The 55,662-nt window shown below is 65.0% G+C and carries 56 protein-coding genes (1 of these 56 cut by a window edge); 34 read left to right on the forward strand and 22 right to left on the reverse strand.

The annotated features are described in order from the left end of the window. Positions 1-154: the 5' end (the start) of a response regulator transcription factor gene (locus D6B98_RS32215; protein ID WP_008542552.1), read on the reverse strand. 548 nt of this gene lie to the left of the window's left edge; only the first 154 of its 702 coding nucleotides appear in the window; the start codon lies at positions 152-154; the stop codon falls past the left edge of the window. 242 nt (positions 155-396) lie between these two features. Between D6B98_RS32215 and D6B98_RS32220 the strand changes: the two genes are divergently transcribed. The 3 genes from D6B98_RS32220 to D6B98_RS32230 all read left to right on the forward strand — a co-directional run bounded on the left by D6B98_RS32220 (position 397) and on the right by D6B98_RS32230 (position 5,700). After that, positions 397-1,146 carry a HugZ family pyridoxamine 5'-phosphate oxidase gene (locus D6B98_RS32220; RefSeq protein ID WP_126261046.1) on the forward strand — a complete coding sequence of 250 codons (750 nt, stop codon included), beginning with the start codon at positions 397-399 and terminating at the stop codon, positions 1,144-1,146. A gap of 63 nt (positions 1,147-1,209) precedes the next feature. Next, positions 1,210-3,801, forward strand: a complete 2,592-nt coding sequence (locus D6B98_RS32225; protein ID WP_126261047.1) for a CHAT domain-containing tetratricopeptide repeat protein — start codon at positions 1,210-1,212, stop codon at positions 3,799-3,801. A gap of 282 nt (positions 3,802-4,083) precedes the next feature. Then, entirely contained in the window at positions 4,084-5,700 is a 1,617-nt protein-coding gene (locus D6B98_RS32230; RefSeq protein WP_126261048.1) for a phosphoenolpyruvate carboxykinase, read from the forward strand. Positions 5,701-5,921: 221 nt separating this feature from the next. Here D6B98_RS32230 and D6B98_RS32235 read toward each other — a convergent pair whose 3' ends face one another. Together D6B98_RS32235 and D6B98_RS32240 are read right to left on the reverse strand one after the other, a co-directional pair. Beyond that, complete coding sequence (locus tag D6B98_RS32235) at positions 5,922-6,737, reverse strand: acyl-CoA thioesterase (protein ID WP_126261049.1); 816 nt, start codon at positions 6,735-6,737, stop codon at positions 5,922-5,924. Between the two features lie 226 nt (positions 6,738-6,963). Next, positions 6,964-9,489 carry a glycogen/starch/alpha-glucan phosphorylase gene (locus D6B98_RS32240; protein WP_126261050.1) on the reverse strand — a complete coding sequence of 842 codons (2,526 nt, stop codon included), beginning with the start codon at positions 9,487-9,489 and terminating at the stop codon, positions 6,964-6,966. A gap of 185 nt (positions 9,490-9,674) precedes the next feature. Between D6B98_RS32240 and D6B98_RS32245 the strand changes: the two genes are divergently transcribed. Then, entirely contained in the window at positions 9,675-9,908 is a 234-nt protein-coding gene (locus tag D6B98_RS32245; protein WP_126261051.1) for a hypothetical protein, read from the forward strand. Positions 9,909-9,929: 21 nt separating this feature from the next. On the opposite strand, the gene D6B98_RS32250 is transcribed toward D6B98_RS32245, so the two are convergent. Next, positions 9,930-10,793, reverse strand: a complete 864-nt coding sequence (locus D6B98_RS32250) for a LysR family transcriptional regulator (RefSeq protein WP_164719016.1) — start codon at positions 10,791-10,793, stop codon at positions 9,930-9,932. A 112-nt stretch (positions 10,794-10,905) separates the two neighbouring features. On the opposite strand from D6B98_RS32250, the gene D6B98_RS32255 reads away from it, so the two are divergent. Then, positions 10,906-11,817 (forward strand): DMT family transporter, encoded by a 912-nt coding sequence (locus D6B98_RS32255; RefSeq protein WP_126261102.1) that lies wholly within the window; start codon positions 10,906-10,908, stop codon positions 11,815-11,817. 120 nt (positions 11,818-11,937) lie between these two features. On the opposite strand, the gene D6B98_RS32260 is transcribed toward D6B98_RS32255, so the two are convergent. The 4 genes from D6B98_RS32260 to D6B98_RS32275 form a co-directional block, all read right to left on the reverse strand. Then, positions 11,938-12,708, reverse strand: a complete 771-nt coding sequence (locus D6B98_RS32260; RefSeq protein WP_126261053.1) for a TIGR02186 family protein — start codon at positions 12,706-12,708, stop codon at positions 11,938-11,940. After that, positions 12,705-13,622: a sulfite exporter TauE/SafE family protein gene (locus D6B98_RS32265; protein WP_126261054.1), complete on the reverse strand. Its 918-nt coding sequence runs from the start codon at positions 13,620-13,622 to the stop codon at positions 12,705-12,707. Before D6B98_RS32265 ends, D6B98_RS32260 begins: the two co-directional genes overlap by 4 nt. 274 nt (positions 13,623-13,896) lie before the next feature. Then, positions 13,897-17,304, reverse strand: a complete 3,408-nt coding sequence (locus D6B98_RS32270) for a tetratricopeptide repeat protein (RefSeq protein ID WP_164719017.1) — start codon at positions 17,302-17,304, stop codon at positions 13,897-13,899. A 342-nt stretch (positions 17,305-17,646) separates the two neighbouring features. After that, positions 17,647-18,237, reverse strand: coding sequence for a PadR family transcriptional regulator (locus D6B98_RS32275; RefSeq protein ID WP_028134028.1), 591 nt, complete (start codon positions 18,235-18,237; stop codon positions 17,647-17,649). 205 nt (positions 18,238-18,442) lie between these two features. On the opposite strand from D6B98_RS32275, the gene D6B98_RS32280 reads away from it, so the two are divergent. The 4 genes from D6B98_RS32280 (at position 18,443) to D6B98_RS32295 (ending at position 24,337) form a co-directional block, all read left to right on the forward strand. After that, positions 18,443-18,826: a nuclear transport factor 2 family protein gene (locus tag D6B98_RS32280; RefSeq protein WP_126261056.1), complete on the forward strand. Its 384-nt coding sequence runs from the start codon at positions 18,443-18,445 to the stop codon at positions 18,824-18,826. 101 nt (positions 18,827-18,927) lie between these two features. Beyond that, positions 18,928-20,718, forward strand: coding sequence for an acyl-CoA dehydrogenase C-terminal domain-containing protein (locus tag D6B98_RS32285; RefSeq protein WP_126261057.1), 1,791 nt, complete (start codon positions 18,928-18,930; stop codon positions 20,716-20,718). A 55-nt stretch (positions 20,719-20,773) separates the two neighbouring features. Beyond that, positions 20,774-21,982 carry an acetyl-CoA C-acetyltransferase gene (locus tag D6B98_RS32290; protein WP_126261058.1) on the forward strand — a complete coding sequence of 403 codons (1,209 nt, stop codon included), beginning with the start codon at positions 20,774-20,776 and terminating at the stop codon, positions 21,980-21,982. A gap of 141 nt (positions 21,983-22,123) precedes the next feature. Continuing rightward, complete coding sequence (locus tag D6B98_RS32295; protein WP_126261059.1) at positions 22,124-24,337, forward strand: FAD-dependent oxidoreductase; 2,214 nt, start codon at positions 22,124-22,126, stop codon at positions 24,335-24,337. 310 nt (positions 24,338-24,647) lie between these two features. Here D6B98_RS32295 and D6B98_RS32300 read toward each other — a convergent pair whose 3' ends face one another. Together D6B98_RS32300 and gstA are read right to left on the reverse strand one after the other, a co-directional pair. Continuing rightward, positions 24,648-24,956 (reverse strand): hypothetical protein, encoded by a 309-nt coding sequence (locus D6B98_RS32300; protein ID WP_235885175.1) that lies wholly within the window; start codon positions 24,954-24,956, stop codon positions 24,648-24,650. A gap of 243 nt (positions 24,957-25,199) precedes the next feature. Further along, positions 25,200-25,814, reverse strand: coding sequence for a glutathione transferase GstA (gene gstA, locus D6B98_RS32305; protein ID WP_126261060.1), 615 nt, complete (start codon positions 25,812-25,814; stop codon positions 25,200-25,202). A gap of 126 nt (positions 25,815-25,940) precedes the next feature. On the opposite strand from gstA, the gene D6B98_RS32310 reads away from it, so the two are divergent. The 3 genes from D6B98_RS32310 (at position 25,941) to D6B98_RS32320 (ending at position 28,705) form a co-directional block, all read left to right on the forward strand. Beyond that, on the forward strand, positions 25,941-26,438 hold the full coding sequence (locus D6B98_RS32310) for a MarR family winged helix-turn-helix transcriptional regulator (RefSeq protein ID WP_126261061.1): 498 nt from the start codon (positions 25,941-25,943) through the stop codon (positions 26,436-26,438). Between the two features lie 99 nt (positions 26,439-26,537). Next, the gene (locus D6B98_RS32315; RefSeq protein WP_126261062.1) at positions 26,538-27,908 is read left to right on the forward strand and encodes a glutamate--cysteine ligase; all 1,371 of its coding nucleotides are present in this window, start codon (positions 26,538-26,540) and stop codon (positions 27,906-27,908) included. 206 nt (positions 27,909-28,114) lie between these two features. Continuing rightward, positions 28,115-28,705 carry a PAN domain-containing protein gene (locus D6B98_RS32320; RefSeq protein WP_126261063.1) on the forward strand — a complete coding sequence of 197 codons (591 nt, stop codon included), beginning with the start codon at positions 28,115-28,117 and terminating at the stop codon, positions 28,703-28,705. Positions 28,706-28,861: 156 nt separating this feature from the next. Here the strand turns inward: D6B98_RS32320 and D6B98_RS32325 are convergent, their stop codons facing one another. Genes D6B98_RS32325 through tldD form a run of 3 tightly spaced genes read right to left on the reverse strand, consistent with a single transcriptional unit; the run spans position 28,862 to position 31,645 of the window. Beyond that, positions 28,862-29,428 carry a nucleotidyltransferase family protein gene (locus D6B98_RS32325; RefSeq protein ID WP_126261064.1) on the reverse strand — a complete coding sequence of 189 codons (567 nt, stop codon included), beginning with the start codon at positions 29,426-29,428 and terminating at the stop codon, positions 28,862-28,864. Positions 29,429-29,444: 16 nt separating this feature from the next. Beyond that, positions 29,445-30,221 (reverse strand): signal peptidase I, encoded by a 777-nt coding sequence (lepB, locus tag D6B98_RS32330; RefSeq protein WP_126261065.1) that lies wholly within the window; start codon positions 30,219-30,221, stop codon positions 29,445-29,447. Continuing rightward, positions 30,218-31,645 carry a metalloprotease TldD gene (tldD, locus tag D6B98_RS32335; protein ID WP_126261066.1) on the reverse strand — a complete coding sequence of 476 codons (1,428 nt, stop codon included), beginning with the start codon at positions 31,643-31,645 and terminating at the stop codon, positions 30,218-30,220. Before tldD ends, lepB begins: the two co-directional genes overlap by 4 nt. 150 nt (positions 31,646-31,795) lie before the next feature. Here tldD and D6B98_RS32340 point away from each other — a divergent pair, with 150 nt between their 5' ends. Both D6B98_RS32340 and D6B98_RS32345 read left to right on the forward strand, forming a co-directional pair. Further along, entirely contained in the window at positions 31,796-32,020 is a 225-nt protein-coding gene (locus tag D6B98_RS32340) for a DUF433 domain-containing protein (protein WP_126261067.1), read from the forward strand. A 52-nt stretch (positions 32,021-32,072) separates the two neighbouring features. Further along, positions 32,073-32,348 (forward strand): DUF5615 family PIN-like protein, encoded by a 276-nt coding sequence (locus D6B98_RS32345; RefSeq protein ID WP_245481508.1) that lies wholly within the window; start codon positions 32,073-32,075, stop codon positions 32,346-32,348. A 15-nt stretch (positions 32,349-32,363) separates the two neighbouring features. Here the strand turns inward: D6B98_RS32345 and D6B98_RS32350 are convergent, their stop codons facing one another. Next, a complete protein-coding gene (locus tag D6B98_RS32350; RefSeq protein ID WP_126261068.1) occupies positions 32,364-32,909 on the reverse strand; it encodes an invasion associated locus B family protein in 546 nt (181 codons plus the stop codon). 461 nt (positions 32,910-33,370) lie between these two features. On the opposite strand from D6B98_RS32350, the gene coxB reads away from it, so the two are divergent. From coxB to D6B98_RS32395, 9 genes are all read left to right on the forward strand, one after another. Further along, complete coding sequence (gene coxB / locus D6B98_RS32355; RefSeq protein WP_126261069.1) at positions 33,371-34,225, forward strand: cytochrome c oxidase subunit II; 855 nt, start codon at positions 33,371-33,373, stop codon at positions 34,223-34,225. Between the two features lie 86 nt (positions 34,226-34,311). Then, complete coding sequence (gene ctaD / locus D6B98_RS32360) at positions 34,312-35,931, forward strand: cytochrome c oxidase subunit I (RefSeq protein ID WP_126261070.1); 1,620 nt, start codon at positions 34,312-34,314, stop codon at positions 35,929-35,931. A 60-nt stretch (positions 35,932-35,991) separates the two neighbouring features. Then, positions 35,992-36,936: a heme o synthase gene (locus D6B98_RS32365; RefSeq protein ID WP_126261071.1), complete on the forward strand. Its 945-nt coding sequence runs from the start codon at positions 35,992-35,994 to the stop codon at positions 36,934-36,936. Continuing rightward, positions 36,933-37,109, forward strand: a complete 177-nt coding sequence (locus D6B98_RS32370) for a cytochrome c oxidase system small membrane protein (RefSeq protein ID WP_028134045.1) — start codon at positions 36,933-36,935, stop codon at positions 37,107-37,109. The genes D6B98_RS32365 and D6B98_RS32370 overlap by 4 nt, the downstream gene beginning before the upstream one ends. 5 nt (positions 37,110-37,114) lie before the next feature. Next, the gene (locus D6B98_RS32375) at positions 37,115-37,768 is read left to right on the forward strand and encodes a cytochrome c oxidase assembly protein (RefSeq protein WP_126261072.1); all 654 of its coding nucleotides are present in this window, start codon (positions 37,115-37,117) and stop codon (positions 37,766-37,768) included. Positions 37,769-37,848: 80 nt separating this feature from the next. Continuing rightward, entirely contained in the window at positions 37,849-38,745 is an 897-nt protein-coding gene (locus D6B98_RS32380) for a cytochrome c oxidase subunit 3 (RefSeq protein WP_126261073.1), read from the forward strand. A gap of 97 nt (positions 38,746-38,842) precedes the next feature. Continuing rightward, positions 38,843-39,244, forward strand: coding sequence for a DUF983 domain-containing protein (locus D6B98_RS32385; RefSeq protein ID WP_126261074.1), 402 nt, complete (start codon positions 38,843-38,845; stop codon positions 39,242-39,244). Further along, positions 39,241-39,993, forward strand: coding sequence for an SURF1 family protein (locus D6B98_RS32390; protein ID WP_126261075.1), 753 nt, complete (start codon positions 39,241-39,243; stop codon positions 39,991-39,993). The genes D6B98_RS32385 and D6B98_RS32390 overlap by 4 nt, the downstream gene beginning before the upstream one ends. A 114-nt stretch (positions 39,994-40,107) precedes the next feature. After that, complete coding sequence (locus tag D6B98_RS32395; protein ID WP_126261076.1) at positions 40,108-40,473, forward strand: nuclear transport factor 2 family protein; 366 nt, start codon at positions 40,108-40,110, stop codon at positions 40,471-40,473. 97 nt (positions 40,474-40,570) lie between these two features. On the opposite strand, the gene D6B98_RS32400 is transcribed toward D6B98_RS32395, so the two are convergent. Beyond that, positions 40,571-41,911 carry a histidine kinase gene (locus D6B98_RS32400; protein ID WP_126261077.1) on the reverse strand — a complete coding sequence of 447 codons (1,341 nt, stop codon included), beginning with the start codon at positions 41,909-41,911 and terminating at the stop codon, positions 40,571-40,573. Between the two features lie 86 nt (positions 41,912-41,997). Here D6B98_RS32400 and D6B98_RS32405 point away from each other — a divergent pair, with 86 nt between their 5' ends. From D6B98_RS32405 to D6B98_RS32425, 5 genes are all read left to right on the forward strand, one after another. Then, positions 41,998-42,642, forward strand: coding sequence for a response regulator transcription factor (locus D6B98_RS32405; RefSeq protein ID WP_126261078.1), 645 nt, complete (start codon positions 41,998-42,000; stop codon positions 42,640-42,642). A 614-nt stretch (positions 42,643-43,256) separates the two neighbouring features. Next, positions 43,257-44,675, forward strand: a complete 1,419-nt coding sequence (gene thrC, locus D6B98_RS32410) for a threonine synthase (RefSeq protein WP_164719018.1) — start codon at positions 43,257-43,259, stop codon at positions 44,673-44,675. Continuing rightward, complete coding sequence (locus D6B98_RS32415) at positions 44,672-45,961, forward strand: M16 family metallopeptidase (protein ID WP_126261080.1); 1,290 nt, start codon at positions 44,672-44,674, stop codon at positions 45,959-45,961. Before thrC ends, D6B98_RS32415 begins: the two co-directional genes overlap by 4 nt. Positions 45,962-46,000: 39 nt before the next feature. Beyond that, positions 46,001-46,588, forward strand: a complete 588-nt coding sequence (locus D6B98_RS32420; RefSeq protein ID WP_126261081.1) for a GNAT family N-acetyltransferase — start codon at positions 46,001-46,003, stop codon at positions 46,586-46,588. A gap of 121 nt (positions 46,589-46,709) precedes the next feature. Beyond that, entirely contained in the window at positions 46,710-47,360 is a 651-nt protein-coding gene (locus tag D6B98_RS32425) for a hypothetical protein (protein ID WP_126261082.1), read from the forward strand. Between the two features lie 206 nt (positions 47,361-47,566). Here D6B98_RS32425 and D6B98_RS32430 read toward each other — a convergent pair whose 3' ends face one another. The 5 genes from D6B98_RS32430 to D6B98_RS32450 form a co-directional block, all read right to left on the reverse strand. Further along, a complete protein-coding gene (locus D6B98_RS32430; protein WP_126261083.1) occupies positions 47,567-48,052 on the reverse strand; it encodes a F0F1 ATP synthase subunit B family protein in 486 nt (161 codons plus the stop codon). A gap of 5 nt (positions 48,053-48,057) precedes the next feature. Next, entirely contained in the window at positions 48,058-48,624 is a 567-nt protein-coding gene (locus tag D6B98_RS32435) for a F0F1 ATP synthase subunit B (RefSeq protein WP_126261084.1), read from the reverse strand. 65 nt (positions 48,625-48,689) lie between these two features. Next, a complete protein-coding gene (locus tag D6B98_RS32440; protein WP_007599451.1) occupies positions 48,690-48,920 on the reverse strand; it encodes a F0F1 ATP synthase subunit C in 231 nt (76 codons plus the stop codon). 53 nt (positions 48,921-48,973) lie between these two features. Next, the gene (locus D6B98_RS32445) at positions 48,974-49,723 is read right to left on the reverse strand and encodes a F0F1 ATP synthase subunit A (protein ID WP_126261085.1); all 750 of its coding nucleotides are present in this window, start codon (positions 49,721-49,723) and stop codon (positions 48,974-48,976) included. 108 nt (positions 49,724-49,831) lie between these two features. Continuing rightward, on the reverse strand, positions 49,832-50,206 hold the full coding sequence (locus tag D6B98_RS32450) for an AtpZ/AtpI family protein (RefSeq protein WP_126261086.1): 375 nt from the start codon (positions 50,204-50,206) through the stop codon (positions 49,832-49,834). Between D6B98_RS32450 and D6B98_RS32455 the strand changes: the two genes are divergently transcribed. From D6B98_RS32455 to D6B98_RS32465, 3 genes are all read left to right on the forward strand, one after another. Further along, the gene (locus D6B98_RS32455; RefSeq protein ID WP_164719004.1) at positions 50,114-50,569 is read left to right on the forward strand and encodes a hypothetical protein; all 456 of its coding nucleotides are present in this window, start codon (positions 50,114-50,116) and stop codon (positions 50,567-50,569) included. The genes D6B98_RS32450 and D6B98_RS32455 overlap by 93 nt on opposite strands. Beyond that, the gene (locus D6B98_RS32460; protein ID WP_126261087.1) at positions 50,566-51,087 is read left to right on the forward strand and encodes a hypothetical protein; all 522 of its coding nucleotides are present in this window, start codon (positions 50,566-50,568) and stop codon (positions 51,085-51,087) included. The genes D6B98_RS32455 and D6B98_RS32460 overlap by 4 nt, the downstream gene beginning before the upstream one ends. 141 nt (positions 51,088-51,228) lie before the next feature. Continuing rightward, positions 51,229-51,702: a secondary thiamine-phosphate synthase enzyme YjbQ gene (locus D6B98_RS32465; protein ID WP_164719019.1), complete on the forward strand. Its 474-nt coding sequence runs from the start codon at positions 51,229-51,231 to the stop codon at positions 51,700-51,702. Positions 51,703-51,824: 122 nt separating this feature from the next. Here the strand turns inward: D6B98_RS32465 and D6B98_RS32470 are convergent, their stop codons facing one another. After that, entirely contained in the window at positions 51,825-53,450 is a 1,626-nt protein-coding gene (locus D6B98_RS32470) for an MFS transporter (protein WP_205680542.1), read from the reverse strand. A 328-nt stretch (positions 53,451-53,778) separates the two neighbouring features. On the opposite strand from D6B98_RS32470, the gene D6B98_RS32475 reads away from it, so the two are divergent. From D6B98_RS32475 to D6B98_RS32485, 3 genes are all read left to right on the forward strand, one after another. Continuing rightward, positions 53,779-54,450 carry a response regulator gene (locus D6B98_RS32475; protein ID WP_126261089.1) on the forward strand — a complete coding sequence of 224 codons (672 nt, stop codon included), beginning with the start codon at positions 53,779-53,781 and terminating at the stop codon, positions 54,448-54,450. Positions 54,451-54,642: 192 nt separating this feature from the next. Further along, positions 54,643-54,852 carry a hypothetical protein gene (locus tag D6B98_RS32480; protein WP_126261090.1) on the forward strand — a complete coding sequence of 70 codons (210 nt, stop codon included), beginning with the start codon at positions 54,643-54,645 and terminating at the stop codon, positions 54,850-54,852. A gap of 18 nt (positions 54,853-54,870) precedes the next feature. Then, positions 54,871-55,107 (forward strand): hypothetical protein, encoded by a 237-nt coding sequence (locus D6B98_RS32485; RefSeq protein ID WP_126261091.1) that lies wholly within the window; start codon positions 54,871-54,873, stop codon positions 55,105-55,107. A gap of 23 nt (positions 55,108-55,130) precedes the next feature. On the opposite strand, the gene D6B98_RS32490 is transcribed toward D6B98_RS32485, so the two are convergent. After that, complete coding sequence (locus D6B98_RS32490; RefSeq protein ID WP_126261092.1) at positions 55,131-55,397, reverse strand: hypothetical protein; 267 nt, start codon at positions 55,395-55,397, stop codon at positions 55,131-55,133. Between the last annotated feature and the right edge of the window lie 265 nt (positions 55,398-55,662).

Consider the following 55,662-nt stretch of genomic DNA (forward strand, 5'->3'; position numbering starts at 1 on the left):
CGAGGATGGCGAGATCGGGCTGGGTGGTGCGGAAACCGTCCAGCGCGGAGGCGCCGTCGGTGTAGGTCATGATGCGATAGCCTTCGGCTTCCAGCGCGATCGAGACGGATGTGAGAATGTTGCGGTCGTCGTCGACCAAAGCGATTGTGGGCATGAGCCTCTGCTTTCTGCTTTCCGTTTGGGTCGTGGCTTGAAAACGGCGAGCAATCCAGTGATGCGCCGCATACATGGGTGCCGAAGTCGGCAGTCGAACCTTGTCACCGAGCAATGCAAGCTGGGCTGAAGTGTGACCAAGTTCCACGAAACACGGCAGATTCGCCGCATGTCGACCCATAACCAAGCCCCCGTTTACCCGAAAAAAGGCCTCCCTTGCAACCACCTAAGCCGAGAAAGCCGATGCGACTGTCCCCTGATTTCGACCCCGCAAAGCTCGCCAAATCCCTGCTGCGGCGATCGCGCCAGGGGGCGCTGGCAACGCTCATGGCCGGCAGCGGCGACCCCTATTGTTCCCTGGTCAATCTGGCCAGCCATCCCGACGGCTCGCCGATTCTGCTGATCTCGGGCCTTGCCGTGCATACAAGGAACATCCTTGCCGACAGCCGGGTCTCGCTGATGCTGGACGAGCGGGCGGAAGGCGATCCGCTGGAGGGCGCCCGGATCATGCTGTCGGGCCGGGCGGAGCAGGCCGAGGCCGAGAAGGACCTGCTCCAGCGGCGGTATCTCAATGCCCATCCGTCGGCGGAAGGCTTTGTTTCCTTTAAGGATTTCTCATTCTTCCGGATCCGTCCCACGGGAACCCATCTGGTCGCCGGTTTCGGCCGGATCGTCGACCTCAAGCCCACGCAGTTCCTCACGGATCTCACCGGGGCCGACGACCTGCTGGCGGCGGAGGAGGGCGCTGTCGCGCATATGAACGCCGACCATCGGGAGACCATGGGCCTCTATGCGACGAAGCTCCTGGGTGCCGGCGCGGGTGACTGGCGCTGCACCGGCTGCGATCCGGAAGGCCTCGACATGCAGGACGGCCAGACCGTGCTGCGACTGGACTTCCCGGAGCGGGTGACCGACGGCACCTCGCTGCGCAAGATGCTGGTGCGCCTCGCTGGCGAAGCGCGCACGAAGATGGACCAGAACGCAAAGATTTGAACGCCGCTATCCATCGCTGCGACCCAAGACGGTGAGGTCCTGGGGCTGGCAGCGAGAGGGTTCATGACACGTCGTTGGGCATTGGCTGCGGGCTTGGGGCTCGCGATCGTCACGTCGTCTGCCTCGCCTGGCCTTGCCCAGAAGGGCGATCTGTCATCGCAGAGCGCGCGCGTCAATGCGCTCCGGAGCGCCGGCAAATATTCGGAGGCGCTGCCGCTGGCGCAGGCCATGGTGGCCTCGCTCGAGAAGACCAGCAACAACCGCGACCTCGCCGCGGCGCTCAACAATCTTGCGCAGATCGAAGCCGACCAGGGCCACGACGATCAGGCTGAGCCGCTCTACAAGCGCGCCATTGCGCTGATGGAGAAGGGGACCGGTCAGGGCAGCGTCGAGATCGCGCCGATCCTGAACAATCTGGCGGCGCTCTATCAGCGGCAGAGCCGCTTCACGGAAGCCGAGCCGCTGTTCAAGCGCGCGCTGACCGTTCGCGAGCAGGCGCTGTCGCGCGAGCATCCCGACATCGGCCAGTCCCTCAACAATCTCGCCACTTACTATGTGAAGCAGCAGCGTCATGCCGAGGCCGAGCCGCTGTTTCGGCGGGCGCTGGCGATCTACCAGAAGGTCGGCGGTCCCGAGCATCCTGCGGTCGCCACCGTCCTGAACAACATCGGTCAGGTCGATCGCGACCTCAACCGCGACGCGGAGGCCGAGGCGCCGATCAAGCGCTCGCTCGCGATCCGCGAGAAGGCGCTGGGACCGGATCATCACGACGTGGCGCGCTCACTCAACAATCTCGCCGGGCTCTACGAGCACCAGCAGCGCTATGCCGAGGCCGAGCCGCTCTATCGCCGCGCCCTGTCGATCCGCGAGCGGGCGCTCGGGCCCGACCATCCCGATGTCGGGACCTCGACCAGCAATCTCGCCAATTTGCTCCAGGCCTCCGGGCGGACAGTCGACGCCTTGCCGCTTGCGGAAAAGACGCTCGCCAACAATCGCGCGCAGCTGCGTGTCGTGCTGCCCATCCTGTTCGCCGCGCGGCAGCAGCGTCTCCTAGGGGATGACAAGGCGCTGGACCAGGCGCTCGCGGCGATCCAGCGCGGCACGCAATCCTCCGCCGCCGCTGCCGTGAACAAGCTCGCGGTGCGGATGGCCGCCGGCAGCGACCGGCTCGCCGAGCTCGTGCGCAAGGATCAGGATCTCACCGCCGAGTCCGAAGCGCTCGACAAGGCGATCGTCGCGGCAGTGTCGAAGCCATCCGCTCAGCGCGACCTCGCGGTCGAGCAGCGCAGCCGCGCGAGGATCGCGGCGATCGGAAACGAGCGCAGCACATTGCAGAAGGCCCTCACGCTCGAGTTTCCCGACTACGCCTCGCTCTCCAACCCGCTGCCGCTGGCGGTGAAGGACATTCAGCCGCTGCTGTCGGCTGACGAGGCGATGGTGATCTATTCCGTCGTCGATAAGCAGAGCTATGTCATCGCGATCACGCGCGAGGGCGTCGACTGGAAAGAGATCCCGCTCGGCGCGGATGCGGTGACGCAGAAGGTCGCCGCCTTCCGCAGGGGGCTGGACGTCGGCAAGGCGCGCGATGCCTCCGGCAAGTCAGGCCTGTTCGATCTCGGGCTGGCCCATGAGCTCTATTCGGCGTTGCTCGGCCCGGTCGAGGCCTTGACGAAGGACAAGCGTAATTTGCTGGTGGTGCCGTCGGCGGCGCTGACGGCCTTGCCGTTTCATCTGCTGGTGACGCAGCCACCGCAGGCTGCGATTCCGGACAGGCTCGAGGGCTATCGCAGCGCCGCCTGGCTGCTGCGGCGGCAGGCCGTCTCCGTGTTGCCGTCGGTGATCAGCCTGAAATCGCTGCGTGCCTTCGCTCGCAGGGACCAGGGTGCAAAGCCGATGACCGGCTTCGGCGATCCCGTCTTCAATCCCGCGGCCGAAGGACCGGCCGACCGTCGTGCAGCCAGCGGCAAGGTCGCCGCGCGCAGCATCGCGACCGTCGCCTATACCGATTTCTGGCGCGGCGCCGGCGTCGATCGCGCGCGGCTGGCGCAGGCGCTGCCGCAACTGCCCGATACCGCCGACGAGCTGAACGCGGTGGCGAGGGACGTCGGCGCGGCTGCTGCCGACATCCATCTCGGACGCGATGCCAGCGAAACGACGCTGAAGCGTGCAGCGCTTGCTCAATACGGCATCATCTACTTTGCCACCCACGGCCTCGTTGCCGGCGACGTCAAGGGATTGGGGGAGCCCTCGCTTGCGCTCTCCATCCCCGACCAGCCGACGGAGCTCGACGATGGTCTTCTCACCGCGAGCGAAGTAGCCCAGCTCAAGCTCAACGCCGATTGGGTGGTGCTGTCCGCCTGCAACACCATCGCCGGCGACAAGCCCGGCGCCGAGGCATTGTCGGGATTGGCGCGCTCGTTCTTCTACGCAGGGGCCCGCGCGCTCCTGGTCTCGCATTGGGCCGTGGACTCGGAAGCGGCCACCCGCCTGACCATCTCGACGTTCGAGCTGCTCAAGAACGAGCCAAAGATTGGTCGTGCCGAAGCCTTGCGCCGCGCGATGTTAACATTTGTCGACGACACCTCCTCGCCGCGCAACGCCTACCCTGCGATGTGGGGGCCGTTCGCTCTGATCGGCGAAGGTGAGGTGAAATAAGTAAGGCGGCAATTGTGCGTCGCAATAACCTGACGTAACGCGCAAACACGCATTTGGTTGCGCGATCATCGGCGATTTTCGCGATGCGTCTGCTCAGAGCTGACATGCGCGACGTTTGGCGCGGTCCTTGAATAAACCAAATCCTGCGGGATCAGCTTGGCAACGCCAGCGTTCATCATTATTAGGTCGTTCAGCCGAGGCCGAATGGCCCATTCATCACGGTGACCGCGACGGCGCCAAACTTGGTCCGCTGAATGTCGTGGGTTCTAGGAGGATTTTTTCGTGCAAGAGACGGGCGTGCGCAACGGTGCCTTCGGCGCCGACAAGTTCGGCTTAAAGAATCTCAAGCAGGTTCACTGGAACCTCGGTGCGCCGCAGCTCTATCAATACTCGCTCGCTGCGGGCGAGGCGGTGCTGTCCGCTGACGGCGCGCTCTGCGCCGACACCGGCGAGTTCACCGGGCGCAGCCCGAAGGACAAGTTCACGGTGCGCGACGCCACCACCGACAAGAAGATGTGGTGGGCCGGCAACCAGTCCATCACCGCAGAGCAGTTCGAGACGCTCTATCAGGATTTCCTCAAGCACGCCGAAGGCAAGAAGCTGTTCGCGCAGGATCTCTACGGCGGTGCCGACCCCGCCTACCGGATCAAGACGCGCGTCTTCACCGAGCTTGCCTGGCACTCGCTGTTCATCCGTACGCTCTTGATCCGCCCCGAGGCGATCGAGCTGTCGACCTTCGTGCCGGAGCTCACCATCATCGACATGCCGAGCTTCCGCGCCGATCCCAAACGCCACGGCGTGCGCTCGGAGAACGTGGTCGCGATCGATTTCGCCCGCAAGATCGTCCTGATCGGCGGGTCTTATTATGCCGGCGAGATGAAGAAGTCGGTCTTCACCACGCTGAACTATTACCTGCCCGAGCGCGGCGTGATGCCGATGCACTGCTCGGCCAATGTCGGCGCCAAGGGCGACACCGCGATCTTCTTCGGGCTGTCGGGCACCGGCAAGACCACGCTGTCGGCCGACCCCAACCGCACGCTGATCGGCGACGACGAGCACGGCTGGGGGCCGAACGGCGTCTTCAATTTCGAGGGCGGCTGCTATGCCAAGTGCATCAAGCTGTCGAAGGAAGCCGAGCCCGAGATCTACGCGGCCTCGACCCGCTTCGGCGCGGTGCTCGAGAACTGCGTGCTCAACGAGGACACCCGCGTCGTTGATTTCGACGACGGCTCCAAGACCGAGAACACGCGCTCGGCCTATCCGCTCGACTTCATCCCGAACGCCTCGCGCACCGGCCGCGCGCCGCAGCCGAAGAACGTGGTGATGCTAGCCGCCGACGCCTTCGGCGTGCTGCCGCCGATCGCCAAGCTGTCGCCGGCGCAGGCGATGTATCACTTCCTGTCCGGCTACACCGCCAAGGTCGCGGGCACCGAGCGCGGTCTCGGCAACGAGCCGCAACCGGAATTCTCGACCTGCTTCGGTTCGCCCTTCCTGCCGCTCGACCCCTCCGTCTACGGCAACATGCTGCGCGACCTCATCGCCCAGCACAACGTCGATTGCTGGCTGGTCAACACCGGCTGGACCGGCGGCAAGTACGGCACAGGCAGCCGCATGCCGATCAAGGTGACGCGCGCGCTGCTCACCGCCGCGCTCGACGGCTCCTTGCGCAACGTCGAATTCCGCACCGACAAGTATTTCGGCTTCGCGGTCCCGACCGCGCTGCCCGGCGTGCCCAGCGAAATCCTCAACCCGGTCAACACCTGGAAGGACAAGGACGACTTCGACAAGACCGCCCGCGCGCTGGTCGGCATGTTCCAGAAGAACTTCGCCAAGTTCGAAGCCCAGGTCGACGCCGACGTGCGTGCGGCAGCCCCGGACGTGAAGCTCGCGGCGGAGTAATCGCTCTGTCTTCAACGAAAAGGGCGGCCGCAGGGCCGCCCTTTTTGTTTGTGGGCACGTCACTGGCCACACAACCGGTGTCGTCCTCGCGAACGCGGGGACCCATACCGCGTGATCTATCGAGGGGGTGCAGAGCAAGTACCGGCGAAGAATGATCACTCCGAATCTTCGCCAAACTTCTCCCTGTGGTTATGGGTCCCCGCGTTCGCGGGGACGACACCTCAGGCCTTGAAATACGCAATCTGCGTCGTGGTCGCGAGCAGCCGGCCGTTCGGCGACCACAGCTCGGCGTTCTGGTCGGCGTAGCTCTTGTGCATGATCTTGGAATCCGCCGTCGCCAGCACGCGGGTGATGTCTTCGGCCGCGAGCTCCTCGCTGTCGGTGTGGAAATAGGTCGTCAGCGACACCGTGCCGAACGGCACCAGCTCGCGCCTTGCATGGAAGATGCGGCCGAAGAAGGCGTCCGACATCGACGTCAGCGACAGCATGTCGAGCTTGCGCGGCGTGCGGTCGCTGATCCAGATCTTCGAATAGGTGTTGGCGGGCTCCGCCTGCTGCGGGCCGATCCGCATCTCGCCCTCGACGAAGCGGAAATCGTACTGGTTGGCCCAGGACGCCGCGATCTTCGGAAACGGCATGGTCTCCTCGAACGGTTTTGCGTCGGGATATTGCGCCACCCGGTGCTCCCAGGACGGCCGGCGCTCGGCGAACACCGCGGTGGCGAGCGTTGCGACCTCGCCGCCGCCCTGGCTGAGCTCGACGCTCCAGTGCTGGCTGGAGCGGTTGGCCTTGACCAGCCGCACGTCCAGGTCAAACGGTCCCTTGGCGATCGGCGCGCAGTAATTGACGGTGAGCGCCAAGGGATCGCCGGCGCGTTGCGGATGCTCGATCAGCGCACGCAAGATGGTCGCGGCGGTGGCGCCGCCGAATGGGCCGACAAAGGCCCAGTAATCGTCGCTGGTGTGCCCCTGCCAGCTGGAGTCACCGGCGGTGATGCGGGTGGCTTCGTCGAACGGGTGCGGGAGCTTGGCGTGCATCGTGGTCCTCGGTGCCTCTCCGATCGTCATTGCGAGCGCAGCGAAGCAATCCAGGCTGCCTCCGCGGAAAGATTCTGGATTGCTTCGCTGCGCTCGCAATGACGGCGTTTGAGGTGACGGCGCCGGCATCGCAGACGCCGCCGTGGGGATGATGATAGTCATATCATCATCCCGCGCGAAGGATGCAATAACCTCGCAGGTAACGCCGCTTCCACGCCGCGGAAAATCAGCCCGCGGCGTCGCGCAAATTCGGCAGCAGCGGCGTGGTCGGATTCACCGGCACGTTCCAGATCTCCTCGGCATATTCGCGGATGGTGCGGTCCGAGGAGAACCAGGCCATGCGCGCGACGTTGAGGATCGAGGCGCGGGTCCAGGCCGGCGCCACCTGCCAGCGCGCATCGACCGCGCGTTGCGCTTCGAAATAGGAGTCGAAATCGGCGCTGACCATGTAATGGTCGAGATAGCGCAGCGCGTGGGCGATGGATTCGAAGCGGCCGGGATCGCCGGGCGAGAACTCGCCGGCGCCAATCGCGTTGATGGCGCGCTGCAGCTTCGGCGAACTGCGGATCACGTCGGAGGCGTCGAGCCCCTGCTTGCGGCGGATCATCACGTCGCCGGCCTCCATGCCGAAGATCGCGATGTTCTCCGCGCCGACATGGTCGCGGATTTCGATATTGGCGCCGTCGAGCGTGCCGATGGTGATGGCGCCGTTGAGCGCCAGCTTCATGTTGCCGGTGCCGGATGCTTCCATGCCCGCCGTCGAGATCTGCTCGGAGAGGTCCGCGGCGGGGATAATCACCTCGGCGAGGCTGACATTGTAGTCGGGCAGGAACACGACCTTGAGCTTGCCGGCGATCGCGGGGTCGTTGTTGACGATTTCGGCGACGTCGTTGATCAGCTTGATGATCAGCTTGGCGTAGCGGTAGCTCGCCGCCGCCTTGCCGGCGAAGATCTTCACCCGCGGCACCCAATTGCCGTTGGGATCGTCCTTGATCGCCTGGTACAGCGCGACCGTCTCGATGACGTTGAGCAGCTGGCGCTTGTATTCGTGGATGCGCTTGATCTGCACGTCGAACAGCGCGCTCGGATCGACCTTGATGCCGAGCCGCTCGCCGATCAGGCGCGCCAGGGCCGTCTTGTTGTGGTGCTTGACGCTGCGGAATTTCTTCTGGAATTCGACGTCGCTGGCACGGGCCTCGATCAGCGAGAGCTGCGAGGGATCGTCGAGCACGGCCTCGCCGCAGGTCTCGCGCAACAGATCGGTCAGCTTCGGGTTCGCCAGCATCAGCCAGCGGCGGAAGGTGATGCCGTTGGTCTTGTTGGTGATGCGGCCCGGATAGAGATGGTTGAGGTCGTGGAACACGGTCTCGCGCATCAGGTCGGAATGCATCCCCGAGACACCGTTGATGCGGTGCGAGCCGACGAAGGCGAGCTGACCCATGCGCACGCGGCGCCCGCTCTTCTCGTCGATCAGGGAGACCGAGGCGCGGAAGTCGATGTCGCCGGGGCAGCGCGCCTCGGCGAGCGCCAGGTGCTGCACGTTGATGCGGTAGATGATCTCGAGGTGCCGCGGCAGCAGCCGCTCGAACAGCTCGACCGGCCAGGTCTCCAGCGCCTCGGGCAGCAGCGTGTGGTTGGTGTAGGAGAGGGTGGCGACCGTGATCTTCCAGGCCTCGTCCCAGCGGAAATTGTGCAGATCGACGAGGATCCGCATCAGCTCGGTGACGGCAAGGCTCGGATGGGTGTCGTTGAGCTGCACCGCGACCTTGCTCGCGAGGCTGCGCAGCTGGCCGTCGGAGGCGAGATGCCGCTTCACCAGATCCTGCAGCGAGGCCGAGACGAAGAAATATTCCTGGCGCAGCCGCAGCTCGCGGCCCGCCGGGCTCTCGTCGTTCGGATAGAGGAACTTGCAGATCGCCTCCGCGCGCGACTGCTCGGCGCTGGCGCTGACATAATCGCCCTTGTTGAAGGCATCCAGCTTGAGCGGATCGGGCGAGCGCGCCGACCACAGCCGCAGCGCGTTGACGTGCTGGCCGCGCCAGCCGACGATCGGCGTGTCATAGGCGATCGCCTGCACCGTCTCGGCGGGATGCCAGATCGCGCGGTCGCGGCCCCTGTCGTCGACATGCTCGACGCCGCCGCCGAAATTGATGTCGTAGATCACCTCGGGCCGCTGCAATTCCCAGGGGTTGCCGAAGCTCAGCCATTCGTCCGGATATTCCTGCTGCCAGCCCTGATTGATGATCTGGCGGAACAGGCCGTAATCGTAGCGGATGCCGTAGCCGATCGCGGGGATCGACAGCGTTGCCATGCTCTCCATGAAGCAGGCGGCGAGACGGCCGAGGCCGCCATTGCCGAGCGCGGCGTCCGGCTCGCATTTGCGCAGCTCCGGCAGCGAGACGCCGAGATCGCCGAGCGCGACCTCGAAGATCTTGAGCAGGCCCATGTTGTTGAGCGCGTCGCTGAACAGGCGGCCGATCAAAAATTCGAGCGAGAGATAATAGACGCGCTTGCGGCCGGCGTCGTAGCTGTGCTTCTCCGCGGTGAGCCAGCGATGCACGATGCGGTCGCGCAGCGCCAGCGCCGCGGCCTGGTACCAGTCGTGCTTGGTCGCCATGCCGGCATCCTTGCCGATGGCAAGCCGCAGCTTCGCCAGGATCGCGCCCTTGATCTCAGCCAGCGCGAGTTCGTCGATGGGCTGCCCCGGGGCCGGAAAACTGGTCTGGAACGATGAATCCTGCAAAGCCGTCATTTCCTAGGTCGAACTCTTACCAATCTACGCGTCGTGCCCTTGCACTGGAACTGTGGCCGTGCGGTGCGTGGCGCTAATTTATGCAAGGAACGGGCCGGCTTGGGAACCCGGGCCAGCACGGAGAAACCGGGATTTAGTGCTAGATTACGAAAGAATTCAGCCATCAGTGTGGAGAGGAGGCGATCATGAGACTGTTGATTGAAATCGTCGCTGCAGCCCTGCTCGTCGTCTGCATCAGCGCCTCCAGCGCGGCGTTTGCCGCCGGCACATCCGGCCGCAGCGCCGATGGCCTCAGCTGCGGCTTCACGGTCCCGCAAAAGGCGCCGCCCGCAGCTCGCTGCGCTGCGATCAAGCGCCAATGCGGCGGCAAGTTCTACGCGAATGCGTGCGGCGACAAACTGATATCTGCGGCGAAATGAGCGCCCTGACCTCCAGCGGGCTCAAGCCGCCTTCGCCTGCACCGCATCGCAAAATTCGGCGAGACGATCCGCAAGCCGCAGCGTGGCCGGGCTCGCATCGGGCGCAGCCATCAATGCGACCTCGGTCTTGTTGATCGGCGCAAAACCTTCCTTCGCTGTCAGCACGCGGTGGTCGGGCTGGATCGACATCTCCGACAGGATGCTCAGCCCCATGCCGGCGGCGACCGCGGCCTGGATGCCGGCGAGGCTCGACGAGGTATAGGCGGTGTGCCAGGCGCGGCCCGCGCTTTCCAGCGCATGGATCGCCCCGGCGCGGTAGATGCAGCCGAGCGGAAAGCCGATCAACGGCACCGAGGGAACGTCGACGTCGATCGGATGGCTCTTGCTGGTGACCCAGTGCACCCGCTCCGGCCACACCGCGATCGCGCCGTTCGCGCCGGCCTCGCGCTTGTAGAGCGCAAGGTCGAGCTCGCCGCGCTCGAGATCGCGCGCCAGATGCTTGCTCTGGTCGGCCCGCACGTCGAGCCGCAGGCCGGGATGCGAGCGCGCGAACGCGCCCAATAGCTTGGCCAGCCGGTACGCCGCGAAATCCTCGGGGATGCCGAGCCGGACCGCGCCTTCGCCATCCGGCTGGCGCAACACGTCGCGCGCCTCCTCGGCCAGCGAGAGCAGCCGGCGCGCATAGGAGAGCAGCCGCTCGCCGGCCTCGGTCGGCCGCACGCACTTGCCGTCGCGATGCAGCAGCACCTGGCCGATATCGTCCTCCAGCCGCTTGATCTGCTGGCTCACGGTCGACTGTGTGCGATGGACGCGTGCACCGGCGCGGGTGAAGCCGCCGGCCTCGACCACCGAGACGAAGCTGCGCAGCAGCTCGAGGTCGAGCATCGCCGCCTCCATTTGGAAAACAACTGATCGCAAGTTAATCATTTAATTTCCAAATGACAAGCGACGTCCCTAGATCGAGGGCCAGAAGAAAAAAGATCCGAGAATGCCCCTCATGTCGCTCGCCCCCTCGATTTCGGCCCCAAGCACCCGCTTCAACACGCTGCCGCTCGCCATCGGCCTGTTCTGCCTGCTCTGGAGCTACGCCTTCGTCGCCGGCAAGATCGGGGTCACCCATTGCCCGCCGCTGATCCTGCTCGCCGCGCGCTTCTCGCTCGCCGGCATTTTGATTCTGGGCGCAACGCTGATCCGCGGCGAGGCCTGGTCGCTCTCCTGGCGCGATGCCGCGATCTTCGCCGTGCTCGGCATCGCCAACAACGCGCTCTATCTCGGCCTCGGCTACACCGGCCTGCAATCGGTCTCCGCCGGCCTCGGCGGCCTGATCGTCTCAGCCAATCCGGTATTCACCGCGGCGCTCGCCGCGCTGCTGCTCGGCGAGGGCATGACCTGGCGCAAGGCCGGCGGCTTGCTGCTCGGCGTCATCGGCGTGACGGCGATCGTGTGGCATCGTCTCTCGGTCGGCACGGACTCGCTGCACGGCATCCTGTTCACGCTGGCTTCGCTCGCCTCGCTCGTCGCCGGCACCATCCTGTTCAAGCTGCTCGCGCCGAAAGGGTCGTTGTGGATCGGCAATGGCGTGCAGAACCTCGCCGCCGGCATCGCGCTGACGCCGGTCGCGCTGATCTTCGCCGACATTCACGCGATCGACGTCACACCGAGCCTGATCGGCGCCTTTGCCTTCCTCGTGCTCGGCGGCTCGATCCTCGCCTACTGGCTCTGGTTCCATCTCCTGAAAGTGTGCGGCGCCACCGCCGCCAGCGCCTATCATTTCCTGATGCCGCCGCTCGGCATGCTGTTCGCGTATCTCGCTCTCGGCGAGCACGTCGAGGCGCGCGATCTGCTCGGCATTATTCCTGTCGCACTCGGGATCTATCTGGTGACGCGGCCGGCGAAGGCGGCCTCGTGAGCAGGGCGCTTACGTCTCTTCGTCATGCCCGGGCTTGTCCCGGGCATCCACGTTCTTACGGGTCGCGGCAAAGACGTGGATGGCCGGGACAAGCCCGGCCATGACGGCAAGTGGGCTCCTTCAATCTTTGCGGAACACGATCGACGCCATCCATCCCGACATCAGCGCCATCGCGGCGGTGACGAGGCCGTAGAGCAGCCCGTTCTGCCGCGCGGTGGTGGCGACGAACTGCTCGAAGCCGACCTTGACGATCTCGAACGCGGTCTCGGTCTTGGCGATGAACGCGCCGTTCGCAAACAGCTTGATCTCCACCTCATAGGTGCCGATCGGCACTTCCGCCGGCAGTGGAATGCCGGTGCGGAACAGTGTGGGCGTCAGGAACGTGACGGCGCTTCCATCTTCGCGATAGAGCCCGCGCTGGGTGCGCAGGCGGATGAAGGCCGAGCGGAATGCATCGTTCGGCACCACGTCGGCAAAATCGCCGCTGACGCGCTGCATCAGCAGCACGTTGTTCAGCCCGATCTGCTGCCGCCGCGCGATCTCGGGCGAGGTGATAGTTTCGAACGGACGGTTGGCGAACAGCGCCAGATAGCTCGGCACCTGCAGGAACTGCCGGTAGTCGGTGTTGATCCAGATCCCGAAGGTGCGTTCTTTCCGCCGCGTCACCATGTCGGCGCGCGGGCCCATCACGGTGACGACGAGATCGTAGGTCGTGCGATCAGCGGGCGTGGTGGCATCCTTCTCCACCGAGCCGAACAGCACCAGCTCCTCGCCGGAATAGTTCGGCGTCACCGTGACGCGGTGGTTGGAGACCGACACGATCAGCCGCTCGGCGCGCGCAGCCGAGCCGAGCAGCAGGACGAGCAGGAATGCGAGCGCTGCGCGTCTCATCCGCTTACTCCCAGCTCGCGGATGGTGAAGAGATCTGCGGGCCGGATCACCAGCTCGATCGCGAAGCGGATGCCGACCGAGAGGATGAGCAAGCCGAGCAGCAGGCGCAGCTGCTCGCCGCGGATCTTCTGCGCGGCGCGGACGCCGAACTGCGCGCCGGTGACGCCGCCGACCATCAGGATCAGCGCCAGCACGGCGTCGACGAGGTGATTGGTCACCGCATGCAGCAAGGTCGCGAACAGCATGGTGACGAGGGTCAGCACCATCGAGGTTCCGATCACCGTCGAGGTCGGCACCCGCAGGAGATAGATCATGATCGGCACCAGGATAAAGCCGCCGCCGATGCCCATGATGGCGCCGATGAAGCCGATCATGATGCCGACGACCACCACGGGGATCACCGAGAGATAGATCTTCGAGCGCTTGAACCGCATCTTCAGCGGCAGGCCGTGGATCCAGTTGTGCGTGCGCCGCGGCGGCAACGCGCCGCGCCGGGTCCGCATCAGGGCGCGCAGGCCTTCCGAGAACATCAGGCTGCCGACGGTGCCGAGCAGCACCACGTAAGAGAGTGCGATCATCAGATCGAGCTGGCCGAGCGCGCGCAGCTGGGTGAAGGTCCACACGCCGAGCGCCGTGCCGGTCACGCCGCCGCAAAGCAGGACGCTCGCCAGCGCGGGATCGATCGCGCGCCGCCGCCAATAGGACAGCGCGCCGGAAAAGGAGGAGGCTGCGATGTGGCTGGTGACCGAAGCGACCGCGACCGCGGGCGTGATGCCGATGAAGATCAGCAGCGGCGTCATCAGGAAGCCGCCGCCGATCCCGAACATGCCCGAGACGAAGCCGACCGCGGCGCCCATCGCCAGCACCAGGATGACGTTGACGGGAAGATCGGCGATCGGGAGATAAAGCTGCATCGAAGGACCACGCTCCGGCGAGATGGATCGATTGCGCACATGCCCGCCGGACGGTCGGAACGATTGCCGCGCCCCTCAATAGCGGAATTTACGGGCCGGAGGGACCGGGAATTTCGGGCGTGGTGAATGGGTGGCGCGGCAGCGACGCTTATGCTCCTCACCCTGAGGAGCCTGCGCAGCAGGCGTCTCGAAGGGCGAGGCCCGGATCGAGAGGCGGGCCTGCATGGTTCGAGACGCGCGCTAGGGCGCGCTCCTCACCATGAGGGGAGAGATTTCAATGCGCCGCCGATGCCGAGCGCTTCGCCGCGACCGGCTTCGGCGCGGGCTTGGCGCTTGCCTGCGGCGCGCTGTCCCAGCCACCGTTCGGGGCCGGAACATTGACCGCATCATCCGGCTGCGGCTCGGCGCTGAAAGTCTGGATCGCGAGCTTGGCGGCGGCGAGCGATTGTGGGTCGAGCCGCTTGGCGACGTCGTCGCGCTTGCCGGACGCGTCCGCGTCGCCCTGCGCGGCCGCCAGGCTGAACCATTTGTAGGACTCGGCGAGGTTCTGTTCGACGCCGATGCCGCGGGCATAGAGAATGCCGAGGTTGAACTGGCTGTCGGCGACGCCGCGATCGGCGGCCTTGCGGAACCACTGCGCCGCGCTCTTGTAGTTGGCGCCGCGTCCGCCGCCGTCGGCATCGAGCACCGCGAGATTGTGCATCGCCTTGGCGTTGCCACGCTCGGCGGCCTGGGTGTAATAGCGGCGGGCGATGTCGGCGTCCTTCTTCACGCCCAAGCCCTTCTCATAGAGCGTGCCGAGGCGGAAGGTCGCGGGCACGACGCCGGCCTGTGCCGCGCGGTCGTACCATTTGGCGGCTTCGTCGTAATTGGTCGCAACGCCCTTGCCCTCGGCAAAGCGCAGGCCGATCTCGTAGGCCGCGGTCGGATCGCCCTTCATCGCGGCGCTGCGCAAGGCGGGGCCACCGATGCCGTCGGGCAGCTTCTCGCTCGGCGGCACCTGGATCAGGCCGAGCTTGGCGCGGCTCGAGCCCGACAGCGCGCCGGTGACGTCGCTGTTCGCGGCCGGCGGCGGCACCGCTGCGGCGGGCACCGGCGGAATTTCAACCGAGGCCGAATTGCCGGCGGGCGCCGGCGCGGAATTGTTCTGGGATTGCCGGCCGATCGGCGTCGGCGAGGTCATCGAGGGCGTGACCTGCTCGGGCGTGGCTGGCTTGTTCTCGATCGCCGGCGGAGGCGACGGGGCCTGCGGCGCGGGCTGACTGGAGGTATTGTCCATGGCCTGCGGCGCCGGCGGCGAGCTGCCGTCAAGCAGGTTCATCGCCATCTTGAAGGTGCCGAGCACGATCACGACCACGCTCGCGCCGACCAGCAGCGAGCGGATCTTCGAGGTGATGGTCGAACCGCCGTCCTTGCCCTTGTCCTTGGCGCGATCGGCGCCGGCCTTGGCGCCGCGCGCCGGCTTTTCCGGCTGCGCGGCGGCGGCCTGGGCCGCGCGGCGGGCGGCCGCGATGAAGCTCGACGACGAGACCGGCTCTTTCGCAGCCGCAGGAATGCCGCTGATCGCACTCTCGGAGGCGGCGATGCGCTCCGACGGCGTGGCGGCGCGTCCACCCGGCCGTGTCCCCGGCTCGAGCGGATGATCCGGCGGCAATTCCGGTGCGAGCGCGGCGCGGGCGGGCGCCGTATGCGGCTCCAGGATCTCGCTGATCGCACGCGGCGGCACCGGCGGCGGCGCGGCGGGGGCAGCGGCATGGAATTCACGCGGCGCGGCGACGAAGGCGGCTTGCGCGCTCTGCGCCGCGGCGGGATTCGGCAGCTCGGGCTTCGGATCGTATTTCGGCTGCTGTGCTTGCGGCCGCGGCTCGCGCGCGACAGGCGCGGGCTCCATGGAAGCAGCAATGGGAGCGGCCATCGGCATGGCCATCGGCTGCGGCGCGGCGGCCGGCGGCGCCGTACGCACCGCGCGCAGATCGCCCTCGATCATGGACAGGCGGTCGACGACATGGCCGAGCGCGCTATGGACGGCGTCGAGCGAGTCCTGGGTGCTGCGGTTGGTCTCGACCTGACTGAAGCGGATGTCGGACAGTTCGCGCTTGACCAGATCGACCACGCCGGAATCAATGGGGGCCGAATTGCGGCTCTCGGCCAGCGCGGAATAAGTCGCCTGCTGCCGCTCCAGGTGCCGGAGGATGTCGTGCAGCCCGTCCTCGACGCGGCTCAGATTGCCGTTGCGCGGGTCGGAGGCGGCTTCGATCCGCTCCAGCAGGTACGAGACGCGCTGTTCGAGATGCGCGAAGGTCGAGGCGGAATCGTTGCCGACCTGCATGCGGTCGAAACGGTCCGACAGCGCGCGGATCGCGGCTTCCAGATGCTCGGTGCTTTCGGACGGCTGCGGCCGCTCGCGCGTTTCCAGTGCCGCGGTGAGCGCGGCGATGCGCTGCTCCAGCACCGCAAAGCTGTCGCCCTGGCCGGAGGCGCGGGTGACCTGGTCGACCTTGGACGACAGCAGCTGCACGTCTTCGGACAGGCGGGCCAGCGCTTCGTTGGAGGCGACGTTGGAGACGATGCCGCGCAGCGCCGCGATCGCGCTCTCGAGCTGATGCACCGTCGAGGGATCGTCATTGGCGCGCAGGATCAGATCGAGCTTGGCGCCGAGATTGCGGATCGCCTCGTCATAGCCGGTGAGCTGCTCGGCCGGCGTCAGCGTGCGCAGCACCTGCTTGATGTCGGACAGCGCGTGCTCGATGCCCGACAGCACCTGGCCGTCGGTGCCGCTGGACCGCGTCTCGTCGATGCGCCGATGCAGCGAGCGGATCTCGTTCTCGATCGATTCGATCGCGCGCCGCGGCATCGCCTCGGTGATGGCGGTGCGGATCTCGGCGAGCTCGCTGCGGAAGGCGTTGATCGCCTGCTCGGTATTGTCGGGGCGCTGCAGCGATTCGATCTGGCTCGTGATCTTGAGCAGATGGCGCTCGAGCGAGGAGAAATCCGGCCCCGGCGGCGGTGGCGGCGGAGCATAGGCAGGCGCGGGCGGCGCCATCGGAGGTACGTAAGGAGCAGCCGAAGGCGCAATCGACGGTGCGGCGCGCGGCGGCATCTGCCTCGGCGCAAAACCGTCGAGCTCGCTCTGGCGCGCGGTGATCTCGGCGACGGCGACGTCGAACGAAGCCGGGCTCAAGGGCGGGGCGTTGCGATAGACTTGAGCTGCCGCACGCTCGACCGCATCGGCCTGGCGCTGGCGCGTCTCGACGGGTGAGGGCGCAGGTGCAGGCCGCGGCGCCTGAGGCTGCGGCGGGCGGGAGATTTGCGACAACCGCGCATCGAGCCGCGAGATCGCGTCGTTGAGCTGGCGTGCGACGCCCTGCTCGCGCGAGACATCCGGTCTCGACGAGTCCTGGCGCGGCGCCGGCTTTGAAATCCGTTCGATCTGCTGGGTGATCGCGTCGAGCCGCTGGTGGATGTCGGCGACTTCGCGGCTCTCCTGGCTCGGAACGTGGGGGGCTTGTGGGGCTTGCGGACGCTGGTCGTAAGGGCCGCGAAAGTTGGGTGGCGTGGTGTCGCCGAGCGTGGAGTTCAGCCAATCGTTCAGCGACATGCCCGCGCGACGCGCAGCAGCTTCGGCCCGCTCCCTGACGGATGGATCGATGCCGTCCACACTCCACGATACGCGCGAATTCATGACTCTGTCCGGTTCCGACTCCGGCGCCCCACCCGGCGCCTCCAGCCTCCCCACGCGCCCCGGTTGTAAAGACAATCGAATTTGGCGCGGGTCGTCTGCCTCGTAAACCGACTTTTTCCTGTTACGGTAAATAACGAGTTAAGGAACGCGGCGCGGGTGTCTTAAAGTTGGGCGGGGGCCGCCAGCCAGGGAACCACTGCGCTCCCTCCCCCGCTTGCGGGGGAGGGCTGGGGAGAGGGTGTCTCCGCGATGGGACAGTCCCCAAGAGGAGAAAGCCCTCACCCGCGCCTTCGGCGCGACCTCTCCCGCAAGCGGGAGAGGCGAGGGCACCGCCGATGCCGCTCAGCCCTTCCCCTCGCGCTTGCCCTCGTCCAGCGGCACCACGGTGGCCTTGCCGCTCATCGCCGACAGCGCATCGAGCGCCTCTTCGCAGAAGTCGGCCACCATCTGCTCGTGCCGGGCCCCAAGGCGGAGCAGGAGCAGGTTGCCGAGATCGAGCCGGCCCTCGGCGGTGCCGTCGGGAAAGCGCTTCTTCAGGATGCGCTCGTAGTTGGCGTGGCGGTCGCGGTGGTGCTCCAGGCGGGCCATCAGGTCGGTGCGCAGCGGCTCGATGTCGATGCTGTCGAGGGCGTGGAGGCGGACCAGGAGGTCGTCCTTGGTCGAGGCTGGCGTGCTTGGCCGCGCGGCCCAGTGCCGCAGCGCTGTTCGCCCCTCCGGAGTGAGCGTATAAACCAGCTTGTTGGGCTTGCCCGATTGCACGACCTCGCGGCCCTGGATGTGGCCGCGGTCGCGCAGCTTGGAGAGCTCGCGGTAGATCTGCTGATGGTCGGCCTTCCAGAAGAAGCCGATCGAGGAATCGAACGTCTTGGCGAGCTCGTAGCCCGTCATCGGACGCTCCGTCAGGCATGCGAGGATTGCGTCGCCCAGGGCCATGATCGGCCTCCTTCGTCTTCTTCGACCTCGACCAACTCGCTTGACTTTATGCGCATTGGCGCATATGCGTCAATGTGCATATGCGGTGCGCGGGAGACGGGCCGAAGATCCGACCCGAAAAATCCAGCGGAATCAATCGGCACGCTACTGTGCATGGGGTTGTTTTCGCGTTTTCTTGTCCAGGCCTTTAGGGAGGCAGCTGAGAATGACCGGCCTCGATTCCTGGTATGCCTACATGAGATCTCACGACCGCACCGCGCTCTGGGATCTCCTGCATCCCGATGCCGTGTTCGAGAGCCCCGTGGTCCATACGCCGCAGCGCGGCCGCGACATTACCTTCAAATACCTCTCCAGCGCCGAGCAGGTGCTCGGCGGCCCGACCTTCACCTATGTCGGCGAATGGAAGAGCGCCGATGGCGCCGTGCTCGAATTCAAGACCGAGATCGACGGCATCGAGATCAACGGCGTCGACATCATCACGTTCGACAGCGAGGGACGCATCACGCATTTCAAGGTGATGGTGCGGCCGCTCAAGGCGATCAACATGCTGCACCGCCTGATGGCGGAGCAGCTGGCCGCCCAATCATGACCCTGCCCTGAGGTTGCAGAACCCGCTACGCTCGCGGGGAAGGCTGCGTCGCAGGAAACACTGAATCGCCACTTTCGAAGGCCCATTGCCGGGAGAACCCCATGCCGATCTACAAAGCCCCCGTCGAAGACGTGAACTTCCTGCTCAACGACGTCTTCCAGATCGACCGCTACGACAATCTCGCCGGCTTCTCCGACGCATCGAGCGACGTGCGCGAAGCCATCCTCGGTGAAGCCGCCAAGCTCGCCGAAGAGGTGCTGCAGCCGCTGAACCGCGTCGGCGATCTCGAAGGCTGCAAGCGCGCGGACGACGGCAGCGTCACCACGCCGAAAGGCTTCAAGGAGGCGTTCAAGCAGGTCGCCGAGGGCGGCTGGCTCGGCCTGTCGGCGCCGACCGAGTTCGGCGGCCAGGGCCTGCCGGTGACGCTCTCGCAAGCCGTCAACGAATTCCAGATCTCCGCCAACATGGCGTTCTCGATGTATGGCGGCCTCACCATGGGTGCGACCGCGGCGCTGATCGTTCACGGCTCGCCCGAGCAGAAGCAGACCTACGTGCCGAAGATGGTGGCGGGCGAATGGACCGGCACCATGAACCTCACCGAGCCGCATTGCGGCACCGATCTCGGCATGCTCCGCACCAAGGCGGTGCGCCAGGCGGACGGCAGCTTCAGGATCACGGGCACCAAGATCTTCATCTCGGCCGGCGAGCATGACCTGGCCTCCAACATCATCCACCTCGTGCTGGCCCGCATCGAGGGCGCACCCGCCGGCATCAAGGGCGTGTCGCTGTTCGTGGTGCCGAAATTCCTGGTCAATGCCGACGGTTCGCCCGGCGCGCGCAACGGCGTCGTCTGCGGCTCGCTCGAGCACAAGATGGGCATCCACGGCAATTCGACCTGCGTGATGAACTACGACAACGCCACCGGCTGGCTGATCGGGGAAGAGAACAAGGGCATGCAGGGCATGTTCGTGATGATGAACGAGGCGAGGCTCGGCGTCGCCGTGCAGGGCCTCGCGCAGTCGGAAGTTGCCTATCAGAACGCGGTCGCCTATGCCCGCGAGCGCATCCAGGGCCGCTCGCTCACCGGCGCCAAGGCGCCGGACAAGCAGGCCGACCCGATCATCGTGCACCCCGACGTGCGCCGCACGCTGCTGTCGATCCGCGCCTTCAACGAGGCCGCGCGCGCCTTCGTGATGTGGACCGCGCTGAAGAGCGACGTCGCCCACCGCTCCGAAGACCCCAAGGACCGCCAGGCCGCCGACGACCATATGGGCCTGATGACCCCGGTGCTGAAGGGCTTCCTGACCGATTACGGCTTCGCCAACGCGGTGCAGGCGCAGCAGATGTATGGCGGCCACGGCTACATCGCCGAACAGGGCATGGAGCAGTTCGTGCGCGATGCGCGCATCGCGATGATCTATGAAGGCGCCAACGGCATTCAGGCGCTCGACCTCGTCGGCCGCAAGCTGCCGCGCGACGGCGGCCGCGCCATCATGGCCTTCTTCGGCGAGGTCATGGCCTTCGCCAAGGAGAACGGCGGCGACGAGGCGCTGAAGCCGTTCATCACCCCGCTCTCGGCCTCGCTCGGCCATCTCCAGCAGGCCACCACCTGGCTGATGCAGAACGCGATGGCGAAGCCGGACAATGCCGGCGCCGCAGCAACCGATTACCTGCATCTCTTCGGCTTCGTCGCGCTCGGCTACATGTGGGCGAAGATGGCCAAGGTGACGAATGCCAAGATTGCCGAGAGCGGGGCAACGCCCTATCTCTCGACCAAGCTGGTCACCGGCCGTTTCTTCATGGAGCGGATGCTGCCGGAGACGGCGGCCAATCTCGCGCGCATCCAGGCCGGCTGCGCCACCATCATGGAATTGCCGGCGGAAGCGTTCTGAGCCTGCTTCCGCTGCCCGCTCCCAATCGCATCGAACATCACATCAGGAGGGCGTCATGCCTGAGGCATTCATCTACGACCACGTTCGCACCCCCCGCGGCCGTGGCAAGGCGGACGGCGCGCTGCACGAAGTCACGGCGCTCGCGCTCGCGACTGTGCCGCTGAAGGCGCTGAAGGACCGCAACAATCTGCCGGAAGATTCCGTCGACGATGTCATCCTCGGCGTGGTCGATCCGGTCGGAGAAGCAGGCTCCGACATCGCGCGCTTCGCCGCGCTGAAGGCCGGTCTCGGCGAGGCCGTCCCGGGCGTGCAGATCAGCCGCTTCTGCGCCTCAGGCCTCGATGCGGTGAACTTCGCCGCCGCGCAGGTGATGAGCGGCCAGCACGAGCTGGTGATCGGCGGCGGCGCCGAATCCATGAGCCGCGTCGGCATCGGCGCGTCCGGCGGCGCCTGGCCGATGGATCCCTCGATGGCGGTGCCGGCCTATTTCATGCCGCAGGGCGTCTCGGCCGATCTGATCGCCACCAAATACGGCTTCTCGCGCGACGATGTCGACGCTTACGCCGTGCAGAGCCAGCAGCGCGCGGCCAAGGCCTGGGACGAGGGCCGCTTCAACAAGTCCGTGGTGCCGGTGAAGGACATCAACGGCCTCACCATCCTCGCCAAGGACGAGCATATGCGTCCCTCGACGACGATGCAGTCGCTGGCGCAGCTGCAGCCCTCGTTCACGATGATGGCGCAGATGGGCGGCTTCGACGGCGTCGCAATTCAGTCGCACCCCGAGATCGAGCGCGTCAATTACGTGCACCATGCCGGCAATTCCTCCGGCATCGTCGATGGCGCCGGCGCCGTGCTGCTCGGCAGCAAGGAGGCCGGCAGCAAGTACGGCATGAAGCCGCGCGCGAAGATCCGCGCCTTCGCCAATATCGGCTCGGAGCCGGCGATGATGCTGACCGGCCCGGTCGACGTCACCGAGAAGCTGTTCGCGCGATCCGGCATGAAGAAGTCGGACATCGACCTGTTCGAGCTGAACGAGGCCTTTGCCTCCGTCGTGCTGCGCTACATCCAGGCCTTCGACATCGACAGCGCCAAGATCAACGTCAATGGCGGCGCCATCGCGCTCGGCCATCCGTTGGGGGCCACCGGCGCAATGATCCTCGGCACCGTGCTCGACGAGCTCGAGCGCACCAACAAGTCCACCGCCCTCGTCACGCTGTGCATCGGCGGCGGCATGGGCACCGCGACCATCATCGAGCGGGTGTAGGTCCGTAGGGTGGGTTAGCCGAAGGCGTAACCCACCGTGCCACGTCAACAAAGTTGGTGGGTTACGCTTCGCTAACCCACCCTACGAGACCCCCATCAACCGCCGCGCCTGGCATGGCTGCGGCACCGAGGAGCAACCAACATGTCGTACAAGAATTTCAAGGTCGAGACCGACGCAGACGGCATCGCGCTCGTCACCTGGGACATTCCGGGCCGTTCCATGAACGTGCTCGACGAGACCTCGACCAACGAGCTCGATGCGATCGTCAAGGCGACCACGACTGACGCCGCGGTGAAGGGCGTCGTCATCACTTCGGCAAAAGAAGCGTTCTGCGCCGGCGCGGATCTGTCGATGCTCGAAGGCATGAACCAGGCCTACGCCAAGGTCTTCAAGGAGCAGGGCGAGACCGCGGCGAACCAGATGCTGTTCGACCAGAGCCGCCGCTTCTCGCAGGTTTTGCGTTCGATCGAGACCTCGGGCAAGCCGTGGGCGGCCGCGATCAACGGCCTCGCGCTCGGCGGCGGCTTCGAGATCACGCTGTGCTGCCATTACCGCGTCGCCGCGGAGAATCCCAAGACCCGCCTCGGTCTGCCCGAGGTCAAGGTTGGCCTGTTCCCGGGCGCCGGCGGCACGCAGCGCGTGCCGCGCCTGGTGCCGCCGCAGGATGCGATGACCATCCTGCTCAAGGGCGATCCCGTCACGATCGAGAAGGCCAAGGCGCTGAACCTGATCCACGCCATCGTTCCGGCCGCCGATCTCATCAAGGCCGCAAAGGACTGGATCAAGGGCGGCGGCAAGGCGATCGCGCCCTGGGACGAGAAGGGCTTCAAGCTGCCCGGCGGTCCGGTGTTCTCCAAGGCCGGCATGATGATGTTCCCCGCCGGCAACGCGATCTATCGCCGCGAGACCTACGACAATTATCCGGCCGCGCGCGCGATCATGAGCTGCGTCTATGAGGGCCTGCAGCTGCCGATCGACGCTGGCTTGCGCGTCGAGTCGCGCTACTTCACCTCGGTGCTGCGCTCGAAGGAAGCGGCCGCGATGATCCGCAGCCTGTTCCTGTCGATGCAGGAGCTCAACAAGGGCGCCCGCCGTCCGAAGAACGTAGCCCCGACCAAGGTGAAGAAGATCGCCGTGATCGGCGCCGGCTTCATGGGCGCCAGCGTCGGCTACGTCTCGGCCCGTGCCGGCCTCGACGTCGTCCTGATTGATCGCGACCAGGAGAGCGCCGACAAGGGCAAGGCGCACGCGCAGAAGGTGATCGAGGAGCAGATCAAGAAGGGCCGCGCCAAACCTGCGGATGCCGAAGCGCTGCTCGCGCGCATCACGCCGACGGCCGACTATGCTGCGCTGAAGGACGTCGACCTCGTCATCGAGGCCGTGTTCGAGGATCGCAAGGTCAAGGCCGAGACCTTCGCCAAGGCGCAGGAATATCTGAAGCCGGACGTGGTCTTCGCGTCGAACACCTCGACGCTGCCGATCACCTCGCTGGCCGAGAGCTTCAAGGACCAGGGCAAGTTCGTCGGCATCCACTTCTTCTCGCCGGTCGAGAAGATGATGCTGGTCGAGATCATCCTCGGCAAGAACACCGGCGACGTCGCGCTGGCGACCGCGCTCGACTACGTCCGGCAGATCGGCAAGACGCCGATCGTCGTCAACGATTCGCGCGGCTTCTTCGCCAACCGCTGCGTCGGCCGTTACGTCGCCGAAGGCAACGAGATGTTCCTCGAAGGCGTGCCGCCGGCGATGATCGAGAACTGCGCCAAGATGGCCGGCATGCCGGTCGGCCCGCTCTCGCTCTCGGATGAAGTCGCGCTCGACCTCGGTCTCAAGATCATGAAGGCGACGGAGGCCGATCTCGGTCCCAACGCCATCAACCCCGATCAGAAGAAGCTGATGGTGGAGATGGTCGAGAAGCAGGGCCGCCTGGGGCGCAAGAACAGCAAGGGCTTCTACGACTATCCCGAGAAGGGCAAGGGCCAGAAGAGCCTGTGGCCTGGCCTCTCGGCCTTGCAGCCGAAGCAGCTCGACCCCGACACGCTCGACGTCGAGGAGCTGAAGCAGCGCTTCCTGGTGGTGCAGGCGGTGGAAGCGGCGCGCACGGTGGAGGACCACGTCATCACCGATCCGCGCGAGGCGGATGTCGGCTCGATCCTCGGCTTCGGCTTCGCGCCGTTCACCGGCGGCACGCTGTCCTACATCGATTTCATGGGCACGAAGAAGTTCGTCGAGCTCTGCCACAAGCTTGAGGCGAAGTACGGCTCGCGCTTCACCCCGCCGAAGCTGCTCGAGGAGATGGCGGCGAAGGGCGAAACCTTCTACGGCCGATTCGCGCCGAAGAAGGCGGCGGCCTGACGGGGCCCGCAGCCCCGGATTGCGCTGCACGCCATACGGGCTACGCACAGATGAAAGGCCGGATCATTGATCCGGCCTTTTTTGTTTTCCATCGCCGAATGGGGAGATCGCGCTGGCACCGCTCTTGCTAACGGATCCAACGGATGGCCATTCGTATTGAAAGTGTCCCGCAATGATCCCGACGGTGTCTCAACTCAACGCAGCCGGCGTTGTTGTAAGATACGCTCCCCTGTCTCTGATGGGGCGGCCGTGGCCCCGCCGCAGGCTCTTCAGGCTGCGCAGAAAAATCCCCTCATGGGCCGGCCTGGCCCTACTCGTTCTCATCGTCGATGTGGCGATGGCCGCGCTTGCCTGGGTCGCCGTCGATGTCGTCCTGCATTGAGAGATCGCCTCTGTGGACGTAGAGCGTGGCCGCCAGATAGGCGACCTGGCCGGCAATCAGGCAGGCGGCGACGATTGGAATGCCCGTCAAAAATCCGAAGCCCGAGGTCTGAAGCACTATTGCGGCAAGGATCGCGGTCGCCGGCGAAATCAACAACAGAGTCCAGACACGGAAGAAGAGTCCCGTCGATAATCCGGCGATCATGCTCGCGAGCAAGAGCAGGAATATGGTTGTCACCAGAACTTCCCGGTTCGCAGGTCCTTATCGCGGTCCATGGCTGAACTTGGGCCAGCTGGATCGCTGTCACAACGATGCTGACCTCCGGCGAGCATATCACGCGGAATTATTGTTAACTCCGACAATGCTCGTAAAATTGATGTCCAGGACATCTCGCACGTCCGGGCTTCCGCAACCGGTTCAAGCAGAAAGAGCCGGATCATCGATCCGGCTCTTCCATCATCTCGTCTGTTGAGTCTCGCCTTACTTCGCCTGGACCAGCCCTTCCTTCTTCAGTGCTTCCTGCACCTGCGGCCGCGCCGCGACGCGGGCCTTGTAGGCGGCAAGATTCGGCATCGCCGAGAGGTCGAACTTCATCCGGTCTGCCCAGGTCAGCATCGTGAAGAGATAGCCGTCGGCCACCGTGAACTGCTTGCCCATGAGGTAGTCGCGGCCGACGAGCTGGCTGTCGATATATTTCAGCTTGCCCATGACGCGGTCTTTGAAGAAAGCCTTGGCCTCGTCGTTCAGGGCCGGCGCGAATAGCGGACCAAAGCTCTTGTGCACCTCGGAGGTGAGGAAGTTGAGCCATTCAAGCAGCTTGTAGCGCTCGGAACTGTCGCGGGCCGGCGCCAGCGCCTTGGCCGAAGCCTGATCGGCGATCATCTGGACAATCACGGGGCCTTCGGTCACGATCTCGCCGCTGTCGAGGCCCAGCGCAGGCACCTGACCCTTGGGGTTCAGCTTCAGATAATCCTCACCATTTTCGAGCTTCTTGGCCCGAATATCGACCTTGACCAGCTCATAGGGCAGGCCGGCTTCCAGGAGCGCGATGTGGGGGGACAGCGAGCAGGCACCGGGCGAATAGTACAGTTTCATGGAATTTCCTTCTCTTGAAGCTTGGTTCGGCCGAAAGAGCGATTACATGCAACTGCTTGGAATAGTCAAGATTGATGCAGCTGCATCAAATGGGGTAAGAGACGGGCGACGAGCTTGAGCGGGACCATGAAACGCAAACCATCGACCGAGGCGACTGCCGCCTGGATCCGCCTGATGCGGGTGCAGAGCCGCGTGCTCGATTGCGTCGAGCAGGACTTGAAGCGAGCCGGTTTCCCACCGCTGGCCTGGTATGACGCGCTGCTCGAATTGTCGCGGGCGCCGTCGGGCGAGCTGCGGCCGGTGGAGCTCGAACGGCAGATGCTGATTCCGCAATATTCCACCTCGCGCCTGATCGACCGCCTGGTCGACGAGGGCCTCGCCTCCCGGCGCGAATGCAAGATCGACAAGCGCGGCCAATTCGTCGAGATCACGGAAGCCGGCCGCGAGCTGCAGAAGCGGATGTGGAGCGCCTATTCGGCCGCGATCGAGAAATATGTCGGTTCGAAACTGTCCGATGCCGATGCCGTCAAGCTCAGCGATCTGCTCGACCGCCTGGGCTGCTCCTGCGGCGAGATGAAACTGCCGCCCGCCGCCAGCGTCAACGAAAGCACGCCGTCGCGATGACCGCGCGGCACACCCGTTCGTCCGTGCGCCCGGTGGGTTCGCGGACCATCCCCGTCACCCGCGCGCATTCGACCGAAGCGCCTTTGATTAGAGTTTGATATGGCGCGAGACCAGATCGATATGACGCCGCTGCAATCGCGCGACGAGCTCGTGGCGTGGTTCGAGGCCGGTTGCAAGGACCCGTCCGAATTCCGCATGGGCACCGAGCACGAGAAGACGCCGTTCACGCTCGAAGGCCATCGTCCGGTGCCTTACGAAGGCGCGCGAGGCATCGGTGCATTGCTCGAGGGCATGAAGCTCCTGCTCGGCTGGGAGCCGATCATGGAGAAGGGCAACATCATCGGCCTCTACGACGTCACCGGCGGCGGTGCGATCTCGCTCGAGCCCGGCGGGCAGTTCGAGCTCTCCGGCGCCCCGGTCGAGAACGTGCACCAGACCCAGAGCGAGCTGATGGCGCATCTTGCGCAGGTGCGCGAGATCGCAGCGCCGCTCGGCATCGGCTTCCTCGGCCTCGGCATGACGCCGTCCTGGTCGCGCGCCGAGATCCCGATGATGCCCAAGGGCCGCTACAAGATCATGACCAATTACATGCCGAAGGTCGGCCAATACGGCCTCGACATGATGTACCGGACCTGCACGGTGCAGACCAATCTCGACTTCTCCTCCGAAGCCGACATGGTCAAGAAGCTGCGGGTGTCGCTGGCGCTTCAGCCGGTCGCAACCGCGCTGTTCGCCAACTCGCCGTTCACCGAAGGCAGGCCGAACGGCTTCCTCTCCTTCCGCTCAGAAATCTGGCGCGACACCGACAATGCGCGGTCGGGCATGATGCCGTGGGCGTTCGAGGACGGCATGGGCTTCGAGCGCTATGTCGATTACGCGCTCGACGTGCCCATGTATTTCGTCAAGCGCGGCGAGGAGTACATCGACGTGTCGGGCTCCTCGTTCCGCGCCTTCTTCGACGGCCGCAACAACAACCTTCCCGGCGAGCGTCCGACGCTGTCGGACTGGGCCAATCATCTGTCGACCATCTTCCCGGAAGTGCGGCTCAAGCGTTATCTCGAGATGCGCGGCTCCGACGGCGGCCCGTGGGGCCGGTTGCCAGCGCTGCCAGCGTTCTGGGTCGGGCTGCTCTATGACGACGTCGCGCTCGATGCGGCCTGGGAGATCGTCAAGCACTGGACCGCGCAGGAGCGTCAGGCCCTGCGCGACGACGTGCCGCGCATGGGCTTCAAGGCGCGGATCAAGGATCGCTATCTGTTCGAGATCGCCAAGGAATGCCTCGTTCTGGCACATTCCGGCCTGCGCCGGCGGGGACGGATCGACCAGCTCGGCCGCGACGAAACGCGGCATCTGGAGCCGCTCGACCGCATCATCGATTCCGGCCGGACGCCGGCCGAGGAAATGTTGGACAAGTTCAACGGTCCCTGGAAGGGCTCGGTGGAACCGGCCTACGCGGAATACGCGTTCTAAAGCGCGATGCGATTAGGATGAATCATCATCGCGCTTTAGGTTGTTGTTTAAGCATGATCTTTTCGGAAAACCGCTGCGCACTTTTCCGGATCATGCGTTAGGACACTGATCGGGAGTTCAGCCGTTCATCGCCCATACAGGTTTGCGGCGATCAAATGATCGGCTGAAAAAACCTGAGCATCCTCAATAACTCGAAAGCTGTTCCGATGGGGAAGGGCCACCTGTCCGGCGCCGTCATGGCAGAGGTCCTGGCAAAGGTCCTGGCAAGCGTCGTGACATGTGTCACGCTGCTCTCGCTCGCACTCGCGGGCGTGCCGGCGCGCGCCCAGACCGCGTTCGACCGCCCCGGCGGCGACTATTTCAGCTCACCGGTTACGTCGGGCGATCCGGAAGATTGCGCGCTGCTGTGCGAGCGCGACCGCCGCTGCCGCTCGTGGAGTTTCAACTATCCCGACGTCGAAGGCGGCTCGGCGGTGTGCTGGCTGAAGAACACCGTGCCGGCGCGCGTGCCGGGAAGCTGCTGCATCTCCGGCGTGCGCGGCGCCGGTGTGATCGAGCCGCGGGTCGAGGGCGTGGAGACGTCGATCGACCGCCCCGGCGGCGACCTGCGCAATTTCGAACTGAAGGACGGCGAGGGCGTGGAGGTCTGCAAGGCCGCATGCACCGCCGACAATAAATGCCGCGCCTTCACCTATGCCCGCCCCGGCTACACCGGGCGTGAGGCGCGCTGCTTCCTGAAAAAGGAAATCAAGCCGCCGCGCCGCAAGGCGGGCTTCACGTCGGGCGTGGTGCGGTAGCGCTCGGTCTCGTGCCCCGGACGCAGCTGCCGTAGGGTGGGCAAAGGCGCGAAGCGCCGTGCCCACGATCTTTCCGCGATCGCGAGAAGTGATGGGCACGCTTCCGCCTTCGCTCTGCGAGCTACGGCGGACAAGTCGCTTTGCCCACCCTACATCTCACTCCGCCGCAATCACCGTGAGCTCCGGCCACAGCGCCTTCCATCGCGCGGCTTTCACCGCGTAATTCGCCGCGGAAAAATTCGGTCCTGGATTTGGCCGCGCGATCAGGGCTGCAACGTCGTCAAATCCGTGCGGCGCGTAGACATCGTAGCTATCTCGAGCGCGCCTGATGCCGATCTGCGTGTTCTGCGTGAGGAAGCGGTCGATGCCTTCTCGCGAGCTTCTCAGGGGCGGATAGGGCAGGCCGTGCTTGGCCGGGTACCACAGATGCACGCGGGCCTGGTTGCGGGTCTCGACCTTGATGCCGAGATGCGCGAGCCGCGCCTGCAGCGTGCGGATGACCGCGTCCTCCGCCTCCCACGAGGTGTCGGGATCGAAATAGAACACGTCGTAATCGGCGATGCCGTGGCTGATCGGACGGCGCGTGAGCACGTTCCACACCGTCTGCACCAGGCATCCCGAGACCAGCCAGGCATCGGGAAGGGCGAGGCGATCGAGCTCATCGATGATCGCGACGTTGACGGGATTCCTCAGCGCGAGTGCGAGGAATTCGTCACGGTTCATCGTGAGACGAGGAGGATCAATGCACGGCGGTGAAGAATCGCGCCAGTCGGAAGCCGGACAGCCAGGTCCACACCGGCTGGCTTCGCATGCCGAGATCCCAGGAGCCGAGCACTGCATCCGCACGGCCGATCAGATTGTCGATCGGCAACAGGCCGACGCCGCCGGAGCGCAGCGGCACGCGGCTGTCGGAGGAATTGTCACGGTTGTCGCCGAGCACGAAGAGGTGACCGGCCGGCACCGTCACTTCCGGCGTGTTGTCGAGCGGGCCGTTGTCGCGCATCTTGAAGATCAGATGCGAGACGCCGTTCGGCAGCGTCTCGACATAACGGTAGGCGGGCTGGTTGCCGCCATTGTCGTCCTCGGCAGCGCCGACGCCGTCCGGCTTGAGCTCGGCGGCGCGGTCGTTGATGAAGAGCTGGCCCTGCCGCATCTGAATGCGATCGCCGGGCAGCCCCACGACGCGCTTGACCCAGGCCTGCGAGCGATCGCCGGGCCAGCGGAACACGACGACGTCGCCGAGCTTCGGCGTTTCCGCGAACACGCGGCCGGTCTCGGGCAGGCTGATCTGGATCGGCAGCGACGAGCTGCCGTAGCCATAGGGGAATTTCGAGGCGAGCAGCGCATCGCCGATCAGCAGCGTCGGCTCCATCGAGCCCGACGGCACGTAGAACGGCTCGGCAAGCGCGCCCTTGGCGATGAACACGGCGACGACGATGCCGGCGAGCTGAACGATCTGCCCGCCCCAGCCGCTGCCCTTCTGCTTGGAGGTGACAGTCACTTTCTCAACGCTCATGCACCCGTTCCACCCACGGTAATGCGCTCCATCAGCAGCGACGGCTGGCCGACGCCGACAGGCACGCCCTGGCCGTTCTTGCCGCAGGTGCCGATGCCGGTATCGAGCGCGAGATCGTTGCCGATCATGCGGATGCGATGCAGGTCGGTCGGCCCGTTGCCGATCAGCATGGCGCCCTTGAGCGGGGCCCCTAACTTGCCGTTCTCGATCTTGTAGGCCTCGGTGCACTGGAACACGTACTTGCCCGAGGTGATGTCGACCTGGCCGCCGCCGAAATTCGCGGCGAAGACGCCATTCTTCACCGAGGCGAGGATCTCGCCCGGATCGCGGTCGCCCGCGAGCATGTAGGTATTGGTCATGCGCGGCATCGGCACATGGGCATAGCCCTGGCGGCGGCCGTTGCCGGTCGGCTTCATGTTCATCAGCCGCGCGTTCTGACGATCCTGCATGTAGCCGACCAGGACGCCGTCCTCGATCAGCACGGTGCGATTGGTCGGCGTGCCCTCGTCGTCGATCGACAGCGAGCCGCGGCGCGAGGCAATGGTGCCGTCGTCGACCACGGTGACGCCCTTGGCCGCGACCTGCTGGCCCATCAGGCCGGCGAATGCAGAGGTCTTCTTGCGGTTGAAATCGCCCTCCAGACCGTGGCCGACCGCTTCGTGCAGCATCACGCCGGGCCAGCCGGCCCCTAACACGACGTCCATCTCGCCGGCGGGGGCGGGAATCGATTCCAGATTGACCAGCGCCTCGCGCAGCGCGCCGTCGGCGGCGTCGCGCCAATTCCGGCTCTCGATGAATTCGGCATAGCCGGCACGGCCGCCATAACCCTTGCTGCCGCTCTCCTGGCGGTCGCCCTGGCCGGCCACGACGGAGATGTTGACGCGCACGAGCGGACGGATGTCGCGATAGCTCTCGCCGTCCGGCCGCAGGATCTCGACCACCTGCCAGGTCGCGCCGAGGCTGACGCTGACCTGCCGCACCCGCGGATCCTTGTCGCGCAGGTAGGCGTCGATCTCGGCGAGCAGCTTGACCTTGGTCTCGAAGCCCGGTGCGTCGAGCGGATTATCGTCACCATAGAGCCGCACATTGGTGTGCGGAGGCGGCGCGGCAAAACTGCCGGAATAGCCGCCGCGCACGGCCGCGACCGCGTCCGCGGCGCGCATCAGCGCCGGCAGCGAGACGTCGGAGGAATGCGCGTAGCCCACGGCATCATCCTTGACCGCGCGTAAGCCAAAACCTTGCGAGGTGTCGTAGGTCGCCTGCTTCAGCCGCCCATTGTCGAACATCAGCGCTTCGGTCTGGCTGTACTCCAGGAACAGCTCGCCGTCGTCGGCGCCGGAAAGCCCGCGCGCGACCTCGTGGCGAACCTGGTCGCGGTCGAGATTGGCGCGGTCGAGCAGGGAGGTCGTGGCAGGATTGGTCATGCGTCCGTCCATTAGCCGAAGATCTAGGGCAAGATAATGGTTTCGGATCGGTTCCGCGAGGGGCGGGGCGTCACATTACGGAAACGATAGGATGGGGCGAGACGCCACGCCGATGCTGCATCCGGCACGGATCAATGCTAACCTATGCCCATGGATTACCGAGACATCACTTCGATTGAGCCCGGCAAGCGTGGAGGGCGTCCATGCATCCGCCACATGCGGATCGCCGTGGCGGATGTGCTCGGTTGGCTGGCTGCCGGTCAGTCCCATGCTCAGATCCTCGATGACTTCCCTGAATTGACCGAGGACGATATTCGCGCTTGCCTGGCTTATGCCGCCGACCGCGAGAGGCGATTGGTGACTGCGCCGATATGAGGCTGCTGTTCGATCAGAATCTCAGCTTCAAGCTTGCCAGATCGTTGCCGTCCTGTTTCCGCAATCCAGTCACGTTCGGTCTCACGGGCTATCGGAGGTCGCGGACCGTGCACTTTGGGAGTTCGCGAAGGCAAATGGCTTTGCGATCGTGACTCAGGACGCCGATTTTGCCGAACTGGCCGCTCTCCTGGGCCCTCCGCCTAAGGTGATCTGGCTCCGGACGGGCAACCAAATGACTGCGGCGATCGCCGACCTCCTTCGCCGACACGCAGAGACGATTCAGTCCTTCGAGCGCGATGACGGCACGGCATGCCTTGAGATCTACTAGGCCGCCGCCGTATCCCTACGGCAGCTTGTCATAGCCCTCGCCGAGGCCGTTCAGGCTGAGCGGGAAGCCGATGCCTTCTTCCGGTGTCTCGAAGATGATGAAGGTGGCGGTCTTGGCGCTGCGGAGCTGGCCGAGCAGCTTGTCGTCCATGACGACCTCGGCGACGCAGCCATTGGGCAGGCAGCGGACGAAGCCGGCTCGGCCGACGTCCTGGTTGTCGAGCTTGAGGCCGAGACCGGAGGGCAGCAGCACACCCAGCGGCGCCACCACGCGCATCAGGCGGCTCTTCTGGTCGGCGGTCTTCAGCACGATCACGGTCAGGCCGGCATTGGAGCGGTCTTCCGCCACCACGCTCTGGATCAGGGCGCATTGCTCGGTCTGGGCGCCGGGCGGCGTGTCGCAGCGAATCTGCCAGTCGCCATGGACGGAGCGCACCGCGCCCTGCGCATGGGCAAGGCCGGGAAGCGCCAGGAGGACGAGCGCAGCCAGCAAGGCAGTCAGCGCCGGGAGGCGGTTAGGCTGCCTTGTGGCCGGCCTTGCCATCGATTTCGAAAGCCCCATCGGGTCGGTCCCTCTGCTCGCCTTCCTCGCTCGCGCTTGGCGGACTCATCTGGCGGACTGATACGGGAATGACGGCGTCTTGAAGGCGATTGCCAAGCAAATTCCGCGCCGTCTCGCACCGCCGCCGCCCGCACGAATCAGGTTCCTGCGCGGCCATCAGCCAGTGCCTAACGCGGGCAATTCCGCTGTCAAGCGGCAGCATCCCGGCCAACGGTATTTTTGTCCGATGTTACTAGGAATTATCCTGCGGGTGATGGCTGGCAGATCAGGTTCAAGACTGCATTGCGATAGATCAAGAATTATGGTTTGAGAGGCTAGATTTCGGCGTTCTAGCGATCTGGCCCGAATTCCTCTTAGAGGTATTCTTGCGCGGCGGTTTGTCAGGCGGGCGGATCGAATAAGCGTTGCCCGGACACAGGGGAGCGCACTTGGGGTGATTTCGTAAGGGGAGCGCGAACGGCATGAGGATGTCGATGGGTCGGGTGGGCCAGCATCTGCTGGGATTGGCCACCATCGCCGTGGTGGCGGCTGGCGTCACGCTGGCGACGGGTGGCGCGGCATTCGCCGAGGTCGGGCAGCCGGCTCCGTGGGAGTGGACGCTCCAGCAGTCCGGTTCTCCGGTGATGGACAACATCGTCTGGTTCCACAACTTCCTGTTCGTGCTGATCACGCTGATCACGCTGTTCGTTCTGGCGCTGCTCGTGGTCGTGGTCGTCAAGTTCAACGCGCGGGCCAATCCGGTGCCGTCGCGGACCACTCACAACACGCTGATCGAGGTGGCCTGGACGCTCGTTCCGGTGCTGATCCTGGTCGGCATCTCGGTGCCGTCGTTCCGGCTTCTGTTCCTCCAGCTCGACATTCCGAAGGCTGACCTGACCGTCAAGGCGACGGGCAAGCAGTGGTACTGGTCCTACGCCTATCCCGACAACGGCAAGTTCGAGTTCGACTCGCTGATGGCCCAGGACAAGCAGCCTCGCCTGCTCGGCGTCGATAACGAGATGGTGGTTCCGGTCAACAAGGTGATTCGGGTCCAGACCACGGGCGCGGACGTCATCCACGCCTTCGCGCTGCCGGCTTTCGGCGTCAAGATCGACGCCATTCCGGGTCGGCTGAACGAGACCTGGTTCAAGGCCACCAAGACCGGCATGTATTACGGCCAGTGCTCGGAATTGTGCGGCAAGGATCACGCCTTCATGCCGATTGCGATCCGCGTGGTCAACGACCAGGAGTTCGCCTCCTGGGTCGAGGCGGCCAAGAAGAAATTTGCGAGCGGCGGCACCAGCACCTACGCCTCCGCGGCCGGCCCGACGCAGTAAGCGTCGGGTGACGGCTTGAGGCACTGGAAGCGATAAAAGGGCGGGACCTCCAAAGGTCCGAATGGGACGCAAGGCAGGATTTGAAAATGGCAACGAGCGCAGCGGCACACGGCGATCACGCCCACGGACATGACGAGCATGCCCATCCGACCGGATGGCGCCGCTACGTCTATTCGACCAACCACAAGGACATCGGCACGATGTACCTGGTCTTCGCGGTCATCGCCGGCGTCATCGGCGCCGCGATGTCGATCGCGATCCGTGCCGAGCTGATGTATCCGGGCGTGCAGGTCTTCCACGAGACCCACACCTATAACGTGTTCGTGACCTCGCACGGTCTGATCATGATCTTCTTCATGGTCATGCCCGCGATGATCGGCGGCTTCGGCAACTGGTTCGTGCCGCTGATGATCGGCGCGCCCGACATGGCGTTCCCGCGCATGAACAACATCTCGTTCTGGCTGCTGCCGGCCTCCTTCGCCCTGCTCCTGATGTCGACCTTCGTCGAGGGCGAGCCGGGCGCCAACGGCGTCGGCGCCGGCTGGACCATGTACGTGCCGCTGTCGAGCTCCGGCCATCCGGGCCCGGCCGTCGACTTCGCGATCCTGTCGCTGCATCTGGCGGGCGCCTCGTCGATCCTCGGTGCCATCAACTTCATCACCACCATCTTCAACATGCGCGCGCCGGGCATGACCCTGCACAAGATGCCGCTGTTCGTGTGGTCGATCCTGGTGACGGTGTTCCTGCTGCTGCTGTCGCTGCCGGTGCTCGCCGGCGCGATCACCATGCTGCTCACCGACCGCAATTTCGGCACGACGTTCTTCGCGCCCGACGGCGGCGGCGACCCCGTGCTGTTCCAGCATCTGTTCTGGTTCTTCGGCCATCCCGAGGTGTACATCCTGATCCTGCCCGGCTTCGGCATGATCAGCCAGATCGTCTCGACCTTCTCGCGCAAGCCCGTGTTCGGCTATCTCGGCATGGCCTACGCCATGGTCGCGATCGGCGGCATCGGCTTCGTGGTGTGGGCGCACCACATGTACACGGTCGGCATGTCCTCGGCGACGCAGGCCTATTTCGTCGCCGCGACGATGGTCATCGCGGTTCCGACCGGCGTGAAGATCTTCTCGTGGATCGCCACCATGTGGGGCGGCTCGATCGAATTCCGCGCCCCGATGATCTGGGCCGTGGGTTTCATCTTCCTGTTCACGATCGGCGGCGTCACCGGCGTCGTGCTGGCGAACGCCGGCGTCGACCGCGTGCTGCAGGAGACCTATTACGTCGTCGCGCACTTCCACTACGTGCTCTCGCTCGGCGCGGTGTTCGCGATCTTCGCCGGCTGGTACTACTGGTTCCCGAAGATGTCGGGCTACATGTACAATGAAGGGCTCGCGAAGGCGCACTTCTGGGTCACCTTCATCGGCGTCAACCTGGTGTTCTTCCCGCAGCACTTCCTCGGCCTGTCCGGCATGCCGCGCCGCTATGTTGACTATCCCGATGCGTTCGCGGGCTGGAACCTGGTCTCGTCGCTCGGCTCCTACATCTCCGGCTTCGGCGTGCTGATCTTCCTGTACTGCGTGGTCGACGCCTTCATGAAGAAGGTGCCGGCGGGCGACAATCCGTGGGGTGCGGGCGCGACCACGCTGGAATGGACGCTGCCTTCGCCGCCGCCCTTCCATCAGTTCGAAGTGCTGCCCCGCGTGCAGTAAGCGATCACCGCGGCGCCCGTGACGGGCGCCGCGGCTCTTATAACGAAGCGAGTTGAATTCGTGTCCGTCCTCGACCAGAACGCCATCGACATCAATCCCCGCATCTCCGAGGCGGAGGTCGGCGACTACATCGCGCTCTTGAAGCCGCGGGTGATGTCGCTGGTGATCTTCACCGCGCTGGTCGGGATGGCGATGGCGCCGGGACACTTCCACCCCGTGCTCGCGTTCACCTCGCTGCTCTGCATCGCCGTCGGTGCCGGCGCCTCCGGCGCGCTCAACATGGCGCTCGAAGGCGACATCGACGCCAAGATGTCGCGCACGGCGAACCGGCCGATCCCGCGCGGCCGCATCACCCGCCCCGAGGCGATGGCGTTCGGCCTGACGCTGTCCTTCTTCTCGGTGATGACGCTCGGCATCCTCGTCAACTGGATCGCAGGCAGCCTGCTCGCCTTCACCATCTTCTTCTACGTCGTGATCTACACGATGGTCCTGAAGCGCTGGACCGCGCAGAACATCGTGATCGGCGGCGCCGCCGGCGCGCTGCCGCCGGTGGTGGCCTGGGCCGCCGTCACGGGCACGGTCGACGTCGAGCCGCTGCTGCTGTTCGCCATCATCTTCTTCTGGACCCCGCCGCATTTCTGGGCGCTGGCGCTGTTCCGCTCCGACGACTACGCGCGCGCCGGCATTCCGATGCTGCCCAACGTCGCCGGTCCCGATGCGACGCGGCTTCAGATCCTGCTCTACACCGTCGTGCTGATCGCGGTCGCCGCCGCGCCCTGGGCGCTCGGCTATTTCGACGCCGTCTACGGCATCGTTTCGCTGATCCTGGGGGCCGGCATGCTGGCGCTCGCGATCAACGTCTATCTGCGCCGCGAGCGAGCTGCGTCGCTGCGCGCGACCCGCAAGCTGTTTGCCTTTTCGATCCTCTATCTGTTCGTGCTGTTCGCGACCCTGCTGGTCGAGGTCGTGGTCCGGGCGCTGGCTCCGATGGTAGGGGGCGCATGATCACAGCGATGGCCGACAAACCCGAGACAGGTGGAATCGTCCTCACCGAGGCGCAGAAGAAGAGCCGTCGTCAGCGCTCGATCGCGATCGCACTCGCGCTCGGCGTGCTCGTGGTGCTGTTCTTCGCCGTCACCATGGTCAAGGGACCGGCGGTTCTCGTGCGGCCGATGTAGCAAAGATGAATCAGGAGCCGACCATATCGCAGGATGAGCGCGCCAGGCCGGCCGATCGTAAGCCTGGCACGCGCCGCGGGCTGGGTCGCGATGCGGTGGTTGCTTCCATCTGCGGCGGCGTTGTCGCGCTGATGGTCGGTGCCTCCTACGCGGCGGTGCCGTTCTACGATTGGTTCTGCCGCGCCACCGGTTTCAACGGCACGACGCAAGTGGCGACCTCCGCGCCGGCCACCGGGCCGATCGCGCGGAAGATCTCGGTGCGCTTCGATTCCAACGTCGCGCCCGGCCTGCCCTGGAAATTCGAGCCGGAGCAGAACGAGATCGAGGTCAATATCGGAGAGGTCACGACCGTCTTCTATACCGTGACCAACCAGGCCGCGCGCACCACGGCCGCGCAGGCTGCCTACAACGTCGCGCCGCTGACGGTCGGCGCCTATTTCCAGAAGATCAACTGCTTCTGCTTCACCGAGCAGACCATGGCGCCGGGCGAGAAGCGCGAGATGCCGGTCGTGTTCTACGTCGATCCGTCGATCGCCGACGATCACGAGAACGACGGCCTGAACACGATAACGCTGTCCTACACCTTCTATCCGGTGAAGGATCCCGTGGTGAAGCCGCTGGCATCGGGCGAAAGCGACAAGCGCAAGGGTAATCTCTGACCGCCGGGCTCGCGCTCGAAAGGTTCGGAAACAAGGGGATAAGTGCCTGACAGGCACGGGATTGAGGAGAGAGACCGCAAATGGCAACGGCGCACACCAAGCATCACGACTATCACCTGGTCGATCCCTCTCCGTGGCCGGCCGTCGGTTCGCTCTCGGCCTTCATCATGGCGGTCGGCGCGATCGCCTGGATGCATCACATGTTCTCGGCCGCGCCGATCGTGTTCGGCGTCGGCACCGTCGGCGTGCTCTACACCATGGCGAGCTGGTGGGGCGACGTGATCAAGGAAGCCCAGTACAAGGGCGACCACACACGCGTCGTGCAGCTGCATCACCGCTACGGCATGATCCTGTTCATCGCCTCCGAAGTGATGTTCTTCGTCGCCTGGTTCTGGGCCTATTTCAACGCGGCGCTGTTTCCGGCCGACGCCGTCCACGCCACCCGCGACGCCGTGTTCGGCTGCGGCCTCGGCACCCAGCCCGGCGCCTGCGCGGTCCCCGGCACCTGGCCGCCGAAGGGCATCGAGACCTTCGATCCCTGGCACCTGCCGCTCCTGAACACGCTGATCCTGCTGACATCGGGCACCACCGTGACCTGGGCGCACCACGCACTGCTGGAGAACGACCGCCAGGGCCTGAAATACGGCCTGATCCTCACCGTCGTGCTGGGCGCGCTCTTCACCTGCGTGCAGGCCTATGAGTACAGCCACGCGGCGTTCTCCTTCGCCGGCAACGTCTATGGCGCGACCTTCTTCATGGCGACCGGCTTCCACGGCTTCCATGTGCTGGTCGGCACCATCTTCCTGCTGGTCTGCCTGTTCCGCGCCTATGCCGGCCACTTCACGCCGAAGCAGCACCTCGGCTTCGAGTTCGCCGCCTGGTACTGGCACTTCGTCGACGTGGTCTGGCTGTTCCTGTTCCTCTGCATCTACGTCTGGGGACGCGGCGCCGAGAGCATGGCCCACGCCGCGCACTGAGCCGCGAGGAATCGACCAGAAGGGGCGGCCGCAGGGCCGCCCTTCGTTTTTGGACCGCCGGAAAGTTTCGGCGAAAACTGTGCTAGAGTCCGCCATCATGAACGAGACCGCCGGCAAGTCCGAGCCAGAGACCACTGTCCTGCAGAGCGCGCTGCGCGGGCTTGCCTGTAGATGTCCGCGCTGCGGCCAGGGCAAGCTCTATGCAGGCTTCCTGACACTCGCGCCCGCCTGCGAGCGTTGCGGTCTCGACTACGCCTTCATCGATACCGGCGACGGTCCGGCGATCTTCATCATCATGCTGGCCGGTGGGATCGTCGTTGCGGCAGCGCTCATCGTCGAGGTCAAATACCAGCCGCCGTACTGGCTGCATGCGGTGCTGTGGTTGCCGCTGATCCTGGCCACCACGCTCCTGCCGCTGCGTGCGATGAAGTCGCTGCTGATCGCGCTGCAATTCCATCACAAGGCGGCGCCGGGCCGGTTGGTCGACCGCGCGAAATGAACCCCCCTGCGCGCAAGTCACGCGTGGCCAGCTTCGCGCTGTTCACGCTGTTCCTGACGGCTGTCTTCGTCGCACTCGGCGTCTGGCAGTTGCAGCGGCGGGCCGCCAAGCACGAGCTGGTCGCGGCGCTCACCGAGCGCCTGGCCACAGCGCCGGTCCCGCTGCCGCCGCCGGCGCTATGGGCCGGCCTCAATCCCGCGCGCGATGAATTCCGCCGCGTCAGCTTCACCGCGACCTACGCAGCCCTGCCGGATGCGATGGTCTATTCGTCCGGCTCGGCGGTGCGCAAGGACGCCTCCGGCCCCGGCACCTGGGCGTTCCTGCCGGCGCGGCTTCCGAGCGGCGAGACGGTCGTGATCGACGCGGGCTTCGTCGAGAACACGATGCAGGACCGCAGCGTCGAGGATCGTGCCGTGAAGAAGCTCGTGACCGGGCAGCCGGTCGCGCTGACTGGTTATCTGCGCTTTCCCGAGGCGCCCGGCTGGCTGACGCCCGCCGAAAACCGTGACAAGCGGCTCTGGTTCGTGCGCGATCATCGGGCCATCGCAAGCGCGCTCGGCTGGGGCACGGTGGCGCCGTTCTACGTCGATCTCGAGCAGCCGGCGCCCGAGAACGGAATTCCGCGTCCGGGGCCGCTCGACGTGCATCTGAAGGACGACCACCTGCAATACGCCGTCACCTGGTTCCTGCTCGCCGGCGCCGTGCTGATCGCCTTCGCCGTGTGGGCCAGAGGCCGGCGACGGAGCTGAGATGGTCGGTTTCCGCGCCGGAACCCGGTATCGCCCGGGGTTTATTATTCAGCGCACATTCACGAGTGTGGCCCTAAGCCGCCGGTGGTTTTCCGCGGCAGACAGGATTGCGGCGTGAGTGATTTCGATCAGATGGGAATCGTCGTCGACTGGGTGGACGCCTGCCGGAATGGCGACCTCGCGACGTTGCTCGACCTCTATGCCGACGACGCCCACGTGGACTGCATGTGTAACGGCGCGCGGCGTTACCGCGGGCGGAGCGAGCTCGAGGCCTATTGGCAGCCGCGGCTCAGCGCGTTCTCGCTGGCGGGTTTCGGGCTGGAGGAGATCCACCCAATGCCCCATGGCGTCGATCTCGAATATTCGGTCGCCGGTGCGCTGCGCATTCGCGCCTCGTTTCGCTTCAGTCCGGAAGGCAAGATCCACAGCACGCTGTGCGAGCCCGCGCGGCAGAACGCGCATGACGGCTGCGCGTGCTAAAGCATGATCCGGAAAAGTGCCCAGCGGTTTGCCGAAGAAATCATGCTTGGACGGCAACCTAAAGCGCGATGACGATTCATCCTAGTCGCATCGCGCTTTAGCGGTTGACCGGCGCCTCGCGCGTCGGTGCGGACGGAAGGCGGCAGCGTACATAGGTTCGCTCGTCCACCCTCAGCAGCGACAGTGATCCGCTGAGCGCGCGCACGCGCTCGTGCATGCCGGTCAGGCCGCGGCCGAAGACATTGTCGGCGGGGAAGCCGCCGCCGTCGTCCGAGATCTCGACGACCAGCGTCTCACCGGCGATGGTCGCCTGGACATGGGCGCTGCCGGCCTTGGCGTGGCGCAGCACGTTGGTCAGTGCCTCCTGGATCACCCGATAGACGGTCCGGGCCAGCGGTCCGTCGATCACGTTGAGATCCGGATCGATCGTATCCGTCAGGTTGATATGGGGTGCCTGCTTGCGAAAATTCCGGAGCAGCGTCTGCACGCTGGTCGCGAGGCCCAGCTCCTCGATGTAAAGCGGCCGCAGCCGGTCGAGGATGCGGCGGTTGGTCTGCTGGAGCGCTTCGACCGATTGCAGCACTTGCTGGGCCGGGTTGCCGAGATTTCCCCCGGACGGCGAGGCCTCCACCAGTGCGATCGTGCCCGCGCGGATGCTGAACAGCAGCGGCCCGAGCTCGTCGTGCAGCTCGCGGGCGAGATCGCGCCGCTCGTCGTCCTGGAGCGACACCAGGCGATGCATCAGATCGCGATTGTCCTGGCTCAATTGTGCAAGCGTTGCAGCCAGCGCATTTGCTTCCGTACAGCTCTGCCGAATCTCCGGCGGTCCCCCGACCGGGATCGGCTTTGCGTAATCGCCACGCCGCATCCGCGTCAGGCCTTCGCCGAGATGCCGCAGGGGTCGCAGCGCCGATCCTGCGAAGATGTAGGCGATGATTCCGGTGAGCATCATCAGCACGGCGACGAGGCTGGTCAGCGCGAGGAAGCCGATCCACTTCTCGAACAGGTCGGCTGACAGGTCCGGTAAGAACACGATATCGCCGATATGTCTGCCGTCGATCAGCACCGGCGCCGCAGCGTCCGTGTCCGGCACCATGAGCAGGTCGACAAACCACTGCGGTACCCCTTGCGGATTTCGCATGGTGTCCTTTGGCGAAGGCGCAGGAACGCCTTCCGCAGAACGGAAGTGGATGTCCGAGGATCCGGCCAGGGATTGGACGAAGGCATCCAGCGTCTTCTGCGGATTGTCTGACGCCCGCAAAGTGTCGTTGAGTGCGGTGGCGATCGTTCGGATGGAACGTCGAGCGGGCTCGTGCTCGTCGTCGAGCTGCCCGGTTGCAAATATCTGCAGCAATATGCCCCCCAGGATCAGCGCTGCCAGAAAACTCGCGCCGAGCGGAAGAAACAGTTGCGTTCTGAACGAGAGTCGTTGCCACATTAGGTCAATTCTAACGCGCATCGGCGGAATTTGCTCTTTCCATTTGTTCCCGCCGGTCTATGAATCGAGAAACAAGAGAGCGCGCGATGCAAGAGACTGCCAAGCAGGGGACCAGGGTCCTGATTGTCGACGACCATCCCGTGGTGCTGTCCGGTTGCCGCACCCTGTTCGCTTCCGACCATTCGATCCGTATCGAGGAGGCAACGGACGCCAAATCCGGGCATCGCGCCTATGTCAGCAAGCGGCCCGACGTCGCCGTGATCGACATCAGCCTGCCGGATGTCTCAGGTTTCGAGCTGATGCGACGAATCCGCAAGGACGATCCTGACGCCAAGATCATCATGTTCAGCATGAACGACGATCCTGCCTTCGTGGTGCGGGCCGTCGAGCTTGGGGCGCAAGGCTATGTTTCCAAGGGCGACGATCCCAGGATCCTGCTGAAAGCGGTGCGCAAGGTGGTCGCGGGCGACAATTTCATCTCACCGCAACTCGCGGAAGCCGTGACGTTTTCCGGCGCGGCAATCAAGGCGAACCCTGCCTCGCAGATGACGCCGCGGGAGCTCGAGATCCTCCGCCTGCTCGGACGCGGCGACAAGATCGTGGAAGTCGCGAAGGCGCTTGGCATCTCCTACAAGACGGTCGCCAACACCACGTCCCTGCTCAAGCAGAAGCTGGGGGCCAAGAACCATTCCGACCTGATCAGGATCGCAGTGGAAATCGGGATGAATTGACGTCCTGGATGCTGGCGGCCCGGGGCACTGTCGGCGCGGGGCACTGGCGGCCCGGGCACTGTCGGCCCGGCAGCACCGAACCGGCCGCTCCAGGACGCAGCCGGTTCGGCGGAACGGATCGGTGTCAGCGTGCAGCCGGGCAATGCATGGACACAGTCGACACCCATCCGCCGATCCCAATGGAGGGAGGGCGGCATTGGTTCCGGAGATCTCCGAGAGTTCGGGAAATAACGGCAATGCGCGGCGTGTCGCTGCCTGGCTGCGCTTGCCGGGGGACGGATCTTTGTCGGGAAAAATAGGAACATTTTCTCTTCCGCAATCGTTTTCACCCTTGACGGTTTCGTGACAGGCGACGAAAGGTTGCGCGAACAGTTTTGACGGGGCGGCGACCCCGACAGGCAAACCGGTCTGCACACATCAACGACAGACCTTCCAAGAGAGGGGCTGCGGTTCGACCGCAGCCCCTTTTCGTTGGACCGGGTCAAGGCGGGAAGCGGTTTCCTGATGCCGCAAAACACTTTATGGTGGCTCAAAGCCTCTGGCCGCTAACAAGTAATTTCGTAAAATCAAAGGCTTAACGGGCGGCTCAGGCCGCCCGGCCTTTGGAGGGCAGTTTGACTCGTTATATCTCGACCCGGGGCGAGGCCCCCGAACTCGGCTTCTGCGACGTGATGCTGACCGGGCTCGCGCGCGATGGCGGCCTGTATGTGCCAACCATCTGGCCGCAGCTCTCCACCGAGACCATCGCCGGTTTCTTCGGCCGTCCCTATTGGGAGGTCGCGGTCGATGTGATTCGTCCCTTCACCGGCGGCGAGATCACCGACGCCGAGCTCGGCCGCATGGCGAACGAGGCTTATGCGACCTTCCGCCACCCGGCGGTGGTGCCGCTGCGCCAGATGTCGCCGCACCAGTTCGTGCTGGAGCTGTTCCACGGTCCGACGCTCGCCTTCAAGGACGTGGCGATGCAGCTCATCTCGCGGCTGATGGACCATGTGCTCGCCAAGCGCGGCCAGCGCACCACCATCGTGGTCGCGACGTCAGGCGATACCGGCGGCGCCGCTGTGGAGGCCTTCGCCGGCCTCGAGAACGTGGACCTCATCGTGCTGTTTCCGCACGGCCGCATCTCCGAGGTGCAGCGGCGGATGATGACGACGACGGGCGCGGCCAACGTCCATGCGCTCGCCATCGAGGGCAATTTCGACGATTGCCAGGCGCTCGTGAAAGGGATGTTCAACAACCATCGCTTCCGCGATGCCACCTCTCTGTCCGGCGTCAATTCCATCAACTGGGCGCGCATCGTCGCCCAAGTGGTCTACTATTTCACCTCGGCCGTTGCCGTCGGTGCGCCGGCGCGCGCGGTGGATTTCGTGGTGCCGACCGGCAATTTCGGCGACATCTTTGCCGGCTACGTCGCCAAGCGGATGGGATTGCCGGTGCGGACCCTGCGCATCGCCGCCAACGTCAACGACATCCTGGCGCGCACGCTGAAGACGGGGATCTACGAAGTGCGCGAGGTGCACGCGACGGCGTCGCCGTCGATGGATATCCAGATCTCGTCGAATTTCGAGCGGCTGCTGTTCGAGGCCGGCCGGCGCGATGCGGCGGGCGTGCGCCGCCTGATGGATTCGCTGAAGCAGTCCGGGCGTTTCGTGCTGCCCGATGCGACGCTGGCCGCCATCCGCGAGGAGTTCGACGCCGGGCGTGCCGACGAGACCGAGACCGCGGCCGCGATCCGCGCCGGCTGGCGCGAGGCGGGCGAGCTGGTCGATCCCCATACGGCGGTGGCGCTCGCTGTCGCCGACCGCGACACCACGGACACGCGGGTGCCGAGCATCGTGCTCTCCACCGCCCATCCGGCCAAATTCCCCGACGCCGTCGAAGCGGCCTGCGGCCAGCGGCCGCAACTGCCGGCCTGGCTCGACGGTTTGATGACCAAATCCGAACACATGAAGGTGATGAAGAACGATCAGGCCGAGGTCGAGCGCTTTGTGCTGTCGGTCAGCCGCGCCGCAAAGCAGGGAGTTGCCGGATGAGTGTCGAGATTTCCAAGCTTGCCTCCGGCCTCACCGTCGTCACCGACAAGATGCCGCAACTCGAGACCGCGGCGCTCGGCGTCTGGGCCGGCGTCGGCGGCCGTGACGAGAAGCCGAACGAGCATGGCATTTCGCATCTGCTCGAGCACATGGCGTTCAAGGGCACCACGAAGCGCTCCTCGCGCGAGATCGTCGAGGAGATCGAGGCGGTCGGCGGCGACCTCAATGCCGGCACCTCGACCGAGACCACGTCCTATTATGCGCGGGTGCTGAAGGCCGACGTGCCGCTCGCGCTCGACGTGCTCGCCGACATCCTTGCCAATCCGGCGTTCGAGCCCGACGAGCTGGAACGCGAGAAGAACGTCATCGTGCAGGAGATCGGAGCCGCACAGGATACGCCCGACGACGTCGTGTTCGAGCATCTCAACGAGCTCTGCTATCCCGACCAGCCGATGGGCCGCTCGCTGCTCGGCACGGCCAAGACGCTGCGCAGCTTCAACCGCGACATGCTGCGCGGTTACCTCTCGACGCATTATCGCGGGCCCGACATGGTGGTGGCAGCGGCCGGCGCGGTCGATCACGATCAGGTGGTCGCCGAGGCCGAGAAGCGCTTTGCCAGTTTCGAGGCGACGCCTGGCCCGAAGCCGCAAACCGCTCAATTCGGCAAGGGCGGCGCCAAGGTGGTGCATCGCGAGCTGGAGCAGGCGCATCTGACGCTGGCGCTGGAAGGCGTGCCGCAAAGCGATTTGTCGCTGTTCTCGCTCCAGGTCTTCACCAACGTCCTCGGCGGCGGAATGTCGTCGCGCCTGTTTCAGGAGGTGCGCGAGAAGCGCGGCCTCTGCTACTCCATCTATTCGTTCCACGCGCCCTATACCGATACCGGCTTTTTCGGCCTCTACACCGGCACCGATCCGGCCGATGCGCCGGAGATGATGGAGGTCGTGGTCGACATCATGAATGATTCGGTGGAAACGCTGACCGAGGCAGAGATCGCGCGGGCCAAGGCGCAGATGAAGGCAGGTCTGCTGATGGCGCTGGAGAGCTGCTCTTCCCGCGCCGAGCAGCTCGCCCGGCACGTCCTCGCCTATGGCCGGCCGCAGACGGTCGAGGAACTGGTCGGGCGGATCGACGCCGTCAGCGTCGAATCGACCCGGGACGCCGCGCGTGCGCTGTTGTCACGGAGCCGGCCTGCCGTTGTCGCATTAGGCAGTGGCAGGGGTCTGGACACGGCGGTGTCTTTTGCGGAAGGATTGACCCGGGCGCGCGCCAAGGCCCGGCTGCACTAGGAGCCGCGCAAGGGCGGGACCGCCCCGGAAAGCATCACCATGGCCCTCTTTCGCCTGCCGTCCAGTGGACCCGCCGCCCTCGCACCGCGCGGCAACGGGCTGTTGTTGCGCGCGCCGCAGATGTCGGACTTCCTGCAATGGGCTCATCTGCGCGAGTCCAGCCGCGACTACCTGACGCCCTGGGAGCCGATCTGGCCGTCGGACGATCTCACCCGCTCGGGCTTCCGCCGCCGCCTGCGCCGCTATTCCGAGGACATCGCCGCGGATCGTTCCTATCCTTTTCTGATCTTCCGCGAGCTCGACGGCGCCATGGTCGGCGGCATCACGCTGGCCAATGTCCGCCGCGGCATCGTGCAGGCCGGCACCATCGGCTATTGGATCGGGCAGCCTCATGCCCATCGCGGCTACATGACGGCCGCGCTGCGGTTGCTGCTGCCGACATTGTTCGGCGAGCTCAATCTGCACCGGGTCGAGGCCGCCTGCATCCCCACCAATGCGCCGTCGATCCGGGTGCTGGAAAAGTGCGGCTTCTCACGCGAGGGGCTCGCCCGCCGCTATCTCTGCATCAACGGGGTCTGGCAGGATCATTTGCTGTTCGGCCTGCTCCATGAGGATTTCCGCGGCTGAGCCGCGATATCGGTGCGGCCAAGTCCCCCTTTTTGCTGCCTTGGGTTCGCCGATTTTGGCGATATAACCGCATGCCCGGACGGCGATCGGCCGGGCAATTGTCATTGGAGTATGAGCGTCGATGGTGCAGCAGCTTCGGTCATCGCGGAATGCGTTGCGGCTGGGAGGGGGAGTCGCGCTGGCATTGTCGGTTGTGCTCGCCTCGGTCTCGCCGGTGAAGGCCCAGTCACTGACCGACCGCTTCAAGAGCCTGTTCGGCGGCACGTCCGACGAGCCGGCCCAGCCCAAGCCACCGCCTGCGCCCGGCCAGTCGGCCGAAGACGAGCTCGATTGCCCGCAGGTCACGGTGCGTTCGGGGGCCTCGACCTACGCGGTTGGCGCCGCCGGCAAGCCGGCCGCCGGCAACGAGGTTCGCTTCCAGGCCTCGATCACCAAGATGGCGCGCGAATGTGTCCGTAGCAGCGACGGCATCACAGCCCGGATTGGCATCCAAGGCCGCGTGATCGCCGGTCCCGCCGGTGCGCCTGCTTCCGTCGAGGTGCCCCTGCGCTTCGCCGTCGTGCAGGGCGGCGTCGGCGAGAAGGTGATTGCCTCGAAGGCCTACCGAACCACGGTCGACATGACCCCGGGGGGCAGCGTGCCCTTTACCTTCGTTATCGAGGATATGACCTATCCGGTGCCGTCACCCGCGGTCGCCGACAACTACATTTTCTATGTCGGCTTCGACCCGCAGGCGCTGTCGCCCGAGCCGAAGGGGCGGAAGAAGAAGTAGGCGAGGTGTTGCGGCAATCTCAGCTGTCATTGCCCGCGAAGGCGGGCAATCCAGTATTCCGGAGGCCGCGGTGCTTGAACCAAGAAGCCTCGGCGTACTGGATCGCCCGCCTTCGCGGGCGATGACACCCAGTTTGCGGCTCCAGATCGACCAACAAAAAAGCCGGCGCTCATCGCGCCGGCTTTTTGATTGGTGAGGCAAGATCGTCAGTTCAGCTTCTGCCTGACTTCGCTGATGCCCTTGGCCAGCAGATCGTCGGCGACCTGGCCCTTGACCGACTGCGATAGGATCGTCGAGGCGGCCTGGACGGCGGCTTCCGCGGCTGCGGCGCGGACATCGGCCAGCGCCTGGGCCTCGGCGAGCGCGATCTTGCTCTCCGCGGTCTTGGTCCGGCGGGCGACGAAGTCTTCCATCTTCGCCTTGGCCTCAGTCGCGATGCGCTCGGCTTCGCTTCTGGCGTTGGCGATGATCTCGGCGGCCTCGCGTTCGGCCGAGGCGGTGCGCGCCTTGTAGTCGGCAAGCACCTTGGCGGCTTCCTGCTTGAGGCGCTGGGCGTCGTCGAGCTCGGCCTTGATGCGGGCGGCACGATGATCGAGCGCGGTCATCGCGGTCTTGAAGACCCCGAGATAGCCGAGCACGACCATCAGGATCACGAAGGCGACGGCGACCCAAAATTCAGGTTCGAAGACCATCTCGACTAACCTTTCAGGGACGCATCGACCGCGGCATTGACCGACGCGGCGTCGGGAACGACGCCGGTCAGCTGCTGCACGATCTGGCCGGCCGCATCGGCCGCGATGCCGCGGACGTTGCTCATGGCGGCGGCGCGGGTCGAGGCGATGGTCTTCTCCGCCCCGGCGAGCTTGGCCGCCAATTGCTCTTCCAGCGCCTTGCGCTCGACCTCGGCCTGCGCATTCGCCTTGTCGCGGGATTCGTTGCCGATCGCCTGCGCCCGCGAGCGCGCCGCAGCGAGCTCGTTTTCGTAGGCCTTCAGCGCCGCCTCGGACTGATCCTTCAGCTTCTGCGCCTCGGCGAGGTCACCCTCGATCTTGTTCTGACGCGCCTCGATCGCACCGCCGATGCGCGGCAGGGCGAGCTTGGACACGATCACGTAAAGCAGGACGAAGAAGATCGCGAGCGACACCAGCTGTGAAGCGTACGTGCTGCTCTCGAACGGCGGAAAGCCGCCACCGTGGTGACCACCGTCAGCCGCGGTATGAGCGCCCGCCGCCGGACCTTTTGCGCCGCCATGACTCTCAGCCATGGAGTTCTCCTGTTGCTGTCACACGCGCCGTCCCAGGGATTGGAACGGCGCGAAAAACGTCGTCCTCAGAGCGGAACGAACAGCAGCAACAGTGCGATCAGCAGCGAGAAGATGCCGAGCGCTTCGGTCACGGCGAAGCCGAAGATCAGGTTGCCGAACTGGCCCTGAGCGGCCGACGGGTTGCGGACGGCTGCGGCCAGGTAGTTGCCGAAGATCACGCCCACGCCGACGCCCGCACCGCCCATGCCGATGCACGCGATGCCCGCGCCGATAAGTTTTGCTGCTGCCGGATCCATTTTAGACTCCTTGGAAGAAAGATTGGGTTGTGGGTGGAAATTCCCCGGACCGTTCAGTGTCCCGGATGAATGGCGTCGTTGAGGTAGATGCAGGTCAGGATCGCGAACACGTAGGCCTGGAGGAACGCGACCAGGATTTCCAGCGAGGTCAGCGCGACCGTGAGCGCCAGCGGCAGCACGCCGCCGACCCAGCCGAGGGCGCCGAGCGAGAAGCCGAGCATGGCGACGAAGCCTGCGAAGACCTTCAGCGCGATGTGGCCGGCCAGCATGTTGGCGAAGAGACGGACGCTGTGGGAGACCGGCCGCAGGAAGAACGACAGGATCTCGATGAACATGACCAGCGGCAGGATGTAGATGGGGACGCCGTGGGGAACGAAAATCTTGAAGAACTTCAGGCCGTTCTTGTAGAGGCCGTAGATCAGGACCGTGAAGAAGACCAGCAGTGCGAGCGCTGCGGTGACGATCAGGTGGCTCGACACCGTGAAGGTGTAGGGGATGATGCCGACCAGGTTCGAGACGCAGATGAACATGAACAGCGAGAAGATCAGCGGGAAGAACTTCATGCCTTCCGTGCCGGCCGTCGAACGGATGGTCGAGGCGACGAATTCGTAGGAGATCTCGGCGACCGACTGCAGGCGCCCGGGAACCAGCTGCGTGCCGCTGGCGAGCATCAGGAGCGAGATGATCGCCACGGCCACCAGCATATAGAGCGACGAATTGGTGAAGGCGATCGTGTGATTGCCGATATGGCCCAGGGTGAAGAGAGGCTCGATGTTGAACTGGTGGATCGGATCGATTTTCATCAGCGCGGCATCTCTTGTCTGCCGGGCAATGCCGGCGGGTCTCGGTCTGCCGGCCGGGCCGGCCCGTACCGGCGAGGCCGGCACGATCACTCTCCTGGTGCGGATCGGCTAAGATCCCCCGCGCCTGTTCTGACCCGCGCCTGCCGTTCTCACCACATTCACTACGCCGGCGACGAAGCCCAGCAACAGGAACACGATAAACCCGAAAGGCGAGGTCGACAGCAAGCGGTCGAAACCCCAGCCAATCCCCCCTCCGACAGCGACGCCGGCGATCAACTCCGAGGATAGTCGGAAACCAAGCGCCATCGCCGAGGCTCTGGCCGCTCCGTCTCCACCGTCACCTGCGGGTTGCTCGGTCTTGATCCGGCGGTCGCGAAGTTCGGACAACCTGTGATCAAGACTCCCGAGCCGTTCGGAAAGCTCAGCTTCCTCGGACGATCTATCGCGATCTCCATTCTCGCCGTGCCCCGTGCCCTGTGTCATGCAACGAAGACCCGAAACGCCGCGGCTGAATGGAAATTACGCCCGCCACCCTCAAAAGCCGCGCGGACCATACTGATGGCCTATAATCAAGTCAAGCCAAGTCACGATTGCGTCGCTTTCGGTTATGTGGCTGATTTATTTGGCAATATTGGCGCGAACGGCAGCGCTGCGCACAGCGTGACGCCGCACCGCAGCAGCTCGCCGCCTGATCGGCGGATGCTGTCGCCGTTTCGCCGCACAGCCGGGATCGAAGACGCCGCCGCGATCGTTGATGTCGGTGTGCGTTTTGGGCGGCGGATCACCTCGCCGGGGTGTAGAATTTGCCAGATTGCCACCTGCACGCCGTGGCGGAGAGCGCGATGAGACCAGCAACGTCATCCACAACATCCTGGCTTGCGGCGGCGGCGTTTGCCGCGGCGATGGCGATCGGCGGTGATCTTGTGGCTGCGCAATCCGCGCCCGACGGCGAAACCGGCCGCTACAGCATGACGCCCATCCCCGACGGCGTGCTGCGGCTCGACACCCGCACCGGCACGGTCTCGACCTGCACCAAGAACGGCGCCGGCTGGGCCTGCTATGCGGTGCCCGACGAACGGTCCGCGCTCGACGCCGAGATCGGCAGGCTCCAGGCCGAGGTCGAGAGGCTGAAGGGGCAGCTCGCGGCGGGGCCGACGGTGTCGGGCAAGGTCGACGAGGCGCTGCCGAAATCCGACCCGCTGAAGAAAGCCGAGCCCAGGAGCGCCGAGGGCGAGCGCAAGATCGAGATCCCGCTGCCGAGCGACCAGGACGTCGATCGCGTGATGTCGTTTCTGGAAAAGGCCTGGCGGCGGCTGATCGACATCGCCAACCGCGTGCAAAAGGACGTGTCGGGAAGGATTTGAGGCGCAGCGAGATGCCATAGTGCCGTAGGGTGGGCAAAGGCGCAAAGCGCCGTGCCCACCATCTTGATATTGTCGCACGGATTGGTGGGCACGCTTCGCTTTGCCCACCCTACGGCGGCTTTCCGAGTTGAGAGACCTTCCATGACATCAGGCAAATCCGTCACACGCTCGGCGCCATCGACGGTGCAAGCCACCACCATCTCATCCTCACTGCTGGCGGTGCAGACATCGGGCCATGGCTTCACCGATCTCACCAGCGAAGCTGCCAAATTCATCGATGAGGTTCGCGCGCGCGACGGTGCCTTGACGCTGTTCATCCGGCATACCTCGGCCTCGCTGACGATCCAGGAGAACGCCGACCCTTCCGTGCTCGTCGACCTCGCCACGGCGCTGTCCCGGCTCGCGCCGGAGAATGCCGGGTGGACCCACGACACCGAAGGACCGGACGACATGCCGGCCCACGTCAAGACGATGTTGACCGGGAGCTCGCTTCAGGTCCCGGTTCTGAACGGCAGGCTCGCGCTCGGCACCTGGCAGGCGATCTATCTGATCGAGCATCGCAAGCGCCCGCACCGGCGCGAGGTGGTGCTGCAATTCGTCGGCAGCAATCAGTAGAGCGTTTTCGAGCCAGGCGGGCGCCGGTTCGCGTCAAGAAAGCGCGTCAAAGCAAAGAGCTGACACAAAACAAAACCGGCCGCGGAGACCGCGGCCGGTTGGGTCGGTTGAGATCGGTTCGATCAGGTGCCCTTGATGTCGACGTCCTTGGTCTCGGGCAGGAAGAAGAAGCCGATCACGACGGTAATCGAGGCGAAGATGATCGGGTACCAGAGGCCGGCATAGATGTCGCCGGTCGAGGCCACGATGGCAAAGGCGGTCGCCGGCAACAGGCCGCCGAACCAGCCGTTACCAATGTGGTAGGGCAGCGACATCGAGGTGTAGCGGATGCGGGTCGGGAACAGTTCGACCAGCATCGCCGCGATCGGGCCGTACACCATGGTCACGTAGACCACGAGCACGAACAACAGGCCGATGATCGCCGCCACCTGCGGACGGAAGATGTCGAGCGGATGCGCCATCTTCACGATGCCGGCATCGCCAGGCTTCGGATAGCCGGCCGCCTGCACCGCGGCGAGGACCGCCGGGTTGCTGTCCTTGGCGTTGGTGTAGACAATTTCCTTGCCGTTCACCGTCACCTTCACGTCCGAGCCGGCCGCGCCTGGCGTGGTCGTGTACTTGACTGACGACTGCGACAGGAACGCACGTGCGGTGTCGCAAGGCGCACTGAAGACACGGGTGCCGACCGGGTTGAACAGGTCGCCGCAGCCTTTGGGATCAGCCACCACCTCGACCTTGGTCTGCTCGATGGCCTTTTCCAGCGCCGGGTTGGCGTTGGTGGTGATCATCTTGAAGATCGGGAAGAAGGTCAGTGCCGCGATCAGGCAGCCGCCGAGGATGATCGGCTTGCGGCCGATCTTGTCGGACAGCATGCCGAACACGATGAAGAAGCCGGTGCCGAGCAGCAGCGACCAGGCGATCAGCAGGTTGGCGGTATAGCCGTCCACCTTCAGGATCGATTGCAGGAAGAACAGCGCGTAGAACTGGCCGGTGTACCAGACCACGCCCTGGCCCATCACGCCGCCGAGCAGCGCGAGCAGCACGAGCTTGCCGTTCTGCCAGTTGCCGAAGGCTTCGGTCAGCGGCGCTTTCGAGCTCTTTCCCTCGTCCTTCATCTTCTGGAAGATCGGGGATTCATTGAGGCGGAGCCGGATCCAGACCGAGATGCCGAGCAGCAGCACCGAGACCAGGAACGGAATGCGCCAGCCCCAGGCCGCGAACTCCGGTTCGCCGAGGGCGCTGCGGGTGAACAGAATCACCAGCAGCGACAGGAACAGGCCGAGCGTCGCGGTGGTCTGAATGAAGGAGGTGTAGTAGCCGCGCTTGCCGTTCGGAGCGTGCTCCGCGACATAGGTCGCCGCGCCGCCATACTCACCGCCGAGGGCCAGGCCCTGGGCGAGGCGCAGCACGATCAGGATGATCGGAGCCGCGATGCCGATGGTCGCCGCGTTCGGCAACAGGCCGACGATGAAGGTCGACAGACCCATGATCAGGATGGTGACGAGGAAGGTGTATTTGCGGCCGACGATGTCGCCGATGCGGCCGAACACGATCGCGCCGAACGGACGCACCAGGAAGCCGGCTGCGAACGCAAGCAGCGCGAAGATGTCGCGGGTTGCCGGCGGATAGGCCGAGAAGAACTGCGCGCCGATGATGCTGGCCAGCGAGCCGTAGAGGTAAAAATCGTACCATTCGAAAACGGTACCGAGCGAGGAAGCGAGAATGACGAACCGTTCGTCCTTCGTCATCCCTCCCGCGCCTGTTTGAGATACAGCCATTGTCGACATGTTGAGTCGCTCCCCGAAACGTGTTTCCTCGCGCCCCCAGATGTCCGGACATGCCGGATCAATCCAGGACTTGCCCATAAGGTAACATCGGCGTGAAAGCCGCCCCAATACGACTTTCGGCCTTGCGCACTGACGCGCGGTATCAGGCGCCGGTGCGCTATGACGGGGGATCCGGGATTAACCCCTTTGCAGCAAAGGGATAATGTGCACTTGCATGCCAAGGCCGCACGGGGAAGAATTGCCACACCCGGGATCGGTCCGCCGGCCTGCGAACGACAGCAAGAGAACGATGAACGCTCCATCGACCCATCTCGTCATCGCCGATGACCATCCCCTGTTCCGCGATGCGCTGCGACAGGCGGTGGCCGGCGTCCTGACCTCGGCCAGAATAGACGAGGCCGGATCGTTCGAGGATCTGACCAAGCTCCTGGAACAGTCGTCGGACGTCGACCTGATCCTGCTCGACCTCTCGATGCCCGGGATCTCCGGCTTTTCCGGCCTGATCTATCTGCGCGCGCAATATCCGGCGATTCCGGTCGTGATCGTCTCGGCCTCCGACGACAGCGCCACGATCCGCCGATCGCTCGATTTCGGCGCGTCCGGCTTCATCCCGAAGCGGTTCGGCGTCGAGACCCTGCGTGACGCCATCCTCAAGGTGATGGAAGGCGACGTCTGGGTTCCCGCCGACACCGACCTGTCCGCAGCTGGCGACCCCGACATGACGCGCCTGCGCGACCGCCTGGTGACGCTGACGCCGCAGCAGGTCCGGGTCCTGATGATGCTATCGGAGGGCCTCCTCAACAAGCAGATTGCCTATGAGCTCGGTGTCTCCGAGGCCACGATCAAGGCGCATGTCTCGGCCATCCTGCAAAAGCTCGGCGTCGAGAGCCGCACCCAGGCCGTGATCGCGGCCGCCAAGATCGCCGGCGGCCAGTGGAGGCAGGGCACGCCGACGGGGTAGCGTTCATGCGCTAATTGGCGGATGTCCGGACTTGAGGACGAGCGGAATCATTCGGTGCGATGAGAGCTTCGGCGGTTTTGACCCGTTGCGGACATTTCGATCGACGGATGAGCTGAACCGCTAAGCCGCCGTTTGGAATAGACGGCCGCTGCTCGTTTTGGCTAAGCTGGCATCAAATTCCGGAGAATGCAGATGCCATACTTTGCAGCCAAGCAAGACCGATCCGATCGCATCTCCAAGGTGCTTGCCGACGTGTTCTGTGGGTTGTTGCTGGGAACCTTTTCAATCGTTTTCTTCGGGCTGCTTGGCGGCGTTCTTTCTTTCCTGTTGTTGGAAGCTTGCTTGCTCGCACTCGATTGGGTGATGCCTAACGATGACGATGCAGCCGGCGTCGTTCGCTAGAGAGTTGATGGGAAACAGATGCGGAAGCCTGTCAAATCCGAAGCCGAGCTGATCGCCATGGCGAAGGCCGAGCTGAAGGTTCACTCCGACTGTCCCGATGGAATGACAATTTCCATCCTCCGCGACGGGAATTCCTGGGAGTTTCGAGCCAGCGCAGATCGGGCCACCGCGGATCGGCCGGGCTACCCTGAGTGCGTTGCCATGCTTGTCCAGATCGGCGATCACCTCTGCAAGCAGTACAACGTCGAGGGATAACGCCTTTGAGCCCGCATGCGGTCCTAGAACAGGTGCTCGATCACCATGGTCAGACCGGCTGCGAACGACATGATGATCACCAGTGGAATTCCCGTTTCAAAGAACGGCAGCGCCATCCAACGATGAGGTTGCCCGTTGCGAGGCAGAAACATCCAGAGAAGGGCGATTGACAAAACGACCAGGAGTGCGCCGACCACGAAATCCCCCTCTGAAGCAGCGATATCCTCGTTAACCGCGGTCCGTTCGAGCGCGCTGCCGGCGACACCCTTCAGGTCGACGCGATTAAGCACCGCGACCTTGTTTAGACGTCAGTGCGGCAGATTGTCTATTTTGTTGTTGACCCGGAAATTGCCGACGGTAAATGTGCCTTGCTTCACGCGGCGGCGAGACCTGAACACCTCGTGCCGAAAACCGACAACAAGAACGGGCGGAAGCATCAGGAGGGTGGATTAGCTCCCGCGCAGAAGTGGACGGCTGCCGATGTGCCGCCACGGTCATGCTCGCTTGGAGATAGCACTCAGCGAGCGGGGAAAAGACATCGATGCGCCCATTGTT

Source organism: Bradyrhizobium sp. LVM 105 (assembly GCF_003957705.1).
GTDB lineage: Bacteria > Pseudomonadota > Alphaproteobacteria > Rhizobiales > Xanthobacteraceae > Bradyrhizobium > Bradyrhizobium frederickii.

Excerpts from the sequence above, each read along its gene's own strand:
- D6B98_RS32220 (WP_126261046.1), top strand. The coding sequence starts at position 397 with ATGCGACTGTCCCCTGATTTCGACCCCGCAAAGCTCGCCAAATCCCTG.
- D6B98_RS32225 (WP_126261047.1), top strand. The coding sequence starts at position 1,210 with ATGACACGTCGTTGGGCATTGGCTGCGGGCTTGGGGCTCGCGATCGTC.
- D6B98_RS32235 (WP_126261049.1), bottom strand. The coding sequence starts at position 6,737 with ATGCACGCCAAGCTCCCGCACCCGTTCGACGAAGCCACCCGCATCACC.
- D6B98_RS32240 (WP_126261050.1), bottom strand. The coding sequence starts at position 9,489 with ATGACGGCTTTGCAGGATTCATCGTTCCAGACCAGTTTTCCGGCCCCG.
- D6B98_RS32245 (WP_126261051.1), top strand. The coding sequence starts at position 9,675 with ATGAGACTGTTGATTGAAATCGTCGCTGCAGCCCTGCTCGTCGTCTGC.
- D6B98_RS32250 (WP_164719016.1), bottom strand. The coding sequence starts at position 10,793 with ATGCTCGACCTCGAGCTGCTGCGCAGCTTCGTCTCGGTGGTCGAGGCC.
- D6B98_RS32255 (WP_126261102.1), top strand. The coding sequence starts at position 10,906 with ATGTCGCTCGCCCCCTCGATTTCGGCCCCAAGCACCCGCTTCAACACG.
- D6B98_RS32260 (WP_126261053.1), bottom strand. The coding sequence starts at position 12,708 with ATGAGACGCGCAGCGCTCGCATTCCTGCTCGTCCTGCTGCTCGGCTCG.
- D6B98_RS32265 (WP_126261054.1), bottom strand. The coding sequence starts at position 13,622 with ATGCAGCTTTATCTCCCGATCGCCGATCTTCCCGTCAACGTCATCCTG.
- D6B98_RS32270 (WP_164719017.1), bottom strand. The coding sequence starts at position 17,304 with ATGAATTCGCGCGTATCGTGGAGTGTGGACGGCATCGATCCATCCGTC.
- D6B98_RS32275 (WP_028134028.1), bottom strand. The coding sequence starts at position 18,237 with ATGGCCCTGGGCGACGCAATCCTCGCATGCCTGACGGAGCGTCCGATG.
- D6B98_RS32280 (WP_126261056.1), top strand. The coding sequence starts at position 18,443 with ATGACCGGCCTCGATTCCTGGTATGCCTACATGAGATCTCACGACCGC.
- D6B98_RS32285 (WP_126261057.1), top strand. The coding sequence starts at position 18,928 with ATGCCGATCTACAAAGCCCCCGTCGAAGACGTGAACTTCCTGCTCAAC.
- D6B98_RS32290 (WP_126261058.1), top strand. The coding sequence starts at position 20,774 with ATGCCTGAGGCATTCATCTACGACCACGTTCGCACCCCCCGCGGCCGT.
- D6B98_RS32295 (WP_126261059.1), top strand. The coding sequence starts at position 22,124 with ATGTCGTACAAGAATTTCAAGGTCGAGACCGACGCAGACGGCATCGCG.
- gstA (WP_126261060.1), bottom strand. The coding sequence starts at position 25,814 with ATGAAACTGTACTATTCGCCCGGTGCCTGCTCGCTGTCCCCCCACATC.
- D6B98_RS32310 (WP_126261061.1), top strand. The coding sequence starts at position 25,941 with ATGAAACGCAAACCATCGACCGAGGCGACTGCCGCCTGGATCCGCCTG.
- D6B98_RS32315 (WP_126261062.1), top strand. The coding sequence starts at position 26,538 with ATGGCGCGAGACCAGATCGATATGACGCCGCTGCAATCGCGCGACGAG.
- D6B98_RS32320 (WP_126261063.1), top strand. The coding sequence starts at position 28,115 with ATGGGGAAGGGCCACCTGTCCGGCGCCGTCATGGCAGAGGTCCTGGCA.
- D6B98_RS32325 (WP_126261064.1), bottom strand. The coding sequence starts at position 29,428 with ATGAACCGTGACGAATTCCTCGCACTCGCGCTGAGGAATCCCGTCAAC.
- lepB (WP_126261065.1), bottom strand. The coding sequence starts at position 30,221 with ATGAGCGTTGAGAAAGTGACTGTCACCTCCAAGCAGAAGGGCAGCGGC.
- tldD (WP_126261066.1), bottom strand. The coding sequence starts at position 31,645 with ATGACCAATCCTGCCACGACCTCCCTGCTCGACCGCGCCAATCTCGAC.
- D6B98_RS32340 (WP_126261067.1), top strand. The coding sequence starts at position 31,796 with ATGGATTACCGAGACATCACTTCGATTGAGCCCGGCAAGCGTGGAGGG.
- D6B98_RS32350 (WP_126261068.1), bottom strand. The coding sequence starts at position 32,909 with ATGGGGCTTTCGAAATCGATGGCAAGGCCGGCCACAAGGCAGCCTAAC.
- coxB (WP_126261069.1), top strand. The coding sequence starts at position 33,371 with ATGAGGATGTCGATGGGTCGGGTGGGCCAGCATCTGCTGGGATTGGCC.
- ctaD (WP_126261070.1), top strand. The coding sequence starts at position 34,312 with ATGGCAACGAGCGCAGCGGCACACGGCGATCACGCCCACGGACATGAC.
- D6B98_RS32370 (WP_028134045.1), top strand. The coding sequence starts at position 36,933 with ATGATCACAGCGATGGCCGACAAACCCGAGACAGGTGGAATCGTCCTC.
- D6B98_RS32375 (WP_126261072.1), top strand. The coding sequence starts at position 37,115 with ATGAATCAGGAGCCGACCATATCGCAGGATGAGCGCGCCAGGCCGGCC.
- D6B98_RS32380 (WP_126261073.1), top strand. The coding sequence starts at position 37,849 with ATGGCAACGGCGCACACCAAGCATCACGACTATCACCTGGTCGATCCC.
- D6B98_RS32385 (WP_126261074.1), top strand. The coding sequence starts at position 38,843 with ATGAACGAGACCGCCGGCAAGTCCGAGCCAGAGACCACTGTCCTGCAG.
- D6B98_RS32390 (WP_126261075.1), top strand. The coding sequence starts at position 39,241 with ATGAACCCCCCTGCGCGCAAGTCACGCGTGGCCAGCTTCGCGCTGTTC.
- D6B98_RS32400 (WP_126261077.1), bottom strand. The coding sequence starts at position 41,911 with ATGTGGCAACGACTCTCGTTCAGAACGCAACTGTTTCTTCCGCTCGGC.
- D6B98_RS32405 (WP_126261078.1), top strand. The coding sequence starts at position 41,998 with ATGCAAGAGACTGCCAAGCAGGGGACCAGGGTCCTGATTGTCGACGAC.
- D6B98_RS32415 (WP_126261080.1), top strand. The coding sequence starts at position 44,672 with ATGAGTGTCGAGATTTCCAAGCTTGCCTCCGGCCTCACCGTCGTCACC.
- D6B98_RS32420 (WP_126261081.1), top strand. The coding sequence starts at position 46,001 with ATGGCCCTCTTTCGCCTGCCGTCCAGTGGACCCGCCGCCCTCGCACCG.
- D6B98_RS32425 (WP_126261082.1), top strand. The coding sequence starts at position 46,710 with ATGGTGCAGCAGCTTCGGTCATCGCGGAATGCGTTGCGGCTGGGAGGG.
- D6B98_RS32430 (WP_126261083.1), bottom strand. The coding sequence starts at position 48,052 with ATGGTCTTCGAACCTGAATTTTGGGTCGCCGTCGCCTTCGTGATCCTG.
- D6B98_RS32435 (WP_126261084.1), bottom strand. The coding sequence starts at position 48,624 with ATGGCTGAGAGTCATGGCGGCGCAAAAGGTCCGGCGGCGGGCGCTCAT.
- D6B98_RS32440 (WP_007599451.1), bottom strand. The coding sequence starts at position 48,920 with ATGGATCCGGCAGCAGCAAAACTTATCGGCGCGGGCATCGCGTGCATC.
- D6B98_RS32445 (WP_126261085.1), bottom strand. The coding sequence starts at position 49,723 with ATGAAAATCGATCCGATCCACCAGTTCAACATCGAGCCTCTCTTCACC.
- D6B98_RS32450 (WP_126261086.1), bottom strand. The coding sequence starts at position 50,206 with ATGACACAGGGCACGGGGCACGGCGAGAATGGAGATCGCGATAGATCG.
- D6B98_RS32460 (WP_126261087.1), top strand. The coding sequence starts at position 50,566 with ATGAGACCAGCAACGTCATCCACAACATCCTGGCTTGCGGCGGCGGCG.
- D6B98_RS32465 (WP_164719019.1), top strand. The coding sequence starts at position 51,229 with ATGACATCAGGCAAATCCGTCACACGCTCGGCGCCATCGACGGTGCAA.
- D6B98_RS32470 (WP_205680542.1), bottom strand. The coding sequence starts at position 53,450 with ATGACGAAGGACGAACGGTTCGTCATTCTCGCTTCCTCGCTCGGTACC.
- D6B98_RS32475 (WP_126261089.1), top strand. The coding sequence starts at position 53,779 with ATGAACGCTCCATCGACCCATCTCGTCATCGCCGATGACCATCCCCTG.
- D6B98_RS32480 (WP_126261090.1), top strand. The coding sequence starts at position 54,643 with ATGCCATACTTTGCAGCCAAGCAAGACCGATCCGATCGCATCTCCAAG.
- D6B98_RS32485 (WP_126261091.1), top strand. The coding sequence starts at position 54,871 with ATGCGGAAGCCTGTCAAATCCGAAGCCGAGCTGATCGCCATGGCGAAG.